General features: G+C 66.1%; 57 protein-coding genes (1 of these 57 cut by a window edge). 31 read left to right on the top strand and 26 right to left on the bottom strand.

What is annotated here, in order from left to right; translation table 11 throughout:
* The 4 genes from tolA to ACFFU4_RS14175 all read right to left on the bottom strand — a co-directional run.
* On the bottom strand, positions 1–1,082 hold the 5' portion of the coding sequence (gene tolA, locus ACFFU4_RS14190) for a cell envelope integrity protein TolA (protein WP_377070455.1). It extends 34 nt beyond the left edge of the window; only the first 1,082 of its 1,116 coding nucleotides appear in the window; its start codon is at positions 1,080–1,082; its stop codon lies off the left edge, out of view.
* Between the two features lie 16 nt (positions 1,083–1,098).
* Positions 1,099–1,572: a protein TolR gene (gene tolR / locus ACFFU4_RS14185; RefSeq protein WP_377070454.1), complete on the bottom strand. Its 474-nt coding sequence runs from the start codon at positions 1,570–1,572 to the stop codon at positions 1,099–1,101.
* A gap of 3 nt (positions 1,573–1,575) precedes the next feature.
* Positions 1,576–2,271: a protein TolQ gene (gene tolQ, locus ACFFU4_RS14180; RefSeq protein ID WP_377070453.1), complete on the bottom strand. Its 696-nt coding sequence runs from the start codon at positions 2,269–2,271 to the stop codon at positions 1,576–1,578.
* 157 nt (positions 2,272–2,428) lie between these two features.
* A complete protein-coding gene (locus tag ACFFU4_RS14175; protein WP_377070452.1) occupies positions 2,429–3,097 on the bottom strand; it encodes a response regulator transcription factor in 669 nt (222 codons plus the stop codon).
* A 6-nt stretch (positions 3,098–3,103) separates the two neighbouring features.
* Here ACFFU4_RS14175 and ACFFU4_RS14170 point away from each other — a divergent pair, with 6 nt between their 5' ends.
* Positions 3,104–3,301 (top strand): hypothetical protein, encoded by a 198-nt coding sequence (locus ACFFU4_RS14170; RefSeq protein ID WP_377070451.1) that lies wholly within the window; start codon positions 3,104–3,106, stop codon positions 3,299–3,301.
* Positions 3,302–3,437: 136 nt separating this feature from the next.
* Positions 3,438–4,100, top strand: coding sequence for a redoxin domain-containing protein (locus ACFFU4_RS14165; protein ID WP_377070450.1), 663 nt, complete (start codon positions 3,438–3,440; stop codon positions 4,098–4,100).
* Positions 4,101–4,191: 91 nt separating this feature from the next.
* Here ACFFU4_RS14165 and ACFFU4_RS14160 read toward each other — a convergent pair whose 3' ends face one another.
* Positions 4,192–4,845: a hypothetical protein gene (locus ACFFU4_RS14160; protein WP_377070449.1), complete on the bottom strand. Its 654-nt coding sequence runs from the start codon at positions 4,843–4,845 to the stop codon at positions 4,192–4,194.
* A gap of 77 nt (positions 4,846–4,922) precedes the next feature.
* A complete protein-coding gene (gene ybgC / locus ACFFU4_RS14155) occupies positions 4,923–5,321 on the bottom strand; it encodes a tol-pal system-associated acyl-CoA thioesterase (RefSeq protein WP_377070448.1) in 399 nt (132 codons plus the stop codon).
* Positions 5,322–5,752: 431 nt separating this feature from the next.
* On the opposite strand from ybgC, the gene ACFFU4_RS14150 reads away from it, so the two are divergent.
* The 9 genes from ACFFU4_RS14150 to ACFFU4_RS14110 all read left to right on the top strand — a co-directional run bounded on the left by ACFFU4_RS14150 (position 5,753) and on the right by ACFFU4_RS14110 (position 14,553).
* On the top strand, positions 5,753–6,988 hold the full coding sequence (locus ACFFU4_RS14150) for a transporter substrate-binding domain-containing protein (RefSeq protein ID WP_377070447.1): 1,236 nt from the start codon (positions 5,753–5,755) through the stop codon (positions 6,986–6,988).
* A 77-nt stretch (positions 6,989–7,065) separates the two neighbouring features.
* Complete coding sequence (gene urtB, locus ACFFU4_RS14145; RefSeq protein WP_377070446.1) at positions 7,066–7,935, top strand: urea ABC transporter permease subunit UrtB; 870 nt, start codon at positions 7,066–7,068, stop codon at positions 7,933–7,935.
* Positions 7,936–7,945: 10 nt separating this feature from the next.
* Positions 7,946–9,058 (top strand): urea ABC transporter permease subunit UrtC, encoded by a 1,113-nt coding sequence (gene urtC / locus ACFFU4_RS14140; protein WP_377070445.1) that lies wholly within the window; start codon positions 7,946–7,948, stop codon positions 9,056–9,058.
* Between the two features lie 2 nt (positions 9,059–9,060).
* The gene (locus ACFFU4_RS14135; RefSeq protein WP_377070444.1) at positions 9,061–9,789 is read left to right on the top strand and encodes an ABC transporter ATP-binding protein; all 729 of its coding nucleotides are present in this window, start codon (positions 9,061–9,063) and stop codon (positions 9,787–9,789) included.
* Between the two features lie 2 nt (positions 9,790–9,791).
* On the top strand, positions 9,792–10,493 hold the full coding sequence (gene urtE, locus ACFFU4_RS14130) for an urea ABC transporter ATP-binding subunit UrtE (RefSeq protein ID WP_377070442.1): 702 nt from the start codon (positions 9,792–9,794) through the stop codon (positions 10,491–10,493).
* A gap of 45 nt (positions 10,494–10,538) precedes the next feature.
* The gene (locus ACFFU4_RS14125; protein ID WP_377070440.1) at positions 10,539–11,582 is read left to right on the top strand and encodes an aliphatic amidase; all 1,044 of its coding nucleotides are present in this window, start codon (positions 10,539–10,541) and stop codon (positions 11,580–11,582) included.
* A gap of 71 nt (positions 11,583–11,653) precedes the next feature.
* Entirely contained in the window at positions 11,654–12,775 is a 1,122-nt protein-coding gene (locus tag ACFFU4_RS14120) for an AAA family ATPase (RefSeq protein ID WP_377070439.1), read from the top strand.
* A 16-nt stretch (positions 12,776–12,791) separates the two neighbouring features.
* A complete protein-coding gene (locus ACFFU4_RS14115) occupies positions 12,792–13,961 on the top strand; it encodes a transporter substrate-binding domain-containing protein (protein ID WP_377070438.1) in 1,170 nt (389 codons plus the stop codon).
* Complete coding sequence (locus ACFFU4_RS14110) at positions 13,954–14,553, top strand: ANTAR domain-containing response regulator (protein WP_377070437.1); 600 nt, start codon at positions 13,954–13,956, stop codon at positions 14,551–14,553. Before ACFFU4_RS14115 ends, ACFFU4_RS14110 begins: the two co-directional genes overlap by 8 nt.
* Before the next feature lie 90 nt (positions 14,554–14,643).
* Here the strand turns inward: ACFFU4_RS14110 and tldD are convergent, their stop codons facing one another.
* Entirely contained in the window at positions 14,644–16,065 is a 1,422-nt protein-coding gene (gene tldD, locus ACFFU4_RS14105; RefSeq protein WP_377070436.1) for a metalloprotease TldD, read from the bottom strand.
* 206 nt (positions 16,066–16,271) lie between these two features.
* Here tldD and coxB point away from each other — a divergent pair, with 206 nt between their 5' ends.
* The 9 genes from coxB to ACFFU4_RS14060 all read left to right on the top strand — a co-directional run bounded on the left by coxB (position 16,272) and on the right by ACFFU4_RS14060 (position 23,784).
* Positions 16,272–17,159: a cytochrome c oxidase subunit II gene (gene coxB, locus ACFFU4_RS14100; RefSeq protein ID WP_377070435.1), complete on the top strand. Its 888-nt coding sequence runs from the start codon at positions 16,272–16,274 to the stop codon at positions 17,157–17,159.
* 93 nt (positions 17,160–17,252) lie between these two features.
* A complete protein-coding gene (gene cyoE, locus ACFFU4_RS14095; RefSeq protein ID WP_377070434.1) occupies positions 17,253–18,215 on the top strand; it encodes a heme o synthase in 963 nt (320 codons plus the stop codon).
* Positions 18,212–18,376, top strand: a complete 165-nt coding sequence (locus tag ACFFU4_RS14090; RefSeq protein ID WP_377070433.1) for a cytochrome c oxidase system small membrane protein — start codon at positions 18,212–18,214, stop codon at positions 18,374–18,376. Before cyoE ends, ACFFU4_RS14090 begins: the two co-directional genes overlap by 4 nt.
* Positions 18,376–18,957: a cytochrome c oxidase assembly protein gene (locus ACFFU4_RS14085; RefSeq protein ID WP_377070432.1), complete on the top strand. Its 582-nt coding sequence runs from the start codon at positions 18,376–18,378 to the stop codon at positions 18,955–18,957. The genes ACFFU4_RS14090 and ACFFU4_RS14085 overlap by 1 nt, the downstream gene beginning before the upstream one ends.
* Positions 18,958–18,982: 25 nt before the next feature.
* Entirely contained in the window at positions 18,983–19,783 is an 801-nt protein-coding gene (locus ACFFU4_RS14080; protein ID WP_377070431.1) for a cytochrome c oxidase subunit 3, read from the top strand.
* Positions 19,784–19,869: 86 nt separating this feature from the next.
* Positions 19,870–20,553: an SURF1 family protein gene (locus ACFFU4_RS14075; protein WP_377070430.1), complete on the top strand. Its 684-nt coding sequence runs from the start codon at positions 19,870–19,872 to the stop codon at positions 20,551–20,553.
* A complete protein-coding gene (thrC, locus tag ACFFU4_RS14070) occupies positions 20,550–21,938 on the top strand; it encodes a threonine synthase (protein ID WP_377070429.1) in 1,389 nt (462 codons plus the stop codon). Before ACFFU4_RS14075 ends, thrC begins: the two co-directional genes overlap by 4 nt.
* Positions 21,935–23,197 (top strand): M16 family metallopeptidase, encoded by a 1,263-nt coding sequence (locus ACFFU4_RS14065; RefSeq protein WP_377070428.1) that lies wholly within the window; start codon positions 21,935–21,937, stop codon positions 23,195–23,197. Before thrC ends, ACFFU4_RS14065 begins: the two co-directional genes overlap by 4 nt.
* Entirely contained in the window at positions 23,197–23,784 is a 588-nt protein-coding gene (locus tag ACFFU4_RS14060; protein ID WP_377070427.1) for a GNAT family N-acetyltransferase, read from the top strand. The genes ACFFU4_RS14065 and ACFFU4_RS14060 overlap by 1 nt, the downstream gene beginning before the upstream one ends.
* A gap of 43 nt (positions 23,785–23,827) precedes the next feature.
* On the opposite strand, the gene ACFFU4_RS14055 is transcribed toward ACFFU4_RS14060, so the two are convergent.
* A complete protein-coding gene (locus ACFFU4_RS14055; RefSeq protein ID WP_377070426.1) occupies positions 23,828–24,523 on the bottom strand; it encodes an FG-GAP repeat domain-containing protein in 696 nt (231 codons plus the stop codon).
* A 5-nt stretch (positions 24,524–24,528) separates the two neighbouring features.
* Positions 24,529–24,852 carry a 2Fe-2S iron-sulfur cluster-binding protein gene (locus tag ACFFU4_RS14050; RefSeq protein ID WP_377070425.1) on the bottom strand — a complete coding sequence of 108 codons (324 nt, stop codon included), beginning with the start codon at positions 24,850–24,852 and terminating at the stop codon, positions 24,529–24,531.
* Positions 24,853–24,982: 130 nt separating this feature from the next.
* Here ACFFU4_RS14050 and ACFFU4_RS14045 point away from each other — a divergent pair, with 130 nt between their 5' ends.
* Both ACFFU4_RS14045 and ACFFU4_RS14040 read left to right on the top strand, forming a co-directional pair.
* Positions 24,983–25,363 (top strand): OB-fold nucleic acid binding domain-containing protein, encoded by a 381-nt coding sequence (locus ACFFU4_RS14045; RefSeq protein WP_377070424.1) that lies wholly within the window; start codon positions 24,983–24,985, stop codon positions 25,361–25,363.
* Positions 25,364–25,404: 41 nt separating this feature from the next.
* On the top strand, positions 25,405–25,917 hold the full coding sequence (locus ACFFU4_RS14040; protein ID WP_377070423.1) for a peptidoglycan-binding domain-containing protein: 513 nt from the start codon (positions 25,405–25,407) through the stop codon (positions 25,915–25,917).
* A gap of 4 nt (positions 25,918–25,921) precedes the next feature.
* Here the strand turns inward: ACFFU4_RS14040 and ACFFU4_RS14035 are convergent, their stop codons facing one another.
* Positions 25,922–26,737: an MBL fold metallo-hydrolase gene (locus tag ACFFU4_RS14035; protein ID WP_377070422.1), complete on the bottom strand. Its 816-nt coding sequence runs from the start codon at positions 26,735–26,737 to the stop codon at positions 25,922–25,924.
* 140 nt (positions 26,738–26,877) lie between these two features.
* Here ACFFU4_RS14035 and ACFFU4_RS14030 point away from each other — a divergent pair, with 140 nt between their 5' ends.
* On the top strand, positions 26,878–27,699 hold the full coding sequence (locus tag ACFFU4_RS14030; RefSeq protein WP_377070421.1) for a cobalamin B12-binding domain-containing protein: 822 nt from the start codon (positions 26,878–26,880) through the stop codon (positions 27,697–27,699).
* Positions 27,700–27,706: 7 nt separating this feature from the next.
* On the opposite strand, the gene ACFFU4_RS14025 is transcribed toward ACFFU4_RS14030, so the two are convergent.
* Positions 27,707–28,183, bottom strand: a complete 477-nt coding sequence (locus ACFFU4_RS14025; protein WP_377070420.1) for a GNAT family N-acetyltransferase — start codon at positions 28,181–28,183, stop codon at positions 27,707–27,709.
* Positions 28,180–29,445, bottom strand: a complete 1,266-nt coding sequence (gene purD / locus ACFFU4_RS14020) for a phosphoribosylamine--glycine ligase (protein ID WP_377070419.1) — start codon at positions 29,443–29,445, stop codon at positions 28,180–28,182. The genes ACFFU4_RS14025 and purD overlap by 4 nt, the downstream gene beginning before the upstream one ends.
* 83 nt (positions 29,446–29,528) lie before the next feature.
* Here purD and xseA point away from each other — a divergent pair, with 83 nt between their 5' ends.
* A complete protein-coding gene (xseA, locus tag ACFFU4_RS14015) occupies positions 29,529–31,016 on the top strand; it encodes an exodeoxyribonuclease VII large subunit (RefSeq protein ID WP_377070418.1) in 1,488 nt (495 codons plus the stop codon).
* 16 nt (positions 31,017–31,032) lie between these two features.
* On the opposite strand, the gene ACFFU4_RS14010 is transcribed toward xseA, so the two are convergent.
* The 6 genes from ACFFU4_RS14010 to ACFFU4_RS13985 all read right to left on the bottom strand — a co-directional run bounded on the left by ACFFU4_RS14010 (position 31,033) and on the right by ACFFU4_RS13985 (position 37,727).
* Positions 31,033–32,082: an ABC transporter ATP-binding protein gene (locus ACFFU4_RS14010; protein ID WP_377070417.1), complete on the bottom strand. Its 1,050-nt coding sequence runs from the start codon at positions 32,080–32,082 to the stop codon at positions 31,033–31,035.
* A 5-nt stretch (positions 32,083–32,087) separates the two neighbouring features.
* Positions 32,088–32,924, bottom strand: a complete 837-nt coding sequence (gene ugpE, locus ACFFU4_RS14005) for a sn-glycerol-3-phosphate ABC transporter permease UgpE (protein ID WP_377070498.1) — start codon at positions 32,922–32,924, stop codon at positions 32,088–32,090.
* 20 nt (positions 32,925–32,944) lie between these two features.
* Positions 32,945–33,826 carry a sn-glycerol-3-phosphate ABC transporter permease UgpA gene (ugpA, locus tag ACFFU4_RS14000; RefSeq protein WP_377070416.1) on the bottom strand — a complete coding sequence of 294 codons (882 nt, stop codon included), beginning with the start codon at positions 33,824–33,826 and terminating at the stop codon, positions 32,945–32,947.
* Between the two features lie 39 nt (positions 33,827–33,865).
* Positions 33,866–35,173: a sn-glycerol-3-phosphate ABC transporter substrate-binding protein UgpB gene (gene ugpB / locus ACFFU4_RS13995; RefSeq protein WP_377070415.1), complete on the bottom strand. Its 1,308-nt coding sequence runs from the start codon at positions 35,171–35,173 to the stop codon at positions 33,866–33,868.
* Between the two features lie 145 nt (positions 35,174–35,318).
* Positions 35,319–35,993 (bottom strand): ligase-associated DNA damage response endonuclease PdeM, encoded by a 675-nt coding sequence (gene pdeM, locus ACFFU4_RS13990; protein WP_377070414.1) that lies wholly within the window; start codon positions 35,991–35,993, stop codon positions 35,319–35,321.
* Between the two features lie 45 nt (positions 35,994–36,038).
* Positions 36,039–37,727 carry an acyl-CoA dehydrogenase family protein gene (locus tag ACFFU4_RS13985; protein ID WP_377070413.1) on the bottom strand — a complete coding sequence of 563 codons (1,689 nt, stop codon included), beginning with the start codon at positions 37,725–37,727 and terminating at the stop codon, positions 36,039–36,041.
* 145 nt (positions 37,728–37,872) lie between these two features.
* Here ACFFU4_RS13985 and ACFFU4_RS13980 point away from each other — a divergent pair, with 145 nt between their 5' ends.
* The gene (locus ACFFU4_RS13980) at positions 37,873–38,646 is read left to right on the top strand and encodes a sulfite exporter TauE/SafE family protein (protein ID WP_377070412.1); all 774 of its coding nucleotides are present in this window, start codon (positions 37,873–37,875) and stop codon (positions 38,644–38,646) included.
* Between the two features lie 325 nt (positions 38,647–38,971).
* The gene (locus tag ACFFU4_RS13975) at positions 38,972–39,574 is read left to right on the top strand and encodes a LolA family protein (RefSeq protein WP_377070411.1); all 603 of its coding nucleotides are present in this window, start codon (positions 38,972–38,974) and stop codon (positions 39,572–39,574) included.
* A 28-nt stretch (positions 39,575–39,602) separates the two neighbouring features.
* Here the strand turns inward: ACFFU4_RS13975 and ACFFU4_RS13970 are convergent, their stop codons facing one another.
* Complete coding sequence (locus ACFFU4_RS13970) at positions 39,603–40,199, bottom strand: transglycosylase SLT domain-containing protein (RefSeq protein ID WP_377070410.1); 597 nt, start codon at positions 40,197–40,199, stop codon at positions 39,603–39,605.
* A gap of 186 nt (positions 40,200–40,385) precedes the next feature.
* On the opposite strand from ACFFU4_RS13970, the gene hspQ reads away from it, so the two are divergent.
* Positions 40,386–40,712 (top strand): heat shock protein HspQ, encoded by a 327-nt coding sequence (gene hspQ / locus ACFFU4_RS13965; RefSeq protein WP_377070409.1) that lies wholly within the window; start codon positions 40,386–40,388, stop codon positions 40,710–40,712.
* A 66-nt stretch (positions 40,713–40,778) separates the two neighbouring features.
* On the opposite strand, the gene ACFFU4_RS13960 is transcribed toward hspQ, so the two are convergent.
* The 3 genes from ACFFU4_RS13960 to ACFFU4_RS13950 all read right to left on the bottom strand — a co-directional run bounded on the left by ACFFU4_RS13960 (position 40,779) and on the right by ACFFU4_RS13950 (position 43,458).
* Positions 40,779–42,356 (bottom strand): gamma-glutamyltransferase family protein, encoded by a 1,578-nt coding sequence (locus ACFFU4_RS13960; RefSeq protein WP_377070408.1) that lies wholly within the window; start codon positions 42,354–42,356, stop codon positions 40,779–40,781.
* 249 nt (positions 42,357–42,605) lie between these two features.
* The gene (locus ACFFU4_RS13955; protein WP_377070407.1) at positions 42,606–43,133 is read right to left on the bottom strand and encodes an ATP-binding protein; all 528 of its coding nucleotides are present in this window, start codon (positions 43,131–43,133) and stop codon (positions 42,606–42,608) included.
* Complete coding sequence (locus tag ACFFU4_RS13950) at positions 43,120–43,458, bottom strand: STAS domain-containing protein (RefSeq protein ID WP_377070406.1); 339 nt, start codon at positions 43,456–43,458, stop codon at positions 43,120–43,122. Before ACFFU4_RS13950 ends, ACFFU4_RS13955 begins: the two co-directional genes overlap by 14 nt.
* 95 nt (positions 43,459–43,553) lie before the next feature.
* Between ACFFU4_RS13950 and ACFFU4_RS13945 the strand changes: the two genes are divergently transcribed.
* Positions 43,554–44,726, top strand: a complete 1,173-nt coding sequence (locus tag ACFFU4_RS13945; RefSeq protein WP_377070405.1) for a thiolase family protein — start codon at positions 43,554–43,556, stop codon at positions 44,724–44,726.
* On the opposite strand, the gene ACFFU4_RS13940 is transcribed toward ACFFU4_RS13945, so the two are convergent.
* Entirely contained in the window at positions 44,723–45,184 is a 462-nt protein-coding gene (locus ACFFU4_RS13940; RefSeq protein WP_377070404.1) for a GNAT family N-acetyltransferase, read from the bottom strand. The genes ACFFU4_RS13945 and ACFFU4_RS13940 overlap by 4 nt on opposite strands.
* 116 nt (positions 45,185–45,300) lie before the next feature.
* Between ACFFU4_RS13940 and msrC the strand changes: the two genes are divergently transcribed.
* The gene (gene msrC / locus ACFFU4_RS13935) at positions 45,301–45,762 is read left to right on the top strand and encodes a free L-methionine (R)-S-oxide reductase MsrC (protein WP_377070403.1); all 462 of its coding nucleotides are present in this window, start codon (positions 45,301–45,303) and stop codon (positions 45,760–45,762) included.
* On the opposite strand, the gene ACFFU4_RS13930 is transcribed toward msrC, so the two are convergent.
* Together ACFFU4_RS13930 and dapE are read right to left on the bottom strand one after the other, a co-directional pair.
* Positions 45,695–46,330, bottom strand: coding sequence for a TIGR04282 family arsenosugar biosynthesis glycosyltransferase (locus ACFFU4_RS13930; protein WP_377070402.1), 636 nt, complete (start codon positions 46,328–46,330; stop codon positions 45,695–45,697). The genes msrC and ACFFU4_RS13930 overlap by 68 nt on opposite strands.
* Positions 46,327–47,478, bottom strand: coding sequence for a succinyl-diaminopimelate desuccinylase (gene dapE, locus ACFFU4_RS13925; protein ID WP_377070400.1), 1,152 nt, complete (start codon positions 47,476–47,478; stop codon positions 46,327–46,329). Before dapE ends, ACFFU4_RS13930 begins: the two co-directional genes overlap by 4 nt.
* Positions 47,479–47,795: 317 nt before the next feature.
* On the opposite strand from dapE, the gene ACFFU4_RS13920 reads away from it, so the two are divergent.
* Both ACFFU4_RS13920 and ACFFU4_RS13915 read left to right on the top strand, forming a co-directional pair.
* Complete coding sequence (locus ACFFU4_RS13920) at positions 47,796–49,376, top strand: Hint domain-containing protein (RefSeq protein WP_377070399.1); 1,581 nt, start codon at positions 47,796–47,798, stop codon at positions 49,374–49,376.
* A gap of 1 nt (position 49,377) precedes the next feature.
* Complete coding sequence (locus ACFFU4_RS13915; protein ID WP_377070398.1) at positions 49,378–50,463, top strand: Hint domain-containing protein; 1,086 nt, start codon at positions 49,378–49,380, stop codon at positions 50,461–50,463.
* A 198-nt stretch (positions 50,464–50,661) separates the two neighbouring features.
* On the opposite strand, the gene ACFFU4_RS13910 is transcribed toward ACFFU4_RS13915, so the two are convergent.
* The coding region (locus tag ACFFU4_RS13910; RefSeq protein WP_377070397.1) for a cadherin-like domain-containing protein at positions 50,662–54,553 on the bottom strand (3,892 nt) is incomplete at its 5' end.

Raw genomic sequence — 54,553 nt, 5'->3', positions numbered from 1 at the left:
ATTTCGATGTCGCGCCATCGCGCGTATTTCTCACTTGGCAGGTCATAGCCGTCGGCGCCGCAGCGGATGATGGCCCGGCGCGCCGCCTCGAAGGCCTGCCGCGCGGCATTGGCCGTGCCGCCGGAATGGCTCAGCATGCGGATGCTGGCGATGTCGGGCCTGCCGGTCTCGGCCATTTCCACCGCCACCACCACGGTGGTGGCGAGCGCGTCGGAGCTGAGGCTGCCGACGTTCCAGCATTGCTGCACGGCCACGCGCAGCGCGTCCTTCTCTCCCGCCGAGAGCGGCGGGCCCGAGGCGGGGCGCGTGGCAGGGGCGCTCTCCTCTCCCAGCGCGGCGGCGAGCGCGTCGCTCACCGCGTCGCGGTCAGTCTCGGGCGGGGTGGGTTCTTGCGGCGCAACCGTCGTTTCGGTCCCGGAGGATGCCGGGCGCGCAGGACGCGCGCGCGGGCGGACAGATGCGGCGGGCGCCGGGGTCTCGGGGCGCTCGGCCTCGGTGACGATTTCGGTCGCGGCCTCCTCGGGCGCGGTTGCATCCTGCTCTTCCTCGGCCATTTCCGCGCCCTCCTCGGGAGTCACCTCGGGGCGCGCCACGTCGTCGATGCGCGTATCCGGCTTGGGCGGGGCCACCGCCTCGGGGGCCACGCGAGGCGCGGGGCGCGGCTGCGGGCGCAGCGAGCTCTCGGGCACCAGCGCGGCGGTGTCCTCGGCGGGCGCGCTCAGCGCCGGGGCCGCGTCGGTGACATCCGCCGGGGCCGGTGCGGGGCGCGCGGGCACCTCGGGCACGCTGTCGGGGGGCGGCGTGCCGCGCGCCTCGGGGGCGCGCGCCTCGGGCGCGGCATCGGCCTCCGATGACAGCGTCGGCGCGGCCTCGCCCGCGGCGGGGGGCTCGGGCGTATCGACATCGGCCACTGCCTCGGGCGCGCTCTGCCGGGCCATGATGGCGGCGTATTCCTCGGAGGACACGGCAACCGCCTCGACCACCTCGACCTGCGGCGGGTCGGAGCGGAATACGCCACCGAGAAACACCCAGCCGATCAGGCCCAGATGGGCCACCCCCGATATGATCTGACCGGTGTTCACACGCGGCACCCCCGGCCTAGCCGCCCCGCCCGTCGAGCGCCGGGCCGCCGGTCTCCGTCACCAGCCCGATATCGGCGAATCCGCCGCGGTTGAGTGCGCCCATCACCTCCATCACCGCGCTGTAGGGCGCGTTGCCGTCGGCGCGCAGGAACACCCGCGTGCTCTCGCGTTCGGCGGCGATGGCGCGCAGCCGCGACAGCAGGTCCTCGCGCGGTACCTCGGTGGTCTGGATGCTCACCCGCCCGTCGGCGGCCACCGTCACGGTGAGCGGCTCCTCCTGCTCGCCCGGCAGGGCGTTGGCGGCGGTTTTCGGCAATTCCACCGGCACCCCCACCACCAGCAGGGGCGCTGCCACCATGAAGATGATCAGGAGCACCAGCATCACGTCCACGAACGGCGTGACGTTGATCTCGGCCATCGGCCGCGTGCGCCCGCGCCCGCGCCTGCGGCGTCCGCCGCTGTCCCGGTTCTGAACCACCCCCGCGCCCATGCCCTAGCTGTCCAACTGGCGGCTGAGGATGGTGGCGAACTCGTCGGCAAAGGCCTCGTAGCCTGCCACGATCCGGTCGGCATCGGCGCTCAGCTTGTTGTAGAAGATCACCGCCGGGATCGCTGCCAGCAGGCCCAGCGCGGTGGCCAGAAGCGCCTCGGCGATACCGGGGGCGACCACCACAAGGCTGGTGTTCTGTTGCGCCGCGATGGCCATGAACGCATGCATGATCCCCCAAACCGTGCCAAACAGCCCGATGAACGGCGCGGTGGAGCCCACCGTGGCCAGCACCTGCAGCCCGCCTTGCAGGCGGTCGGCTTCCTTGGCGATGGCCACGTCCATCGAGCGGTCGATCCGCGCGGTCGCCCCCGCGATCAGATCGCCGTCATCGCGGTGGCTGCGCCGCCATTCGATCATGCCGGCGGCAAAGATGCGCTCGGACTGCCCGTCCGGATCTGGCCCGATCTCGTCGAACAGGCCGTCGAGCGGCTCGCCCGACCAGAAACGCCGGTCGAACACCGCCGCCTCGCGGCGCGCGCCGCGATAGGTGATGAGCTTCTGTATGATGATCGACCACGACCAGAAGGATGCGAGGATCAGCATCAGCATCACCAGTTTCACGATGAACGTCGCGCGTGCGAAGAGTGCCCACATGGAGAAATCCATCTCCTGCGCCAATGCGAGGGTTTCCGCTTCCATTTGCCTGCCTTTTGCCTCTCGTGGCCGTTTGCCGACCTTATCAAGGCACAAACTACCCGATTTCCAGGGGGAAAGCCATGCGCATCCGTGTCCTCGCACGCGCTTGACCGGGACAGAACAGACCTGCGGCGGATATTCGCTTGGTGCCGGTGCGGGGTCAGTCGCCTTCGGTCAGCATGTAGCCGCGCCCGTGCACCGTGCGGATGCGTCGCGCGCCCTCGTCCGGGCTGTCGAACAGCTTGCGTCGCAGGCGGCTGATGATGCCGTCCACCGCCCGGTCGCTGATGGCGTGACCACCGCCGCGCGCTGCGGCGATGATCTGCTCGCGCGATAGCACCACGTTGGTGCTGGTGGTGAGCACCATCAGCACGTCGAACTCGTCCGGGCTGAGATCGATCTGCTGCCCGCCGACGCTCACGATGCGGAGCACGCCGCAGATTTCGATATCGTCCACCCGCCGCAGGAAACCGTCGGGCACCGGGCGCGCGCCGCCCGCATCCCTGGGCGTGATGACGGTGCGCCGCAGGACTGTGCGGATGCGCGCGCAGAGTTCGCGCGGGCGCACCGGTTTGACCATGTAGTCGTCGGCCCCCATCTCGAGCGCGAGCACCATGTCGATCTCGTCGCCGCTCTGGCGCAGCATCATTATCCCGGCGGGCGAGTCGCGGCGCAACTCGCGCACCACGTCGAACCCGTCGCGCCCCAGGGCGCGGTCGCCCACGAGGCAGATATTCACCGCCTCGCGCTTCACCGTCTCGGCGACGGTCAAGGCATCGTCACTTTGCGCGAGGGTGAATCCCTCGCTTTGAAGGCACCCCGCGAGCATTGCGGAATGCTCCCTGTCATCGTCGATGATGAACGCCCTGAGATGCAGCAAATTATTGCTCCAAAATGGAAAATCAATAACGACAAGGTAACAGAAATGGCATCGCTGCGTCAAATTCAGCACCGCCCGGATGACGATTTCATGATCCGCAAACTTGCATTTTCACAAGCTTGTACAACCGTGCCGCATTTCGGACACATTTGAACGAACAATAACCAGTGTTGCGATGCCTGACGAAGCACAACAGCAGGCAGAGATCGCCGGAGCGCCGAAACACGGAGACAAAGGAGTAAGAGAAATGAGTGTCCAGTTTTTCACTCCCCGCGGGCCGAAGAACGAGATGATAAAGTTGCCCACCGCCCTGCGCAAAACCGTGCGCTGGCTGCCGCAGATCGGCGATGTCTTTCCGGATTTCAACGTCGAGACGACGGAGGGCGATCTGAATTTCTGGGAGTGGGCAGAAGGTTCGTGGATTCACCTGTTCAGTCACCCGGCGGCCAACACGCCGGTCTGCACCACCGAGATGGCGGCGATCGCCGCGATGGCGCAGGATTGGCGGCAGGTCAACGTCAAGCACCTCGCGCTCAGCGGTTCGACGCTCGACGAGCAGCGCGCCTGGCATGGCGATATCGCGCGGCTGTTCGGGCTGGAGGTCGATTTTCCCTGCGCCCATGACGCCGGTCTGCACCTGTCGCGCCTCTTCGGCATGATGCACGACAAGGAAGACGGCACCCGGCCCATCCGAAAGAGTTTCCTCATCGACCCGGGGATGCATGTGGCCATGCTGTTCGAATACCCATTATTCGTGGGCCGCAACATCGAAGAATTGCTGCGCGTGGTCAATGCGTTGCAGATGCACGCCAGCACCGGTGCGGCGACGCCCGCAGACTGGCACGGCGGCGACATGGTCATCATTCCCGACAACCGCTCCGAGACGGAGGTCATCCGTCAGTTCGGCATGGGCTCCGAGCAGCTTCTGCCCTATCTGCGGGTGGTGGGCTAGGCCCGATCGCGGGGCGGCGCGTGCCGCCCCGCCGTCACCGCCGCCCGTGCCACCACCATGGGCGCGGGCGGAGGGCGCGGGCGGGGGCTCGTCACTCGGTGCCGATGGTGACCAGGGTACCGACCGTTGCGAGATTGGACTTTGCCTTGAAGGCGAAGACCCTGACTTGCACTCTCTGCCCGTCCCTGGTCGCGGTCATCGTGCCGTCCTGGATGCGCTGGACGCGACCGGGCGTCAGGCCGCCGAGAGCGCCGCGCGCGAACGCGCCGCCCAGCGTTACCGGCGCATAGGCCGAGACACGATAGCCTGCCTGCTGCAACTGCCGCGTCACTTCGGGTCGCGGCTCGGTCACATATCCGCCATTGGGCCGGGTGCCGGGCTGCGCCATCCCGAAGCGATCCACGCTCGGAAAGCGGCATTCCGTCGGCCCGGCCTCGAGCAGCGTGCCGCCGGTCTCGTATCCGTGCTGCCCCTGCCATCGGCCCTTGTAGACGAGGGTGTCACCCTCGCGCGTCTTGCTGAACGGTGCTGCGGTCAGGCCTGCATCATCGGGGGTGCGCCCGTCGAGCGTGGCGATACAGGCCGCCACGAGCGCGCCCGCCTGCGCGTCGATATCCGTGCCGAGCGTGGACAGGACCGCCTGCCGGTCCTCTTCCTGCAGGCGCCGCGTCTCGACCGATGCTTCATTCGCGCAGCCCGCAACCAACAGCAGCGCTGCGAGCGCCGCCCCGAAACTCTTTACCATTCTCGCTCTCCCGGAGATGATCGTGACTCGTTGGGCAATCGATGCCGCAGGACGCCTATACGGCGGGTCGTTGCGCGTCAAGCCGTCGGGTCATGGCGCTGTCGCAGAATGGCGTCGGGCAGGCGCGTGGGGCGGCCCGAGGCGCTCAGGCAGGCAACCGTCACCACCGCGCGGAACATCTCTTCGCGGCCGTGCCATACCGTCTGCGCCATCACCAGCCGCGCCCCGGTGGCCGCGAGCGTGCGGGTCTCAATCTCCAGCACATCGTCGAGCCGCGCGGGGGCGAGGAAATCGGCCTCTACCCGCCGCACGACGAACACGGTGCCCGCGTCGCGCATGGCGTTCTGATCTATCCCCAGATCGCGCACCCACGCGCTGCGGGCGCGCTCGATGAACTTGAGGAAGTTGGCGTGATAGACGATGCCGCCCATGTCGGTGTCTTCGTAATGGACACGGACGGGGTAGCGATGGGTCATGGCCTGCCTCCTGACTCCTGCATTGTGCGCCGCAGCCTAGACCACGCCACGCCCGAGGTGGAGCCGATTTCTTTGCCGAGAAGCGTGGCAGGGGCGTATGTGCCCGCTTGATGAAACTCCGTCCGCGTTGACGAAGGACGCGGCCTGAATTCGAGGCCCGTACTTGCGGATGGCCCGCTTTCAACCACGACGGCGGGAGTGGTGCCCCGCAAGCCCGACGTCTTCAGAAAACTTCTAAGTAGCTAAAATAAATCCATAAAATATTGTTGCAAAAAAAGCGTTTCTGCATAACGATTATTTCAGGCTCAAATGCGAGTCTGAAAATTAAATGAGCAAAGAGGCTCTTCAACTGCGGTCGTGAACCGCGTTGAGGGGCCTTTTTTTGTTGCCGAATGAAACGGTCGCTCGCATCCAACAGAGGAGAAGTCAGTATGAAACGTCGCGATTTTCTGGGCAGTGTCGGAGCTGTGGGAACAGCCGGCGCGCTGTCGGCTCCGGCCCTGCTTACGACGATTGGCCGCGCAGCAGCGCAGGGCAACGATATTCCAGTGGGCCTGTTGTTCTCGCTGACGGGTGCCGTGGCCGTGGTCGAAAGCACCCTTCACGATGCCGCCCTGATGGCGATCGAGGAAATCAATGCCGCAGGTGGTGTGCATGGTCGCCAACTGCGGCCCATCATCGAGGATCCCGCCTCCGATCCGGCGACCTATGCGGATCGGGCGCGCCGTCTGATGATCCGCGACAAATGCGTGAGTGTCTTCGGCTCCTACACGTCGGCAAGTCGTCAGGCCGTGCTCCCGGTTACAGAGCAGCGCAGCAACCTCTACTGGTATCCGACGCTTTACGAAGGCCGTGAATGCTCGCGCAACGTCATGTATGGCGGTGCCGTGCCGAACCAGCAGCAGGACGAATTGATCCCGTGGGCGATCGAGAACTTCGGGCCGCGCTTCTACATGATCGGTAACAATTACGTTTATCCGAAAGAGGAAAACAACTACTGCAAGACCCTGCTGGCCAAGCACGGCGGTGAAGTGGTCCACGAGGAATATGTGCCGCTGGGGCACTCCGACTTCAGCTCTGTGATCAACCGCATCCGCGCAGAAGAGCCGGATGTGATCTTTGCCACCGTTGTGGGCGACTCGGACGTTGCATTTGCCCGGCAGTACCACGCGGCAGAGCTTGATCCGGCCAGGATGCCGATCGTGAGCCTCACGCGCTCGGAGGTCGAGGTGAAGGCGATCGGCGGCGAGGCCGCGGCCGGCCACTTTTCGTCCGCTCCCTACTTCATGGGCACCCAGACACCGGAAAACGAGCGGTTCGTCGAATCCTACAAGGCACGCTATGGTGCGGACCAGGTCACGCACTTCGTCAGCGAAGCGGCATATTTCCAAGTGTATCAGTTCAAGGCGGCGCTGGAGAAGCTGGACCCGGCGAACATCACACCGGAGGCGATCCGCGATGCCGCCGTGGGCCTGACACTCACCGCGCCGCAGGGCGAGGTGCTGATCGACGAGAACCTCCACACGCATCTGTGGCCCAAGATCGGACAGTGGCAGACGAATGGCCAGGCCGAAGTTCTGGTGCAATCGGAAAAGCGCGTCGCCCCCCTGCCATATGCTGCCTACGAAGGGCAGACATGCACCGGCGAGGGTCTGGTAAGGACCTGACGTCCAACCACAAAATCCGAGAAAACCGGACTGCCCGGCTCTCACACAGGAGCCGGGCCAATTGGAAGGGTGTTTCGATGGACGTCATATTGAACCAGATGTTCGCCGGTCTCAGCATGGCCTCGATCCTGCTGATGATCGCCTTGGGACTGGCCATCATCTATGGCGCGATGGGCGTCATCAATCTTGCACATGGCGAGTTTGTCATGCTCGGGGCATACGCCGCGTGGGCGTTACAGACCTATGCAGGGTTCAGCATAATCGTGGCCCTGCCCTTCGTCTTTGTGGCGGTTGCCGTAGTCGGCTGGATCATCGAGCGGGTCATCGTTCAGCGGCTCTACCACCGTCCGTTGGATACGATCCTTGCGACGTGGGGCATCGGGATCATCCTGCAACAGTTGGTGCGATTGTCCGTCGGGGCCGAGTCACGCTTCGTGAAAGGCCCGGAACTTCTCAGTGGCAACATCGAGATCGGCGGGCTTGTCATGTCGAACTACCGAATATTCGTGATCGTGTTCTCGCTGGCCGTTCTGGCCGCGTCGTGGGCACTCATGACGCGCACCGAATTTGGCATGAAGCTCCGAGCCGTGATTCAGAACCGGCAGATATCCGAATGTTATGGCATAGAAGCGAAGCATATCTATTCGGTCACGTTCGCCTATGGTGCGGGCCTTGCCGGAATTGCCGGCGCATTGATCACCCCCCTTTTCAGCACCATTCCGACAATGGGAACGGGACTTGTCGTCGATGCGTTCCTCGTCGTGATCGTTGGCGGGTTGGGCAGCTTGCTGGGTGCCGCCAGCGCGTCGGTGCTGATCGGCGAGGCGACGGCGCTCTTTTCGATGCTGTTCAACGACACACTGGGCCGGATCGCAGTGCTGGCCGGGATCATCGTTCTGATCAGGTTCCGTCCGCGCGGTCTCTTTCCTTCCAACACGCGCCGCTGAGGAGGACATCATGACGACGAAACTATTCTACGACCTTGTGGCGTTGGTGATATTTGTACTCTTCATCGTGCTGGGAGTGCCGGTACTGATGGGTTTCGACGGGTTCGAGCTCAACACGTTTGCCCGGTATCTGGCGCTTGGCATCGCGTCGCTGGCGCTGGCGCTATCGTGGGGAAGCGCCGGGCTGCTCAATCTCGGTCAGGCGGCGACGTTCGGCATGGGCTCTTATGCCATGGCCATGCACCTCAAGCTCAAGGCGAGTGGCGAGGGGCTGCCCGATTTCATGGGTTGGAACAATGTCCCGGAGCTTCCGCTAATCTGGGTTCCCTTTCATTCGCTCGGCTTCACGCTGCTGGCCGGGCTGCTCGTGCCGGCGTTCGTGGGCGGGCTGATCGCCATGTTCATGTTCCGGGCGCGAATTGCCGGGGTCTTTGTCGCGATCATCACCCTGGCCTTTCTCGTGGCCTTCCAATTGGTCGTGATCGAGGAACAGGGCATCACGGGCGGCCAGAACGGCCTGACAGGGTTGGCTCCGCTCAATCTGCTGGGCTGGCGTGTCGATACCTACGGTGTCGGGTTCTACTATCTGGTCGCAGGCTGTCTGGTCACGGCGATCACGTTCGGGCTCTACCTCACGCACAGCAAGTTCGGGCTGATCCTGCGCGCCATTCGCGAGGATGCGGATCGAACCCGGTTCCTGGGCTACAACGTGGCCAATTACCAGACAGTCATCTTCTGCGTCTCGGCGGCGCTCGCTGGCTGGGCGGGCATGCTTTACACGCTGGTGCTTGAATTCGCGTCTCCGACCTACATGAGCGTCTCTTTCAGCCTGGCCATCGTGATCTGGTGCGCCGTCGGGGGGCGGGACTCCGTCCTGGCCGCGGCGATCGGTGCAATCCTTGTGAATCTCCTCGAAGGGCGCCTGTCGGACATGTTTGTCGAAGGATGGAACCTGATGCTCGGCATCATCTTCGTGTTCGTGGTGATGTTCATGCCGCGGGGTCTGAACGGGCTGGTTGGGGATGCATGGCGGTTCATCGGCGGGTTTCTCCAGAAAGAACGAGCCATTTCGGCCAAGCCGCATTTGCAGCCCGAACCGGTCAAGCCCGGACAGGAGAACTGATCATGTCCCAACTCCAGGTAAACGATTTGCATGTCGATTTTGGCGGGCTAAAGGCAGTTGACGGTCTCAACTTCAGCGTGGGCGAAGGTGAAATTCTCTGTCTTCTTGGTCCGAATGGCGCGGGCAAGTCGACCACACTCGACCTCATCTGCGGCAAGACCCAACCAACCGGCGGCTCGATACGCTTCGAGGGCACCGAAATCTCGCAATTGCTGGAATTCCGGCGCGCGCGTTTGGGTATCGGGCGCAAGTTTCAGGTGCCGTCCGTCTACAAGGAATTGACGGTGGCCGAAAACTTGTCGGTGGCCCGGTCGCGCCGGCCCGGCATGTTGCATGCCCTCACGCGTTTCGCCCTGTCGGACGGGCGCGCCGCGGTCCCGATCCTGGAGCGCATCGGGCTCGAAGCCAAGGCCAATGAGGTGGCAGGCAACCTTTCGCACGGTGAAACACAATGGCTCGAGATTGCCATGCTCATTGCGCAGGACAGCCGCCTGATCCTGATGGACGAGCCCACCGCCGGAATGACCGTCGAGGAAACCGGGCGCACCGCCGAGATTTTCCGGTCTCTCAGCGAGTCGCACACGCTGATCGTCGTCGAGCATGACATGTCGTTCGTCCGCACCGTCGCGGATCGCATCGTCGTCATGAACCGCGGCACGCTTTTGGCCGAGGGCTCGATCGAAGAGATCGAAACCAACGAAGACGTCAAATCAGCGTATCTGGGGCATTGATCATGGAAACCATGCGCGCAAAGGACCTCTACTCCTTCTATGGCAAGAGCCCGGTTATCCAGGGTATCTCCTTCGATCTGGAACCAGGGGAGTTTCTCGCAATTCTGGGCCGTAACGGCGTCGGCAAGACCACGTTGCTGAAATCGATCATGGGTCTCACCCATCGCTGCGACGGCGGGCTCGTGTTCGGAGAGAACGACTTGCTCGGCCTCAGCACGTCGCAACGGGCGCAACTCGGTATTGCCTACATTCCGCAGGGACGCGAGATCATTCCGGACTTCACGGTGCGGGAGAATATCCTGATGGGCACGTTCGCCCGCTCCGACTGCAAGCGTGACATTCCCGAGTATCTCTTCGAGATGTTTCCGATACTCGATGAGTTCATTAGCCGCAAAGGCGGAGACCTGTCGGGAGGACAGCAGCAGCAGCTTGCCATCGCGCGGGCGCTTGCCATGGACCCGAAGATCCTCATCCTCGACGAGCCGACGGAAGGCATCCAGCCCAACATCGTCAAACAGATCGAAGAAGCGATCATTCGACTGAACAAGGAACGCGGTCTCGGCATCATCCTCGTGGAGCAGAACGTCCCGTTCGCGCGCCGCGCCTCCGACCGCTTTCTGGTGCTCGACAAGGGCCGCGTGGTCATGAGCGGGCACAGCATCGATCTCACCGACTCCGTCGTGGAGAAGCACCTGACCTTCTGAGGGTCGGGCAAGCAGCAATGAAGCACCTGAAGGAAAGGACAAGACATGAGACATGGTGACATCTCCAGCAGTGACAACACCGTCGGCGTTGCTGTCGTCAACTACAAGATGCCCCGGATGCATACCAAGGCTGAAGTTCTGGAAAACGCACAGAACATCGCCGACATGGTCGTCGGGATGAAGCAGGGGCTTCCCGGTATGGACCTGGCGGTCTTCCCCGAATACAGCACGCAAGGGATCATGTATGATCCCGACGAGATGATGGAGACGGCGGCCACGATTCCCGGTGAGGAAACCGAGATCTTTGCCGCCGCGTGCCGCAAGGCCAACACCTGGGGGGTCTTTTCGATCACCGGCGAGCGCCACGAGGAGCACCCCAAGAAGACACCCTACAACACGCTCATCCTCATGAACAACAAGGGTGAGATCGTGCAGAAATATCGCAAGGTTCTGCCTTGGAACCCGATCGAGGGCTGGTATCCGGGCAGTGAGACCTTTGTCTGCGAGGGGCCAAAGGGCATCAAGATCAGCCTGATCATCTGCGATGACGGGAACTATCCTGAGATCTGGCGGGATTGCGCCATGAAAGGGGCCGAGCTGATCGTTCGCTGCCAAGGCTACATGTATCCCGCGAAAGAGCAGCAGGTGATCATGGCCAAGGCGATGGCCTGGGCGAACAACAGCTACGTGGCGGTCTCGAATGCCGCGGGCTTCGATGGCGTCTATTCCTACTTCGGGCATTCGGCGATCATCGGCTTCGATGGACGCACGCTTGGCGAGTGCGGCGAAGAGGACATGGGGATTCAATACGCGCAGCTTTCGATCCCCGAGATCCGCGACGCTCGTGCCAACGATCAGTCGCAGAACCATCTCTTCAAGCTGCTTCACCGCGGATATACCGGCGTCCATGCTTCGGGCGACGGGGACAAGGGCGTCGCCGAATGCCCGTTCGAGTTCTACCGCAACTGGGTGAACGACGCGGAAAAGACCCAGAAGCATGTCGAGTCCCTGACCCGCTCGACCATTGGCGTGGCCTGTTGCCCGGTCGGCAGCCTGCCCACTGGCGCGAAGGAAAAAGAAGCGGACTGACCGTGCAGTCCAACACCCGGGAACGGCGCCGCAGTGTGCCGTTCCTCTCCCTTTGAGCCGATGGAGCGACGATGCCGTTTCTGACCGACCGATTGCAGGATACAGCACGCCAGCAGAGGCTTGGTGCCGCCTTGGCGGACGAGAATGCGCGTATGACCGTGGCCGAAAGCATCAAAACGCCCGAGACCGGACTGGTGTCGCGTTTCACATTCGATCTCGGCCTGGTCGAGGCGGAATTGCGGGCCGCCATCATCGGACAGGACGAAAGCATCGAGGAGTTGCTCGATATTCTCAAGGTGGTGCGGGCCGATATCGGGGATCCCCGCAAACCGCTGGCGACGGTTCTGTTCTGTGGCCCGACCGGCGTAGGAAAGACGGAAACCGTGCGAACGCTCGCGCGCGCACTCTATGGTGACGCCGATGCATTCTGTCGCATCGACATGAACACGCTCGCGCAGGAGCATTACGCGGCGGCCCTTACAGGCGCGCCGCCCGGCTATGTCGGCTCCAAGGAAGGCACGACCATTCTCGATCAGGAACAGATCGAAGGGACCCGCAATATGCCGGGGTTAGTGCTGTTCGACGAATTGGAAAAGGCCAGCAACGAGGTCGTCCTGGCGCTGATGAACGTGTTTGACAACGGTTTGCTGACCGTGGCTTCGGGTGAAAAGACATATTCATTCCGGAACGCCCTGGTGTTCATGTCCTCCAATCTCGGGGCACGCGAATTGATGGCTTTGGACGAACACGGCGGAGGGATATTCAGGCGGTTGGGTTCATTCGGTAAAAGCCGGCGGGCGCGGGCGCATGACATCGTCATGAAATGTCTTCTGGACCGGTTCCCACCGGAACTGGTCAACCGGATTGACCATGTCGATACTTTCAACTGGATTTCCCGGGACAAGGTCCCGGCGCTTGTCGATGTCGAGCTGACAAGACTCAACCGACGCCTGCACAAACACGATCTTTCCCTTGGCATCAGCGCAACGCTGAGGGATTTTCTTTCTGCCGAAGGCTATGATAAACGGTTTGGCGCGCGCGGCCTGAGGCGGGCGATCCGCCGACATCTGGAATTTCCCTTGGCAGGCTTTCTCCTGGACGGGCCGGTTCCGTCAGTTGGCAGATCGAAGCAGACGACAACACATATCCGGGCCGACCGCAAAGACGGAACGGTACAGTTTGAATACTCCTGAACAGAGGTGCCATTTAGTGACAAGGAACGAAAGCTGGAAAATCGGATTGCTGTTTTCGACGTCCGGAGTGACCTCGATAATAGAGCAGTCGCAGCTCAATGGGGCATTGCTCGCGATTGACGAGATAAATGCAAGGGGTGGTATTAAAGGGTCGCCTCTCGAGCCGGTGAGCTATGATCCGGGCTCGATCGTGCCGCGTTATGGCGAGTTGGCCGAGCGTCTTATCATCGACGACAAGGTGAACGTCATCTTCGGCTGTTACATGTCGTCCTCGCGCAAGGAGGTTTTGCCCGTGGTCGAGAGGCGCAATGCGCTCTTCCTTTACCCGACCCTGTACGAAGGTTTCGAATACTCCCCGAACGTGATCTACGGCGGTGCATGTCCCAACCAGAACAGCGTGCCGCTTGCGAACTACCTGATGAGCGCCTTCGGCAAGCGCATATTCTTCGTGGGCTCGGACTATATCTACCCCTATGAATCCAATCGCGTCATGCGCAATGTTCTACGGCAAGGCGGCGGCGAGGTGGTTGGCGAACGCTATTTTGATCTGCACACCTGCGCCGATGGCTTCGACGACGTGATCAAGGAGATCATGGAGGCCCGCCCCGATGCGATCTTTTCCACCATCGTCGGACAATCGTGCATCGAGTTCTACCGCTCTTATCACGCGGCTGGCGGTGATGGCCGTGTCTGTCCCATTGCCAGCCTCACGACGAACGAAGGCGAGATCAACGCGATCGGCGCTCGCGCATCGGTGGGCCATATCACCGCTGCGCCCTACTTTCGGTCCATCAGTTCCGTGGCGAATCGCCGCTTCCTGAAAGCCTATGAACGAAAGTTCGGTTCCACTATTGATGTCACAAGCTGTTGCGAAGCGGCTTACAGTCAGGTTCACCTCTTTGCGGCCGCCTTGGAGGAGACAGGAGAAATGGACACCGATTGTTTGCGCGAGGCTTTGCTCGGCGCCTCTTTCGATGCGCCGCAGGGCCAGATCAAGATCGACCCGGACAACAACCACACCTACCTGCAATCGCGTATCGCAACGGTCAATGAGGATGGGGAATTCGTGATTGATCTCAAGGTTCGCCGCGCGATCAAGCCCGATCCTTATCTTGTGTTCCCGGCGATACATGACTGGAGTTTCCACACCCAGAAGGTTTCGGTGAGCGGCGGGCGCCATGCATGATCTGATCCGTGACCTGCGAGATCAGAATGTCCTGCTGATCCATCCACGAGACCGGAGTGCGGATGAGCTTTTGCAACAGGTGAACCGGATCGGGTGCGGGTTTGATCACATGTGGCCTGTGCCACAAAACCTGCCAGACAAGTTCGACATGGTCCTCGTTGACGTGACCGATCAATCGCCGACCAAACTAAAGGGCTTTCTGGAAAAGCGCGACAAGCCGGTGACGATTATTGCGATCATCGGATACGAGAATCCCTCTGTCCTGAATGTCCTTCTCGAAATCGGCGCGCATGCCGTGCTTATGAAACCGGTGCGCGCAGCGGGTGTTCTCAGCAGTATGCTGATGGCCCGACGCTATCAGTCGGAACAGGCACGTTTCGCCAAGGACATGGCGAAGCTTCGGGAAAAACTGGACAACGTGCAAAAGGTCAATGACGCCAAGTTCATTCTGATGAGGCATCGCGGAATTGCCGAGCGTGAGGCGTATGACATCATTCGCAAGCAGGCAATGACGAAGCGAACCACAACAACCGAAATAGCACAGTCAATTATCAATGCGGAAAGTATCCTGAGCAACCTGGGTGATATTTAGAGTATCCGTCTTGATCAGGGCGGATACTGCACCGTCGTGATTTCGCAAGTTCGAGAAACTCGGGGTTGGTTCTCACTTTTGAGCGACGCTTCAGGCGGCAGACCCACCCACCGTCAGCCCGCCGATGAGCACCGAGGGCTGGCCCACACCCACCGGCACCCATTGGCCCTGCTTGCCGCAGGTGCCCATGCCGGGGTCGAGGGTCATGTCGTTGCCGAGGCCGCGGATTTTCTGCAGGGCGGTGGCACCGTCGCCGATCAGGGTGGCGCCCTTCACCGGCGCGCCAATCTTGCCGTTCCTGACGCGGTACGCTTCGGTGCAGGAGAAGACGAACTTGCCGTTGGTGATATCGACCTGCCCGCCGCCGAAGCCGACGGCATAGATGCCGTCCTTCATCCCGGATACCAGATCGCCGGGGCTGGCGTCGCCGCCGAGCATGTAGGTGTTGGTCATGCGCGGCATGGGGGCGTGGGCATAACTTTCGCGGCGGCCGTTGCCGGTGGGGGCCACGCCCATAAGCCGGGCGTTCTGGCGGTCCTGCATGTAACCCACAAGAATGCCGTCCTCGATCAATACGTTGCGGCCCGAGGGCGTGCCCTCGTCGTCGAAGGTGAGCGAGCCGCGCCGGTCGGGGATCGTGCCGTCGTCGAGCACGGTGACGCCGGGGGCCGCGATGCGCTGGCCCATCAGCCCGGCGAAGGCGGAACTGCCCTTGCGGTTGAAATCGCCCTCGAGCCCGTGGCCGATGGCCTCGTGCAGCAGGATGCCGGGCCAGCCAGGGCCAAGCACCACGTCCATCACGCCGGCGGGAGCATCCGCGGCGCGTAGGTTTACCAGCGCGATGCGCAGGGCCTCGCGGGTCTTGGCCTGCCACTCCGCCGGCGCGATCAGCCCGCCCATGCCGAGCCGCCCGCCGCCGCCGGCGCTGCCTTGTTCGCGGCGGCCGTCCTGCTCGACAATGACCGAGACGGTGAGCCGGGTCATCGGCCGCGTGTCGCGCAACTCTTGCCCGTCGGGGCGCAGGATCACCACCTCCTGGCACGAGGCGGCGAGCGAGGCGGTGACCTGCACCACGCGGGGGTCGAGATCGCGGGCGAAGGCGTCGATATCGCGCAGGGTGTCGATCTTGACCGGAAAGCCCGCCCCGGCGATCGGGTCTGCATCGGTGTAGAGCCGGGTATTGGTGGCGGCGGGGCCTGCCGCGAGGGTGCCGCCGCCCGCGCCCACCGCGAGGCGCGCCGTTTCGACCGCGCGGGCGAGCGCGGCCTCGTTCACTTCGGAGGAATGGGCATAGCCCGTGACCTCGCCGCGCACCGCCCGTAGGCCGAACCCTTCGGAAGCGTCGTAGGAGGCAGTGCGCAGCCGTCCGTCATCAAAGCTCAGCGCCTCGGCGCGGCGGCGTTCGAGAAAGATCTCGCCATCGTCGGCGCCACGGGTGGCCGCGTGCAGGGACGCCAGCGCCGCCTCGCGGTCGAGGAGCGTGTCGAAGGGGCGAAACGGGGTGTCACTCATGGGGTGCTGTCCTGCGTGATGGGGCGTCAATCCGGGGGCGCGATTTGATCCAGATCAAAAAAGCGTCCGTTTGCCGCAATGGTCTTTCTTGTCGTCACGGTCAGAATATGGTTTTAGACGTAGTCAAGACAACGGCGTTCCGCCACCGCCCGGCCCGACCGGGCAAGGCCAGAGACAAGAACCGCTTCAACCGACCAGGGTGCACAATGCGACTTACCCCCAGCCTCATGGCCGTCATGGCCGCCTTCTCCGCACTTCCCGCCCGCGCGCAGGACATCGTCGGCGCGCCCAAGTCGGGCCTCACCGGGTTTCAGCCCGCAGCGACCGAGCTTGCCCGCGACCTGCAATGGCTCGACGGGGCGATCAACGTCATCATCATCGCCATCACGCTCCTCGTCACGGCGCTGCTGGCCTATGTGACCGTGCGCTACAACCGGCGCGCCAACCCGACCCCGGCGAAGTTCACCCATCACACGCCGGTCGAGATCGTCTGGACCATCGTACCTATCCTGATCCTCGTCTTCATCGGGGCCAACTCGCTGCCGATCCTGTTCAAGCAGCAGGAAATCCCAGAGGGCGACATCAACATCAAGGTCACCGGCTACCAGTGGTACTGGGGCTATGAATATACCGATCACGAATTCGGTTTCGACAGCTACATGATCGGCGCGCCGGCCACCGGCGGCGACAACCGGCTGACACCGGAGGTGGAGACGCAGCTTGTCGAGGCGGGCTACAGCCGCGACGAGTTCCTGCTGGCGACCGACACCGCCGTTGTGGTGCCCGTGGGCAAGACCGTCGTGATGACCGTGACCGGCGCGGACGTGATTCATAGCTGGACCGTCCCTGCCTTCGGCGTGAAGCAGGACGCCGTGCCGGGGCGGCTGGCGCAGCTCTGGTTCACCCCCGAAAAGGAAGGCATCTATTTCGGCCAGTGCTCGGAACTGTGCGGGCAGGCGCATGCCTATATGCCGATCACCGTCAAGGTGGTGAGCGAGGCGGAATATGCCGACTGGCTGGAGGGTGCGATCGATGAATATGCGGGCGACCCGTCGACACTGCCGGATGCCGTGCAGGTCGCCGCAGCCGAGTGAGCCGTTCGGGGTGCGCCATGACGGCGCATCCCGCACCGACACCCCCGAACGCAGGGTGCGCAAGCATGGCGCATCCGCGCCCCGGAGAAGACGATGAGCGACGCGAGCCTTCACCAAGCCAGCACCGCGCAGCCCGGAGAGGGCGGCTTTGGCGATTTCTTCGCGCTGCTGAAGCCGCGGGTGATGACGCTGGTCGTTTTTACCGCGCTGGTGGGACTGTTGGCGGCGCCGGTGGCGCTGCACCCGATCGAGGCGCTGGCAGCGATCCTGTTCATCGCCGTGGGCGGGGGCGCGGCGGGTGCGCTCAACATGTGGTGGGAGGCCGACATCGACGCCATGATGCGGCGCACGCGCAAGCGCCCCATACCGGCGGGGCGGGTGACGCGCGACGAGGCGTTCGCTTTCGGCATCACGCTGGCGGCGATGTCGGTGGTGATGCTGTGGCTTGCTACCAACGCGGTGGCCGCCGTGATCCTCGCCTTCACGATCTTCTTCTATGTCGTCATCTACACCATCGGATTGAAGCGCTGGACGCCGCAGAACATCGTCATTGGCGGCGCCGCCGGGGCGTTTCCGCCAATGATCGGCTGGGCGGCGGCAACCGGTTCGGTGAGCCTGGAATCGGTGCTGATGTTCGCGCTCATCTTCATGTGGACGCCGCCGCATTTCTGGGCGCTGGCGCTGTTCATGCGGGGCGATTACGATCAGGCGGGCGTGCCGATGCTGACCGTCACGCATGGTCGCCGGGCGACGCGGGTGCATATCCTCGTCTATACCGTGCTGCTGGCGGCGCTGGCGGTGGGCGCAGCATTTACGCAGATTGGCGGGCCAGTCTATCTCGCTGTGGCGCTGGTGTTCAACGCGTTGTTTCTGCGCGATGCGGTGGCGATCTGGCGGCGCGACGAGCGCGCGGCGGAGGCCGACGATTACCGCGTCGAGAAGCGCGCGTTCCGGCTGTCGCTATGGTATCTCTTCGCGCATTTCACCGCGATCCTTGCCGAGGCGGCGCTGGCGGGTTTGGGGCTCGGCGGTCCGGGGCCTGGTGTCTGGTCATGAGCTTTCGCGAGGAACACGAACTGCACAAGCGGCGCTTCGGGCGCAACCTGGGGCTGGGGCTGGTGCTGGGCGGGTTCGTTGCGCTGGTCTTTGGCCTGACGGTGGCCAAGGTGACCGATGGCGATTTCAAGGTCCCGACGCAACAGCAGGAGGGCAGATGATGGCGCTCGATGCGAAGACGAAGACCCTCGCGCAGACCATGGGCGTGGTCGTGCTGATGGGCGGGCTGGCCTGGGCGTCGGTCCCGTTCTATGACTGGTTCTGCCGTGTCACCGGCTTTGGCGGGGTGACCGGCGTGTCGGACGTGGCGAGCGCGGATATCCTCGACAAGACGATCAAGGTGCGCTTCGATGCCAGCCGCGAGCGCGGGATGCCGTGGGAGTTCAAGCCCGTCGAGCGCGAGGTCGAGCTTCGCATCGGCGAGACGGGGCTTGCCTTCTACGAGGCTTACAACCCGACCGACCGGGTGGTTGCCGGACGTGCGAATTACAACGTGACGCCCTACGAGGCGGGCGGATTCTTTATCAAGATCGACTGCTTCTGCTTCACCGAGCAGGTGCTGCAACCCGGCGAGCGGGTGCAGATGCCGGTGACCTATTACGTAGATCCCGTGATCGTGGATGACCGCGAGGGTCAGTATGTCCACACGATCACGTTGTCCTACACATTCCACGAGATCGACCTGCCGGAAAACCACGCGGCGCTTGCGCCGGAAAAAACAGACGATACAACGCTGAACTGAGCTTGTGACGAGGGAAGAGACCGAGATGGCACATACCAAGAACCACGATTACCATATCCTGCACCCCTCCATCTGGCCGCTGCTGGGCGCGCTGGCGGGGTTCGTCATGCTCTTCGGGGCGGTCCTGTTCTTCCACGATCATGGTCCGTGGATGTTTCTCGCCGGGCTGATCGGTGTGCTCTACGTCATGTTCGGCTGGTGGTCAGACGTGGTCCACGAGGGGCAGACCGGTGATCACACGCCTGTGGTGCGGATCGGGCTGCGCTATGGCTTCATCATGTTCATCATGTCGGAGGTGATGTTCTTTGCCGCGTGGTTCTGGAGCTTCTTCAAGCACGCCATGTACCCGATGGGTCCGGAAAGCCCGATCAAGGACGCGATCTGGCCGCCGGCGGGCATCGAGACCTTCGATCCGTGGCACCTGCCGCTGATCAACACGCTGATCCTGCTGTGCTCGGGCTGCGCCGCGACCTGGGCGCACCATGCGCTGGTGCACGAGAATAATCGCAAGGATGTGAAATGGGGCTTGATCATTGCCATCGCTCTGGGCGCGCTGTTCACATTTTTCCAGGCCTATGAATACAGCCATGCAGGCTTCGGCTTCTCCGGCAATATCTACGGGGCCAACTTCTTCATGGCCACGGGCTTTCACGGTGCGCATGTGATCATCGGCACGATCTTTCTCTTCGTCTGCCTGATGCGGGTGATGAAAGGGCATTTCACGCCCGAGCAACATGTCGGCTTCGAGGCTGCGGCGTGGTACTGGCACTTCGTCGATGTGGTCTGGCTGTTCCTGTTTGCCGCGGTTTACGTGTGGGGCGGCTGACGGAATCCCGGCCTGCAAGCGAGTATTTCTGGCAAGATGAAGATGCGGGGTTTTCCTTCCCCGCATTTTCCTTTTGAAGGCAAGGCATGCGGAAAAGCGTTGTGATCCCCCTGATTTTCGGCATCGCCGGTGTGGCGGTGCTGTTGGGGCTGGGCAAGTGGCAGCTTGACCGGCTGGCGTGGAAGGAGGGCATCCTCGCCGATATCGAGGCGCGCATTTCGGCCGCGCCGGTGGCGCTGCCCGATGACGCGGACCCCGAAGCCGACCGTTACCTGCCGGTGCGCGTGACCGGCGGGATGAGCGCACGCACGCTGCGGGTTCTGGTGAGCCGCAAGCAGGTGGGGGCGGGCTATCGCCTGATCTCGGCGCTGGATACCGGCACGCGGCGGGTGCTGCTGGATCGCGGGTTCATCAAGGTGGGGGAAGACATTCCCGCGCCGGCGGGGGCGGTGACGGTGACCGGCAACCTGCATTGGCCCGATGACCGGCTGAGTTCGACGCCCGAGAACGACGTGCCGGGCAACATGTGGTTCGCCCGCGATATCGCGCAGATGGCGGAGGTGCTGGGGACCGAGCCGCTGATGATCATCGCGCGCGAGCTGTCGCCGCCGGAACAGGGCGTGACGCCGCTGCCGGTAGACACGCGCGGCATTCCGAACGATCACCTCAATTATGCGATCACGTGGTTTTCGCTGGCCGCCATATGGGCCGCGATGACCGGGGCTTTCATCTGGCGGGGACGCCGCGCCGCGAAAGGGGCAGGGCAATGAGGTATATCTCGACGCGGGGGCAGGCACCCTCGCTCAGCTTTGAAGAGGCGATGCTGACTGGGCTGGCGCGCGATGGCGGGCTCTATCTGCCCGAAAGCATTCCGCAGATGAGCGCCGGGGATATCCGCGCGCTGGAGGGGGTGAGCTATGAGGAGGCCGCGTTCCGGGTGATGCGGCCGTTCATCGGCGATGCCTTTACCGATGACGAGTTCCGGGCGATCATCGCGCGGGCCTATGCGGGGTTCGGCCACGCGGCGCGGGCACCTTTGAAGCAGTTGGATAGCGGGCATTTCCTGTTGGAGCTGTTCCACGGCCCGACGCTGGCGTTCAAGGATTTCGCCATGCAGCTCATCGGGCAGCTTTTCGAGGCGTCATTGACGCGCTCGGGGCGGCGCGTGTGCATCGTGGGCGCGACGAGCGGCGACACCGGGTCGGCGGCGATCGAGGCGTTCCGGGGCCTGGATGCGGTGGACGTGTTCATCTTTTACCCACATGGCCGTGTGTCCGAGGTGCAGCGGCGGCAGATGACCACACCCGCCGAGGCCAATGTGCACGCGCTGGCCATCGACGGGCATTTCGACGACGCGCAGGCGCGCGTGAAGGACATGTTCAACGATTTCGAGTTTCGCGACGGCGTGCGGCTGGCGGGCGTGAACAGCATCAACTGGGCGCGGGTTCTGGCGCAGGTGGTGTATTATTTCACCTCTGCGGTGAGCCTCGGCGCGCCGGACCGCAAGGTGTCGTTCACCGTGCCCACGGGGAATTTCGGGGATATCTTCGCGGGCTATATCGCCAAGCAAATGGGGCTGCCCATCGACCGGCTGGTGGTGGCGACCAATCAGAACGATATCCTGCACCGGTGTCTGAGCAGCGGTGAGTATCGGCCCGACGGGGTTGCGCCGACGATCAGCCCGTCGATGGATATCCAGGTGTCATCGAATTTCGAGCGTGCGCTCTACTACGCCTACGGGCAGGACGGGCGCGCCGTGGGGCAGGTGATGGACGAGCTGAAATCGGGTGGTTTCGCGGTCAGTCAGGGGGCCTTGCAGGCGTTGCGCGAGGTGTTCGATTCGGGGCGCGCGGGTGAGGACGAGACCCGCGCCGCGATCCGTGCCACCTGGGAGCGCAGCGGCGAATTGCTCTGTCCGCACAGCGCCGTGGGCGTGCATGTGGCCGACGCGCATCGCCGTCCCGGCGTGCCGATGATCACGCTCGCCACCGCGCACCCGGCGAAGTTTCCGGCGGCGGTGGAAGAGGCGAGCGACGTTCACGCCCCCTTGCCCGAGCGCATGGCGGACCTGTATGACCGCGCAGAACGCGTGACACGGGTCGGCAACGACCTGCGCGCCATAGAGACCCTGATCAAGGAACGGATTGCCAATTGAGTGTCAACCTGACCACCCTCCCCAACGGATTCCGCGTCGTCACCGAGGCCATGCCGGGGCTGCAATCGGCCGCCGTGGGCGTCTGGGTTCTGGCCGGTGCGCGCCACGAGGAGGCGCAACAGAACGGCATTGCGCATTTCCTCGAACACATGGCGTTCAAGGGCACGGCGCGGCGCAGCGCGGTGCAGATCGCCGAGGCGATCGAGGACGTGGGCGGCTATATCAACGCATATACCTCGCGCGAGGTGACGGCCTATTACGCGCGGGTGCTCAAGGAGGATGTCGGCCTCGCGACCGACGTGCTGGCCGATATCCTGCGCAACCCGGCCTTTGACGCCCGCGAGATCGAGGTGGAGCGCGGCGTGATCCTGCAGGAGATCGGGCAGGCGCTCGATACGCCCGACGACATCATCTTTGACTGGTTGCAGGAGCGCGCCTATCCCGATCACCCGCTGGGCCGCACGATCCTGGGCCCCGAGGAGCGGGTGCGCGGCTTTGACCGACCGGATCTGGAGGGGTTCGTGGACCGCCATTACCGGCCCGGTCAGATGGTGCTCTCTGCCGCCGGAGCGGTGGATCACGATGCGCTGGTGCGGCTGGCCGAGGAGATGTTCGGCGACATGGCTTCCGCGCCGGTGGCCGAGCCACCGCGTGCGCGGTTCAAGGGCGGCGAGGTGAGGCGCGAGAAGGCGCTGGAGCAGGCGCATATGGCGCTGGCCTTCGAGGGGCCGGATTACGCCCATGACGATATCCACGCGGCGCAGATCTATGCCACCGCGCTCGGTGGCTCGATGTCGTCGCGGCTGTTCCAGGAGGTGCGCGAGCGGCGTGGGCTGTGCTACACGATCTTTGCCCAGGCCGGGGCCTATGCCGATACCGGCATGATGACGATCTATGCCGGCACTTCTGCCGAGGCGGCGGGCGAGCTTGGCGGGATCACCATCGACGAGATGAAGCGCGCCGCCGGGGACATGAGCGTCGCCGAGGTGGAGCGCGCGCGCGTGCAGATGAAAGCGGGGCTGTTGATGGGGCTGGAAAGCCCCGGTAACCGTGCCGAGCGGCTGGCGCGGATGCTGCAGATCTGGGGTCGGGTGCCGGAGGTGGCCGAGGTGGTGGAGCGGATCGACGCGGTCACGCTCGGGGATGTGCGGCGGGTGGCCGAGACCACGGTGGCGCGGGCGCCTTCGGCGCTGGCGCTCTATGGGCCGGTGGCAGGGGCTGCGGACCTCGCCAGCCTCGATGCGCGGCGCGCGGCCTGATGTTTCTCCTGCCGCGGCGGTCGGTCAGGATCGAGACCGGGCGTCTGACCCTGCGCCAGCCGGTGATGGCGGATTTCCGGGACTGGAGCGGCTTGCGCGCCGAGAGTGCCGATTTCCTCATCCCGTGGGAGCCTGCTTGGGCCCCCGATCACCTGTCGCGCAAGGGGTTTTCCAACCGGGTTTGGTGGGCGCAGCGGGCGATAGCCGGGGGCAGTGCGCTGCCGCTGTTCCTGATACGGCGCGAGGACGGGGTACTTCTGGGGGCGATCACGCTCGACAACATCCGTCGCGGACCGGCGCAATCGGGCAATCTCGGCTACTGGATCGGTGCGCCGCACGCGCGGCAGGGCTACATGGCCGAGGCCATTACCGGGATGGTGCATCACGCCTTTGGGCGGCTCGACCTGAGCCGGATCGAGGCCGCCTGCCTGCCCGAGAACGCGGCGTCGCGGGGGCTCTTGGAGAAATGCGGCTTCAAGTACGAGGGCGTGGCGCAGAGCTATCTTCAGATCAACGGGCGCTGGCGGACCCATGTGCTTTATGCCGCGCTGCGGGCAGACCGGCGTGGGCGAACCGACGCGGGGTGACGCAATGGGTGAGCGGCCTTGGGTATTTGAGGCAGGAAGAAGATCAGGGGCAGGCGAGCGCTGCGGCGAGGCTGTCGGGGCCGACATAGGGGCCGATGGGGGCGCTCAAGACCCTGTCGCCGACAAGGCGTGTGGCTACGATCTGTGACCAGCCTGACACTGCCGTGATCATCTCGGGAAATTCGCCGCAGTGGCGGATGCCGCCGGGGATGAAATCCCAGCCGATCTTGTGGTTGGTGAGGCCGCTTGCATCGGCCACCCGGGTCAGCGCGCCGTCGCGGAAGCGCCAGACCCGCAGCACCTGCGCGAGATGCGGGCGGTCGATATAGGCGATTTCCATGTGCCCGTCGCCGTCGAGATCGGCGGCACCCACCGGGGCGAGCCAGCGGTTGCGCCTGCCGATATGCGGTGTGGCGGCGATGCGGCCCCCGGGGCCATGGATGGCGAGGCGCGCGCCGTGGCGCAGGCTCGATTCCACCACGATCACCTCGGGCGTGCCGTCGCCGTCGAGGTCGGCGAGGCGGGGGGCGATATCCTCGAAGACGAGGGTTTCGGGCAGGGTGACGCGGCGGGTGGTGCCGTCGTCGAGGGTGAGCAGCATTGCGCCCCATTCGCCGCCCGCGCCCAGCACCCGGTGGCCGTAGCGGTCGGCGGGGTCGGCATAGCGGGCCACGGTGATTGCCTGCGCCGCCGCCAGCCCCGGCAGCAGCAGCGCGGCGATCAGGGCGAGGCCGCGCATGGCGATCAGATCTGGCGCTCGGGCATCTGCACCACCAGACCGTCGAGGGCGTCGCTCACCTTGAGCTGGCAGGTCAGTCGCGAGCGTTTCGGGTCGGGCTCGTAGGCGAAATCGAGCATGTCCTCTTCCATGTCCTCGCGCGCGGGAAGCTTGTCCACCCAGGCGGGATCGACATAGACATGGCAGGTCGAGCAGGCGCAGGCACCGCCGCAATCGGCCTCGATGCCCGGGATGCCGTTGTCGCGCGCGCCCTCCATCACCGTCAGACCGGTGGCCACCTCGACCTCGTGGCGCGTGCCGTTGTGCTCGATATAGGTGATCTTCGCCATGATGCGGGATTCTCCTCTGACAGCAGTTCAGAAGGCTACGTAGTCAACCGCCTGCCCAGAGGCCAGCCCCATTTGCCGCGCACCGGGAAAAAGAGTTGCAGGCGCGGGCATCCGTTCTATTTTTGTTCTCATGATCGTCCACCCGCCCCACCCGCCCCACCCGCCCGACGCGCTTGTCGCCGCCCGCCTGCCAGAGGTGCCGGCGGGGGGGCGCGTGGCGGTGGCGGGGCTGGTGATCCTGCGGCAGCGGCCGGGCACGGCGAGCGGCGTGGTGTTTCTCACGCTCGAGGACGAGACCGGGGTGGTCAATGTCATCGTCTGGCGCACGCTGTTCGAGCGGTTCCGCCGTGCGGTGATCGCCGGGCGGCTCTTGCGGGTGACGGGCCGGGTCGAGCGGCAGGCGGGGGTGATGCACCTCGTGGCCGAGGTGATCGAGGACATCTCGGAGATGCTCGACCGGCTGGCGGATGCCGGTTCTGCGCCGCTTCCCCCGCCGGGGGAAACCGGCTAGGCTCGGCCCCGACAGCCCCGATCCGGACCGATCCACCGCCCATGCCCCGCCGCTCGTCTCCCGCCGCCGCGCTGATCCTCGCGCTCGCCGCCTGTCAGCCCGTGTCGCAGGTGCCCGGCGGCCCGCCGCCGGGCCTTGCAGAGGCCCCGCCCGGCGCGCCGCCCGGCACCTGCTGGGGCAGGCAGGTCTCACCCGCGGTGGTGGAGACCGTCACCGAGCAGGTGCAGACCGCCCCCGCCGTCACCGCGCCCGACGGGCGCGTGATCGCGCCTGCGCGCTATGCCACCGAAACGCGGCAGGCGATCGTCGAGGAACGGCGCGTGCGCTGGATCGAGACGCCCTGCCCGGCGGTGCAGACCCCCGATTTCATCGCCTCGCTGCAACGCGCGCTGATCGCGCGGGCGCTGCATACCGGGCCGGTGACGGGGCGGACGGATAAGCGGACCCGTGCCGCGATCCGACGCTATCAGGCGGCGCGTGGGCTTGACAGCGATATCCTGTCGCTGAAGAGCGCGCGGGAGCTGGGCCTTGTCGCGCTGCCGCGCCCGGAGTGAGGCGTCACTCGTCCGTGCGGAGCCAGGCCGGGCGCAGCACCAGGATGGTCGGCCGCTCGGGCAGGCTGCGCAGCGAGACCTCGATCTCGCTGGTGCCGGGGCGCTCGATCGCGAAGCTGCCCTCCATGCCCGAAAGGAACCGCTCGAGCCCGGCATCGGTGAACCAGTGCATCGGTATGACGATGCTGGCCTCCATCCTGCGCAGCACCGCCATCACGCTGTCGAGCGCCATGGTGTAGCCGCCATCCACCGGTGCCATGACCACGTCCATCCGCCCGAGGGCTGCGTATTGGTCCTCGGCCGGTTCGTGGTGCAGGTGGCCCAGATGGGCGATGCACAGCCCCTCGGCCTCGAATACGAAGATCGAGTTGCCAGCCGGTTCGCGCCCGTCGCTGCCCAGCCGGATATCGGTGGAGACGTTGCGGATGAGCATCGCGCCGAGATCGAGATGATGGTCCACCCCCTCGCCGAACTCGCCCCAGCCGCGCAGGACATGGGGGACCGCCGGATCGGGGTTGGTGGTGAAATGCGTGGAATGGGCATGGTTCATGGTTACCACGTCGGGGGTGAAGGGCGCGCTGCCGAGAAAGCCCGCGTAATCCGTCACCGCCGACAGCCCGCCAGCCTGGATCAGGAACGAGGCGTGGGTGACGTAGCGGATGCGCACCGTGTGATCGGGCAGCGGATCGCGGTAGCCGGCTTTGTGCAGGTATTGCAGCCCCGGCGCGGAATCGGCGAGGGCGATGCAATGGCTGGGGCGGCGCTCCTGCGCGGTGGCAGTGGTGGCGAGCAGGAGCAGGGCAAGGATAAGTCGGATCATGGCGCGTCTCCTCTGGTCCGCGCAGGACATAGCACGGTTTGACGCGGCGTCAGCACCGGCTCGCCGCTTGCTGCACCTGCATGGTCACGGGCTTGTGCGAATCGAACTGTCACGTATTGTTGACAGCAGGGAGGAACATCATGGACAACCTCGATGTGGCGTTCGACTCTGAGTTGTTCACGCGGACGGCGTCGCGCTTTGTTCTGAAGCGCAAGATGTTTGCGCCTGACGCCGTCGAGGCGCTGGCGGGCGATGTATTGCGGCGTCTCGCCGGGACGGCGCCGGGACAGGGGGCTCTTGGACCCCTCGAAATCCGGGATGCGGATATCGACGATTTCTGTGCGGCGCTGGTCCGGCCCGGTCCCGAGGCCGCCCTGCGATATATCGAGGCGCGGCGTGCCGAGGGGGTGACGCGGATGGGCGTCTACCTGGGCTATATCGGTGCCGCCGCGCGGCGGCTGGGCGAGGGGTGGGAGCGCGACGCGTATTCCTTTCTCGACGTCACCACCGGCACCGGGCATCTCTATGCCCTGATGCGCGCACTGCGCGCCGAGCGCCTCCCCGGTGCCGCTCCGTTCGACACGCGGCGTCATGCGCTCTTTGCCACCGTGCCGGGCGAGGACCACAGCATCGGCATCACCGTTGCCGCCGACATGTTCCGCGAGCGCGGCTGGGAGATCGACCTTGTGACCGGGGCCGGCCACGAGGCCCTCATCGCGCATGTCGAGCGCAGCGCGCCGCGCATCATCGGTCTGTCGCTGACCACATCGGCGCGTCTTGACGCGCTGGCGCGGCTGGTCGTGGCGATGCGGCTCGCCGCCCCCGAGGCGATCATCGGCGTCGCCCCGACCGAAGGGCTCGACGGTGACAGGGTGGTCGAGGTCGTGGATATCGATATGTTGTTTGGCGGCGCGGTGTCGGCCTGCGCCGACCTGGAGCGGATGATCGACGCGCGCGGCTGAGCGCCCGTCAGCCCACCGCGCGCCGCATCGTGACCGAGGTGGGGCGCTCATACCCGTCATGTGCGATTTCGCCCGTCTTGACGAAACCCATCTTCGCGAAGGCCATGTGGTTTTCCACCAATTCCACGCGGACCTGTATTTCCACCGTCTCGCGGCCCAGGGCGCGGGCACGGTCTACGGCGTGCTCGACCAGCCGCGCGGCAAGACCCTGTCCGCGCCACGGCGCATCGACCGCAAGCTTGCCCAGATATAGACACTCCGCCTGCGGGATCAGGAACACGCAGGCCACCGGCGGGGTTCCGATGATCCAGACCTCGCCCTCGCGCGCCTGCCGGTCGATGGCCTCTTCCGTCAGGCGGTGCATCGAGGAGGGCGGGTCGATCCGGCCTTCCATCGACGCAAAGCATCGGCGGATCAGCTCCAGGATCGCCTTGGCCTGCCCGCCCTCGGGATAGGCTTGGCGCGGGACCGTGTCGAGCGTCATTTCAACGCGCGCCAGCCGATATCGCGGCGGCAGAAACCCTCGGGCCAGTCGAGACGGTCCACCAGGGCATAGGCGCGGTCCGCCGCTTCGCGCAAGCTGTGACTGCGCGCCGTCGCCGCCAGCACGCGTCCGCCGCTGGCCACGAATTGCCCGCCCTTGCGCGCCGTGCCGGCGTGGAATACCTGATGAAAGCTGTCCTCGGGGCAGTCCTCCAGCCCGGCGATGACGCTGCCCTTCTCGTAGGTGCCGGGATAGCCCCGTGCCGCCAGCACCACGGTCAAGGCGTGATCGTCGGCCCAGTTGACCGTGCACCCCGCAAGCCGCCCCTCGGCGGTGGCCTGCATCAGGTCGAGCGCCTGCCCGCCGAGCCGCATCATCAGGGCCTGGCATTCCGGGTCGCCGAAACGCACGTTGAATTCCACCAGCCGGGGCGCGCCGTCCGCGATCATCAGCCCCACGAACAGCACGCCGCTATAGGGCGTGCCGCGCCGGGCCATCTCGGCCAGCACGGGGCGCACGATCTCGTCCAGGGCCCGTTGCGTGACCGCGTCGGTCATCACCGGGGCGGGGGAATAGGCCCCCATGCCGCCAGTGTTGGGGCCGGTGTCGCCCTCGCCCGCGCGCTTGTGGTCCTGCGCGGTGCCGATGGGCAGCGCCGTCTCGCCGTCGCACAGGACGAAGAAGCTGGCTTCTTCCCCGGTCATGAACTCCTCGATCACCACCTCGGCCCCGGCCTCGCCGAAGGCGCCGCCGAACATCTCGTCAACCGCGTCGAGCGCCTGTGCCTCGGTCTCGGCCACGATCACGCCCTTGCCGGCGGCGAGACCGTCGGCCTTGACCACGATGGGCGCGCCCTGCGCCTGAACGTAGGCGCGGGCTGCCTCGGCCTCGGTGAAATGGGCATGGGCGGCCGTGGGCGCGCCCGCCGCCGCGCAGATTTCCTTGGTGAAGCTCTTGGATGCCTCGAGCCGCGCGGCTTCCTGCGAGGGGCCGAAGACGCTGATGCCCGCCTCGCGCAGCCGGTCGGCCACCCCGGCGGCGAGCGGGGCCTCGGGGCCGATGATGACGAAATCCACGGACTCGACCTCGCAGAAGGTGGCCACGGCGCCGCCGTCGTCGATGTCGAGCGACGCGCATTCGGCGATCTGCGCGATCCCGGCATTGCCGGGTGCCACGATCAGCCGGTCGCATTTGGGGTTCTGTAGCGCCGCCCAGGCCAGCGCATGCTCGCGCCCGCCGCCGCCCAGAATGAGGATGTTCATCGCCCGCACCTCCTTGGCCTCGCCTGCGCCGCGTTCTAGGGTGGCAGTCAGGCAGACACAAGGCGGTGAGAAGGCGGCGGCGCATGAGCGACCTGATCGAGGAGGAGGGCCCGCGCGGCAACCTGCCCGAGATGTCGGTGTCGGAGATTTCCGGCGCGGTCAAGCGGGTGATCGAGGGCGAATTCGGCCGCGTGCGGGTGCGCGGCGAGTTGGGTCGCATCGCACGCCCGCGCTCGGGGCACGTCTATCTTGATCTCAAGGACGACCGCTCGGTTCTGGCGGGGGTGATCTGGAAAGGGGTGGCCGGGCGGCTCGGCGTGCAGCCCGAGGAGGGGATGGAGGTGGTGGCGACCGGGCGGCTGACCACCTTCGGCGGCCAATCGCGTTACCAGATGGTAATCGAGGAGATGGTGCCCGCAGGCGAAGGCGCACTGATGGCGATGCTGGAGAAACGCCGCAAGGCACTGGCCGCCGAGGGGCTGTTCGACGCCGGCCGCAAGCGATCGCTGCCCTATCTGCCGGAGGTGATTGGCGTGGTCACTTCGCCGTCCGGGGCAGTGATTCGCGACATCCTGCACCGCCTGCGCGAACGGTTCCCGCGCAAGGTACTGATCTGGCCCGTCGCCGTGCAGGGCGAGCGCTGTGCGCCCGAGGTCGCGCGCGCGATTCGCGGCTTCAACGCGCTGATGACCGGCGGCGCGCTGCCGCGGCCCGACCTGATCATCGTGGCGCGCGGCGGCGGATCGGTGGAAGATCTGTGGGGTTTCAACGACGAGGATGTGGTGCGCGCGGCTGCCGACAGTGCGATCCCGCTTGTCTCGGCGGTGGGGCACGAGACCGACACCACGCTTATCGACCACGCCTCCGACAAGCGCGCGCCGACGCCCACGGCGGCGGCGGAACTGGCGGTGCCGGTACGGCGCGACCTGCTGGCCTGGCTCGAGGGGCAGGGCGCGCGGCTGGTGCACGCGCAGGGGCAGGCGGTCGGGCTGCGCGAGCAGCGGCTGCGCGATCTGGCGCGCGCGCTGCCCCGGCCGGAGACGCTGATCGAGGGGGCGCGGCAGCGGCTCGATACATGGGGCGAGCGGCTGCCCGCAGCGCTCATCCGGTCGGTGCAGATGCGCCGGGTGCGGCTGTCGGAGGCGGCGGGCGCGCTGCGCCCGTCGCTCCTGCGCCGCGCGCTGGTGGGTGAGCGACGGCGGCTGGCGGGCACCGCCGCGCGGCTCAATATCGGCGCGCTGGAGCGCGAGACGGCGCAGAAGCGGCGCGATCTGGGCCGGGTGGCGCAGCGCCTCGCCGAGGCGGGACGGCGCGACCTCGCGGCGCGGCATGACCGGCTGGACGCGCTCGACAGGCTGCGCGAGACGTTGGGCTATCGCGCGACGTTGGCACGCGGCTATGCGGTGGTGCGCGCAGGCGGCACGCTGGTGACGACGCGGGCGGCGGCGGCGGCGGCGCGGGCGCTGGAGATCGAGTTCGCCGATGGCACGCTGGCGGTCGGCGATGCGCCCGCGCCGCGCAAACCGGGCAAACCCAAGGAGCCGCCGGAGGGGCAGGGCAGCCTTTTCTGATGATGCGCGCGGGCGGTCAGCCCAGCCGGGCCCCGGTGTTGCGGTCGAAGACGTGCATGTTGCCGGGCACGATCGAGAGGCGAAGCGTCTCGCGCCCATGCCCGGCGTGGTGGACGCCCGGCAAGCTTGCGGTAAAGTTCTGTCCGCCCGCGAGCCTGCCGTGCAGCAGCGTGTTGGCCCCCAGCGGCTCGGCCAGCAGCACCTCCATCGCGATCGCGCCGTCGGGATCGGGCGTCAGATGCTCGGGGCGCAGCCCGAGCATGACGGGGCCTGAGACGCGGCTAGGATTGGGCAGGGCCATGTCACCGACATGCAGCGCGCCGTCGCGGCCCTCGGCCTCGACCACGTTCATCGACGGGCTGCCGATGAACTGCGCGGCGAATAGGCTCGCGGGACGTTCATAGACATCGAGCGGCGTGCCGATCTGCTCGGCGATCCCTTCGTTCATCACGATCATCCGGTCGGCCATGGTCATCGCCTCGACCTGATCGTGGGTCACGTAAAGCGACGTGATCCCCAGTTTCGCCTGCAACTCGCGGATCTCCAGCCGCATCTGCACCCGCAGCTTGGCGTCGAGATTCGACAGCGGCTCGTCGAACAGGAACACCTTCGGCGCGCGCACGATGGCGCGGCCCATGGCGACGCGCTGCCGCTGCCCGCCCGAGAGCTGTTTCGGCTTGCGGTCAAGCAGTTCGGTCAGTTGCAAGAGCTCCGCCGCGTCCTGCACCTTGGCGGCGATCTCCGCCTTGGGCAGCCCCGCGATCCGCAGGCCATAGCCCATGTTCTGCGCCACGCTCATATGCGGGTAGAGCGCGTAATTCTGGAACACCATGGCAATGTCGCGGTCCATCGGCTCAAGGTCATTGGCGCGGGTGCCGCCGATGCGCAACTCGCCCTCGGTGATCGTCTCCAGCCCCGCCACCATGCGCAACAGCGTGGACTTGCCACAGCCCGACGGCCCGACGATGACGATAAACTCACCATCCGCCACATCGACGCTCACGCCCTTGATCACCTCCGTGGGGCCAAAGCGTTTCCTGATATCGTCCAGTTCTACGGTTGCCATGTCGCCTATTTCTCGCTGTCCACAAGGCCGCGGATAAAGAGTTTCTGCATCGAGATGACCACCACCACCGGCGGGATCATCGCAAGGATCGAGGTGGCCATGATAACCGGCCAGTCGGCCACGTCATCGCCCGACGGGAACATCTGCTTGATGCCCATCACGATGGTGTTCATCGACGGGTCGGTGGTGATCAGCAGCGGCCAGAGGTATTGGTTCCAGCCATAGATGAAGAGGATCACGAAGAGCGCTGCGATATTGGTGCGGCTCATCGGCAAGAGGATATCCCAGAAGAACCGCATCGGGCGCGCCCCGTCCACCCGCGCGGCCTCGGCCAATTCATCCGGCACCGTGAGGAAGAATTGCCGGAAGAGGAAGGTCGCGGTGGCCGAGGCAATGAGCGGAAAGATCAGCCCCGAATAGCTGTTGAGCATGCCGAACCCCGCGATCACCTCATAGGTGGGCACGATGCGCACCTCGACGGGCAGCATCAGTGTGATGAAAATCAGCCAGAAGAACAGATTGCGCGCCGGAAAGCGGAAATAGACGATGGCGAAGGCCGATAGCAGCGAGATGATGATCTTGCCCACGGCGATCCCCACCGCCATGATCAATGAGTTGCCCAGCATCACCGCCACTGGGACGTTGACGCCCGAGACGAGCGCGGCGGTGTAGTTCTCGATGAACTGATCGCCCGGCCAGACCGGCATCGGCGGCTGCACGATCTCGGGCTGTGAGACGGTCGAGGCGACAAAGGCGAGCCAGATCGGGAAGAAGATCACCAGCACGCCCGCGATCATCACCAGATGGGTGAGCCACAGGCCAAAGCCGCGCTTTTCGACCATGCCTGTGATCTCGGTTGCCATCAGTAATGCACCCGTTTCTCGATATACTTGAATTGCAGCACCGTCAGCAGGCCCACGACCACGAGCAGGATCACCGATTGCGCCGCTGATGATCCCAGATCCTGCCCGACGAACCCGTCGGAGAACACCTTGTAGACGAGGATCGTCGTGGCCTGTTGCGGCCCGCCGGAGGTGATGGTGTGGATGACCCCGAACGTCTCGAAGAAGGCATAGACGATGTTCACGACCAGCAGAAAGAAGGTGGTGGGCGACAGCAGCGGCAGCACGATGGTGAAGAACCGCCGCCAGAACCGCGCGCCGTCGATCGCCGCCGCCTCGATGATCGAGCGGGGGACGGCCTGCAATGCGGCGAAGAAAAACAGGAAGTTGTAACTGATCCGCCCCCAGGCGGATGCGACGACGACCAATCCCATCGCCTCGCCCTCATTGAGGACATGGTTCCAGTCATAGCCCAACTGCCCCAGATACCACGCCACCACGCCCACCCGCGTGTTGAACATGAAGAGCCACAGGACCCCCGCGACCGCCGGGGCCACCGCGTAAGGCCAGATCAGCAGCGTCCGGTAGACGCCCGCCGATTTCACCAGTCGGTCGGCCATCACCGCCAGAAACAGCGCCGGAATCATCGCCGCGAGAGTGACCAGCGTGGAAAAGATCGCGGTGGTGATGAAGGAGGAGCGGTAATAGGGATCGCCGAGCAGATATTCGAAATTTTCCAGCCCGACGAATTGTGACGACAGACCGAACGGGTCGGGGATGAACAGCGATTGCCACACCGCCTGTCCGGCGGGATAGAAGAAGAACACCGCAGAGATGAATACCTGCGGCGCGATCAGGCAGAGCGGCAGAAGCCAGCCCTTGAAGGTGACGCGTTTTTCCATGCGGGGTTAGGGGGCGGTCACCCGCCCCCTTTTCAACCATTAATTGCTGGCGCGCTCGAAGCGGCGCAGCAGTTGGTTGCCGCGCTCGACTGCGGAATCAAGTGCCGCCTGCGCGTCCTTGTCGCCGGACCAGACCGCCTCCAACTCTTCGTCGATAATGCCGCGGATCTGATCGAAGGAGCCGAGCCGCAAGCCCTTGGAATTGGCCGTGGGCGTGTTGGTCGTCATTTGCTTCACGGCCACGTCGGTGCCGGGGTTTTCCTTGTAAAAGCCCTGCTCGCGAGTCAGCTCGCCCGCCGCCGTGGTGATCGGCAGATATCCGGTGTCCTGGTGCCATTTGGCCTGGATCTCGGGCGACGACAGGAAGTTGAGGAAGGCCCCCGCCGCCTCGTATTCCGCCGGATCATGCCCTTCCATCACCCAGAGCGACGCGCCGCCGATGATGGTGTTCTGCGGCGCGCCCTCGACGCCATCCCAATAGGGCAGCGGGCGGACGTCGAAATCGAACTTTGCCTCGGACTTGATGCCCGCATAGCCCGCCGAGCTTTCGGTGAAGAGCGCGCATTCCCCGGCGCGGAAATTGGCCCCGCCCTCGTTGCGGCGACCGGCATAGATGAACTTGCCCTCGTCGGCCCATTCGCCCATTTGCGCGATATGCTGTACCTGCACCGGGCCGTTGAAGGCCAGTTCGGTATCGAGCCCGGCAAAGCCGTTGTCCTGCGTGGCAAACGGCACATCGTGATAGGCCGACAGGTTTTCGAGGTGAATCCAGCTCTGCCAGGCGGTCGTGAGCGGGCAATCGTGGCCTGCCTCGGCCAGTTGATCCAGAACCGCATCGACATTCTGCCAGGTGCTCAGGTCGGTGTCGGGGTCGATGCCCGCACCTTCGAGCGCGTCACGGTTGACCCACAGCACCGGGGTGGAGGAGTTGAACGGCAGCGACAGCATCTGCCCGTCGGTGGTGGTGTAATAACCCTTCACCGCGCCGATATAGGCGTCGGGGTCGAAGTCATCCCCGGCCATTACCTCGTAGACCGGCTTGATCGCGCCCTTGGCCCCCATCATCGTGGCGGTGCCCACCTCGAACACCATCAGGATATGCGGCTGCTCACCGGCGCGAAAGGCGGCGATTCCGGCATTGAGCGTCTCGGAATAGTTGCCCTTGTGGGTGGCGTTGACCGTATAGTCGCTCTGGCTCTCGTTGAACGTTTCGACCTGCTCGGCCACCAACTCTCCCAGGCGCCCCGTGAAGGCGTGCCAGAACTGGATTTCGGTCTGGGCCGTCGCGGCGAGCGGCGACAACGCGGTGGTGGCGGCCAGAAGCGCGCCAAATGCCGATTTCTGCATGGTATCCTCTCCCGATAAAACGAACGCAATCGAACATGCTCTGCCGTCCGCAGCGATCACGCAGGATGTAGAATGGAACATCAAGCCTGATTGGGCAAATGTTTTCACGGCGGGTCATGATATTGTCATCCCCGGGGCCGCGCGGCTATCGGCGCGCACCCTGACGCATGGGCAGGACATGGGTCACGGGGCCGGTGAGCACGGCGAGCGCCTCGGGGCGCATGAGCCCGGTCAGCGCCGGATCGTCGCAGTTGAGCCCGCCGGTATAGGTGCCATAGGCGGGCAGGATCACCCGGTCGCCGTCGATGAGAAAGGCCGGGCGGCTGATCGACTGGCCGCGCAGAGCGAGCCGCATCTTGGGGTGGTAGTGCCCCGAGATTTCCCCCGACTGGCCGGGATTCGCGATGTGGCGAAAGGTGAGCGGGGGGGTTGGCAGTTCGGCCAGGTGCGTGCCGCCGAGATCGACCGGGCCGGGATCGTGGTTGCCCTCGATCCAGACCCAGCGGCGGCCCGCCTGAAGCTTGGCGATCCAGAGCTTTTCCGCGGCGGGCAGGGCGAGGGCGGCCAGCGTGTCGTCAAAGCTGTCGCCGAGGCAGATCACCGTCGTCGCCCCGGTGCGGCGCAGATCCGACTCAAGCCGGGTCAGCGTGTCGCGAGTCTCGTAGGGGGGCAGCGGCGGCTCGCCCTTGCGGGCGCGGCGGAGCGCTTTGCCCAGGTGCAGGTCGGAGACGCACAGCAGGTTTCGCGCCTCCCAGTAGAGTGCGCCCGAGGGCCGCGCGACAAGGGATGCGCCCGCGAGGGTGAAGGCGTGGCCGTCCATGCCCCTTTGTTGGCCGCTCGCGGACGGATTGGCAAGGGCCGCGCGTCAGCCCAGCAGGCGCCGCGCCACAACCTGTGCCTGGATTTCCGCGGCCCCCTCGAAGATGTTGAGGATGCGCGCATCGCACAGGATGCGGCTGATCGTGTATTCCAGCGCAAAGCCGTTGCCGCCGTGGATCTGCAACCCGTTATCCGCCGCCGACCAGGCCACGCGGGCACCCAGCAGCTTGGCCATCCCGGCCTCGAGATCGCAGCGGCGGCCGTTGTCCTTTTCCCAGGCCGAGAAATAGGTGAGCTGACGCGCCACCATGATCTCGACCGCCATCATCGCGAGCTTGCTGGCCACGCGGGGAAACGCGATGAGCGGCTTGCCGAATTGCTTGCGGTCCTGCGCGTAGCGCATCGAGACGTCGAGCGCCGATTGCGCCACGCCCACGGCGCGGGCGGCGGTCTGGATGCGGGCGGCCTCGAAGGTTTCCATCAACTGCTTGAAGCCCTTGCCTTCCTCGCCGCCCAGCAGATTCCCGCCCTTGACGTGGAAGTTGTCGAAGGCGAGCTCGTATTCCTTCATGCCGCGATAGCCCAGCACCTCGATCTCGCCGCCGCTCATGCCGGGGGTGGGGAAGGGAGCCGCGTCGGTGCCCGGCTCCTTCTCGGCGAGGAACATCGACAGGCCGCGATGATCGGTGGTATCGGGCTTGGTCCGCGCCAGCAGCGTCATCAGGTGGGTGCGCGCGGCATGGGTGATCCAGGTCTTGTTGCCGGTCACTTTCCAATCGCCGTTGTCGTCCCGGACCGCGCGGGTGCGCAAGGACCCGAGGTCCGAGCCGGTGTTGGGCTCGGTGAACACCGCCGTCGGCAGGGTTTCGCCGCTGGCGAGTTTCGGCAGCCACTTCTCCTTCTGCTCTTCGGTGCCGCCGCACAGGATGAGCTCCGCGGCGATCTCGGACCGGGTGCCGAGGCTGCCCACGCCGATATATCCGCGGCTCAGTTCCTCGGAGACGACGACCATCGACGCCTTGCTGAGGCCCAGCCCGCCATATTCCTCGGGGATGGTCAGACCGAAGACACCCATTTCCGCCAGTTCCTCGATGATTTCCATCGGGATCAGCTCATCCTTGAGGTGCCACTCATGCGCATGGGGCTCGACCTTTTCCACCGCAAAGCGGCGGAATTGCTCGCGGATCATTTCGAGCTCGTCATCGAGCCCGCTGCGCCCCACGGTGATCTCGGCGGCGCGTTCCTGCATCAGTTCCACCAGCCGCGTGCGCGCGGCCTGGCTGTTGCCACGGGCCATAAGCGCTTGCACCTCGGCACACTGGAAGCCGCTGAGCGCATCCCAGCCAAGACCCAGGTCCTGCAGACGCACCACCTCGCCCTGGTTCATCTGGATGCCTCCGGCGATCTGATGCAGGTATTCGCCGAACGCGATCTGATGAATAAGCTGCTCCACCTCTCCGAATTGGCCCTGCTCGTCCAGCCGCGAGGCCCAAATCTGCATCTGGCGCAGCGATTCGACGTAAGTGGCCATCCATGCGAGGCCATGCGCGGCGGTCTGGTTTGCCTCTATCGCGGAACCGGAGACCCGGCCATCGACGGTGACAAGGTCGGCAACGGAGGATTTCGCGCGCTCCAGCAGGGTCTCGACCGGGGCAATCGCGGCCCCGGTCAGCGCCAGCAGGTCACTCAGAATCGTGGGCTTGGCCATCGCAATATCCTGTCCGTCATGTGCCATGAATCGCTTCCTTTTCCTGATCTGGTGCGTTTTATCTATTATGCAGGTGCAGCGCAACTATTATGCCAATTGTCGCAGTTTTTTGTTCTAAAGTTGCGTATTGATTTCTTGTGCTCTGGCGCTAATCCTGTGCTAACACTCCGGTATGGAAGCGTTTTTCGATATCGGCCCGGTCTGGGGCTGGACCCTCGCCTTTGCCGTGGCGGTCTGTGCGGGGCTGGTCAAGGGGGTGGTGGGGTTTGCCATGCCGACGGTGCTGATCGCGGGGCTGAGCACGGTGATGCCGCCGGACCTGGCGTTGGCGGGGCTGATCCTGCCGACGCTGGCGACGAACCTGTGGCAGGCGCTGCGGCAGGGCGTCGGTGCGGCGCTGGCGTCGGTGGCGCGGTTCCGGGTGTTCCTGATGGCGGGGGGCGCGGTGATGGTGGTGGCGGCGCAGGCGGTGCCGCGCCTGCCGCCCGCGGCGATGTTCCTCTTTATCGGGCCGCTGATCACCGCCTATGCCCTCTCGACGCTGCTGGGCCGGGGCCTGCGCCTGTCGCCCGAGGGCGGCATGCGGGGCGAGGCGGGCATGGGCGCGCTTGCCGGTCTTTTCGGTGGATTATCAGGGATTTGGGGGCCGCCCACGGTGGCGATGCTGACCGCGCGCGGCACCGAGAAGACCGAGCAGATGCGCGTGCAGGGGGTGATCTACGGCCTCGGCGCGGTGCTGCTGGTGGCCGCGCATGTCGGCTCGGGCGTGCTGCGGTCGGAGACGGTGCCGCTGTCGCTGGCGCTGGTGCCGCCGGCGCTGGTGGGGATCGCGCTGGGCTTCTGGCTGCAGGACCGGTTCGATCAGGCGACGTTTCGCAAGGTGACGCTCTGGGTGCTGCTGCTGGCGGGGCTGAACCTCGTGCGGCGGGGGATGATGATGCTGTAGGCAAGCCCCGAAACGGCCTGCGGTTTCACGTCGGTATTCTGTCGGTATTCCGTCGGTGTGAGAAAGGCCCGTTGAAACGGCGGCGATCGGGCGGGGCCCGGACTTGCCGGCTGTTCCCGCGTCGGATGCTGCAGGTGCAGTCGGTATGTGTCAGCCCCCTTCACGGCGCCGGAACGGTGTCATGCGGAGGTCTTGCCGGATCAGGCCGGACACCGGGCTTTTCCACGGATTTCGGAACGCTTGACCGCGCTGGTTATTGCCTGGCAGTGCGTGCATGCCCACATTGGGTGACGAAACGAACACAGTCACAGTTCAAGGTCCAGGCATGACAAGATTGCGTATCCTGATGGTTCCCGTCCTTGTGGCGGCGATGGCGCTGCCGGCGGCGGCGGAGAAGCTGTCGCTCGCTGAAATCTCAACCTATCTCGACGACCTGCGCCGGGGGGAGGGGCAGTTTACGCAAGTCAATGCCGACGGCACGATCAGCACGGGGCGGCTTTACCTCAAGCGCCCCGGGCGGGTGCGGTTCGAGTATGATGCGCCGGAGGAGGCGCTGGTGGTGGCGGATGGCGACACCGTGGGGATCGTCGATCCGCGCTCGAACGAGAAGCAGGGCTATCCGCTGCACCGCACGCCGCTCAAGATCATCCTGGCGAACACTGTCGATCTGACGCGCGAGCGCATGGTGGTGGGGCACGCGAGCGACGGGGTGACGACCACGGTGCGCGCGCAGGACCCGGACCACCCCGAGTATGGCAGCATCGACCTCGTCTTTACCGGCGACCCGGTGGAGTTGCGCCAATGGGTCATTAATGACGCCAATGGCAGCAGCACCACGGTGATTCTTGGTGATCTGCGCCGCGACGTGCGGCTCGATGACGAACAGTTCGTCATCCCCGGCACCCGGACGAACCGCATCGACCCCTGACCCGAGGCGACACCGGGTGCGGCTGTTTTCAGACCAGCCCGCGCCCGGCCCGGCACGACGACAACTGCGCGCGATAGCGGGCGGCGCGCGCATCGACCTCGGCGGCGACGCGCAGCAGCCACGGCTTGGAATTGTGGTTGCCGCGGGCAAAGCCGGTACGCCCTTCGTGATAGGCCAGATACTGGTTGCGCGCGTCGGTGCGGGCGATGCCCAGCCGTTCGGTGGACTGTGCCATGTACCAGCCGATGAAGTCCGCCGAATCGAAAATATCGGTGCGCCGCGCGCCCCAGCGCCCGGCACCGGTCTTGTATTCCTCCCACGTCCCGTCGAGAGCCTGGCTGTAGCCATAGGCCGAACTGATCCGCCCGCGCGGGATCACGCCGAGCGACCAGCGGAAGGGGGTGCGCGCGTCGCTGATGAACTTGCTCTCCTGGTAGATGGTCGCCATCTGTACATGCGCGGGGATGCCCCATTTGCGCGCGGAGGCCTGGAAGGCGCGGGCGTATTCGGGACGTTCATTGAGGATGGTGCAGGCATTGTCGAGATCGCGCGGCGGCGCGCCGTATCCGCCGCCACAGGACGCCAGCACAAGGAGCGCCAGGAGCGCACCGATAATCCTGCCCATCTGCCTCTCGCTTTCGTCTGCTCTTTTTCCGGCAGTGTAGCCGATTTGCCGAGCCGGGGGAATCCCGAATTCCCCGCGCCCCGGGCCCTGTCTCACCCCGGTTCACAGACTGTTTCCGGCCGGTTTCGGCGCATGGTTGGACAAACCCCGCTTGCAGCGATACATATCTATGGTAGGGCAAGACCGATGATAAAGACTCAGGCGAAATACGCGCTCGGACAGGTTGTCCGGCACAAGAAGCACCCTTTTCGGGGTGTTGTCTTTGACGTGGATCCGGAATTCTCGAACACCGAGGAATGGTACGCTGCCATTCCCGAGGACAGCCGCCCGTCGCGCGAGCAACCCTTCTATCACCTGCTCGCCGAGAACGACCAGAGCTACTACGTGGCCTATGTCAGCGAGCAGAACCTCGTCGCCGACTATTCGGGCGAGCCGGTGGACCATCCCGACATCCCCGACCTGTTCGGGCCGTTCGAGGACGGGTATTACCCGCTGCATTTCCAGTTGAATTGAAGGCGGACGGGGTGATCCCCGCCCTGCTCCGGTGGCTTGGTCATGCGGGGTGGACGCCGACGGCGCTCAATATCCCAATGCGCAGCCGTCCTTGCGCGCGTCGCTGCCGCCCTCCAGCACGCCGCTGTCGTGGATGCGGATCGCCTGCGCCCCGCCCAGCGGATCGCGCGGGACGATGACCTCGTGGCCCAGATCGGCGAGCGCCTGTGCCACATCCGGCGCGTGCCCGCGTTCGAGCTTGAGCCCCGCGGGATCGGCGAAGGCGCGCGGCGCGTCGATGGCGGCCTGCACGTCCATGCCGAAATCCACCATGTTGGACACCAGCCGCGCGTGGCCCGCGGGTTGATAGCCGCCGCCCATCACGCCGAAGGGCATGGTCACGCGGCCATTCTCGGCCAGCATGGCGGGGATGATCGTGTGCATCGGGCGGCTGCCGCCCGCCATCTCGTTGGGGTGGCCCTCGGTGAGGCTGAAGCCCGCGCCGCGATTCTGCATCAGGATGCCGAATTTCCCGGACGCGATGCCGGAGCCGAAGCCGTGGAAGATCGAATAGATGAAGGACACCGCCATGCGGTCGCGATCCACGACGGTGATGTAGACGGTATCGCGGTGGATGGCCTCGGTGAGCGGCGCGGCGGCGGGCATGGCGCGGCGCGGGTCGATCAGCGCCGCGAGTCGCGCCGCCGTTTCGGGGGCGAGCATGTGCGCGAGCCGCGCGGTGCGGTCGGGGTCGGCGATGAAGCGGTTGCGCGCGTCATAGGCGAGCTTGGTCGCCTCGGCCTCGATATGGATGCGCCCGGCGCTGCCCGGTGGCATCGACGCGAGGTCGAAATGGCGCAGGATGTTCATCAGCAGGATCGCCGTCGCGCCCTGCCCGTTGGGCGGGTGCTCGACCAGCGTCGCGCCCTTGTATTCGCCTTGCACCGGGTCGGTGTAATCGCTCTGCGCGGCGGCGAAATCCTCCGCCGTGTGGACCCCGTCCAGCGCGTTGAGCGCGGCCAGCATGTCCTCGGCCACCTCGCCCTCGTAGAACGCGGTGCGCCCGTGGCGGGCGATTCGGCGCAGCACCTCGGCCTGCCCCGGCGCGCGGAAGATGTCGCCGGTGGCCAGCGGCTGCCCGTTCCGCGTGTAATGGGCGATGCCGTGGCCCTGAAGCGCCTTGCCCGCCACCGGCCAGTCGAAGGCCACGCGCGGCGCGACCGGCACGCCGGCATCGGCATAGCGGATCGCGGGGGCGAGCAGCGTGTCGAGCCCGAGCCGCCCGTGATCGGCCGACAGCCGGCAGAAGGCGTCGATGGCGCAGGGAATGGTGACGGCATCGGCGCTGTGGAGCGGCACGGTCTCGTGTCCCTTGTCGCGCAGGGCCGCGGCCGAGGCGGCGGCGGGCGCGCGGCCCGAGCCGTTGAGCGCGCGGATTGCCGGGTCGCCGGGGGTGGTGAAGAGCGCGAAGCAGTCGCCGCCGATGCCGGTCATCTGCGGTTCGCAGATGCCGAGCAGGACGGCCCCGGCGATGGCGGCGTCCATGGCGTTGCCGCCACGCTCGAGGATGTCGATGGCGGTCCGCGCGGCGAGCGGATGCGAGGTCGCGCACATGCCGTCGGTGGCATAGGTGCCCGAGCGCCCCGGAAGATGGAAGTCGCGCATGGTCTGGCCTCCCCGATGATGCGAAATCGGGTGCACCCTAGGGCGCGCCGTGCGGAATGCCAATGCCATGTCGGGAGGGGGAGAAGACCTCGACGCCGCGCACTGGGTGGGGGCAATGAAACGCGGCGCCGAGGGAAGCCGTATGCAGCTACACGGCCCTTGTCACATCCCCGTGAGGCGGCAGTTGGGTGCGAATGAGGTGATATTGCGACGCGTGCACGCGGCTGTTGCGCGGGTGGGCAGGCGCGCTCAGCGGTTGCCGTTGCCGTTGTCGGGTGCCGGCAGGTCGAAGCGGAGGGTGAGCCGGTTGGTGCCGTCGACGCGGTCATAGCGCACCTCGCGCGTCAGGCTGCGGATGAGGAACCAGCCGAATCCCCCCTCGGGCAGCGCGCCGGGGTCGGTGCCCATATCGGGCGGGCGGCCCGCCGGCAGGTGCGGCGCGGGCAGCGCCGCGCCACGGTCACGCAGCGTGCAGATGAGACCGGCGGGGCCGAGCGCGGCGTGCAGCCCGATCGCGCCCGCCCCGGCATCGCCATAGGCATGTTCCACGATGTTGTTGAGCGCCTCGGCGAGGACGATCTCGACGGTGCCGCACGCCGCCTCCGGCAGCCCGCGGGCGCGCAGCCGCGCGCGCAGTTCGGCGAGCAGGGCGCGGACCGACATCCCGTCCGCGGCCGCGTGCAGATCAATCCCCGCGCTCATCCGTCGTCGCGGGGCCGCGCGGGGGCAGACCCGGTCGCCGCCGTCCGCCGCACCGCGCCGCTCAGCCCGCGTCACGGCGCACCGCGCCATCGGCCCGCCCGTGGATGACGAAGACGGTATCCATCCGCGTCAGGCGAAACACCTTGGCTACGTCTGGCGTCAGCCCTGCGAGGTCGAGCCGCCGTCCCGGCCCCATCTGCTTCATCGCCGCGACGATGGCCCCGAGCCCGCTGGAATCGACGAACTCCACGTTCGACAGGTCGAGTACCACATGGTCGGGGCCGCGGGCGGTGGCCGCGCGCATCGCGTCCTTGAAGCCGATGGCGGCGGCGGCGTCGATCCGCGCCTCCGGGACGGTGACGATCCTGATCCCGCCATCGCAGGTCTGGTGAAGGTCCATCGTGCCTGTGCTCCGTTACGTAGTATTACACGGGAGGCTAGACCCGATTCCTTTCCATCCGGTAAGCAGGAGCGGGATTTCATGGAGGAACGACAATGCGCGAGGTTGTGATTGCCGGGGCGGCGCGGACGCCGATGGGCGGATTCCAGGGCGATTTCGACGGGGTCCCGGCACCGGTGCTCGGTGGCGCCGCGATCCGGGCGGCGCTGGCCAGGGCGGGGGCCACGACGGTGGACGAGGTGCTCATGGGCTGCGTGCTGCCCGCCGGGCAAGGGCAGGCCCCGGCGCGGCAGGCGGGTTTTGCCGCGGGGCTGGGCGAGGATGTGCCCGCAACCACGCTCAACAAGATGTGCGGCTCGGGGATGAAGGCGGCCATGATGGCGCATGACCAGATCGCCCTTGGCCACGCGGAGACGATGATCGCGGGCGGCATGGAATCGATGTCCTGCGCGCCCTATCTACTGCCCGCGATGCGCGGCGGCGCGCGGATCGGGCATGGCCGCGCGGTCGATCACATGTTCCTGGACGGGCTGGAGGATGCCTATGACAAGGGCCGCCTGATGGGCACCTTTGCCGAGGATTGCGCCGAGAAATTCCAGTTTACCCGCGAGGCGCAGGACGCGTATGCGATCGGCTCGCTGCAAGGGGCGCTCGACGCGCAGACATCCCGGGCTTTCGAGGACGAGATCGCGCCGGTCACGCTGACCTCGCGCAAGGGCGAGGTGGTGGTCTCGGCCGACGAACAACCCGCCAAGGCGCGGCCCGAGAAGATCCCGCATTTGAAGCCCGCCTTTCGCGAGGGCGGCACGGTGACGGCGGCCAATTCCAGCTCGATCAGCGACGGCGCGGCGGCGCTGCTGCTGGCCTCGCGCGAGGCGGCGGAGGCGCAGGGCCTCACGATCCGCGCGCGCATCCTCGGCCATGCCAGCCACGCGCAGGCACCGGGCTGGTTCACCACCGCGCCGGTTCCGGCGGCACAAAAGCTGCTGAAGCGGCTCGGCTGGGGCGTGGATGACGTGGATCTGTGGGAGGTGAACGAGGCCTTTGCCGTGGTGCCGATGGCCTTCATGCACGAGATGGGGCTGCCGCGCGCGCGGGTCAACGTCAATGGCGGGGCCTGCGCGCTGGGCCATCCCATCGGCGCCTCGGGCGCGCGGATCATGGTGACGCTGCTCAATGCGCTGGAAAAGCGGGACCTGAGGCGCGGCGTCGCCGCCATCTGCATCGGCGGCGGCGAGGGCACGGCGATCGCCATCGAGCGGGTCTAGCCGTCCAGATCGCGCCGCATCGTGGCCATGTCGCCGCGGCGCGACAGCTCCTCGTATCCTGCCTTGCGGTAGAGGTTGAGCGCCACTTCGTTCTCCAACTCGACCTTGAGCGTGATCGACAGCGCGCCGAGGGCCTGCGCCGCCTCCTCGGCGAGTCGGGTCAGTTCCTCGCCCGTGCCGCCCCTCATCCGTTCCTCGATGAAGACGTAGGTCAGATGGCGCACCTCCGGGCCGATGCCCACGCGCAGCGCGAAGAAGCCCACTTCGCGCCCGTCCTCGTCGAGCAGGTAGAATGTTTCGTCGTCGCGCTCGCCCACCCATTTCATCGCCCATTCGCCCGGGTCGAAGGGATGAGCGGCATGTGGATTGACGAGGGTCAGGTCGTCGGGGTCGGCCAGCAGGCGGGCCAGCGGGGCAAGATCGCGGGCCACGTTTCGGTGCAGGGTCAGCCGGGACATGGGAGCTCCTCGGATTGGCATCGGATCGTCTCTCGGGTCGTGGGCCTGCCACGGGAGCCGGCCGGGTTGCAACCGGGTCACTGGCACCTCCGCGCGCGGCATGGCATACCGCAACAATGACCATGGATTACGACAGCATCATCAAGACCATCGCGGCGCTGACCGAGGGCGAGACCGACACCGTCGCGCTCATGGCGACCGTGGTCTGCGAATTGCACCACGCCGATGAGCGGTTCGACTGGACGGGGTTCTACCGCGTCACCGGGCCGGAGACGCTCAAGATCGGGCCCTACCAGGGCGGGCATGGCTGCCTCGTGATCCCGTTCTCGCGCGGGGTCTGCGGGGCGGCGGCGCGCACCGGCGAGGTGCAGCGCGTCGATGATGTGGAGGCGTTTCCCGGCCACATCGCCTGCGCCGCCTCGACCCGGTCGGAGATCGTGCTGCCGGTCTGGACCGCGGCGGGTGATCTGATTGCCGTGCTCGATATCGACAGCGACCGGCCGGGGGCCTTTACCGCGGCGGACGAGGCGGGTCTGGCGGAGATTCTGCGGCTGGTGTTCGGGCGGCCCGGCGGCTGAGATCGCGCGCGTCGTCCACGTCGCGGAGCGTATCGACAAGCGCCATGCGGGCGTGCCCGAGGCTTGCGATCGTGTCGGTGCGCGCGTGCGGCCCCGACCAGCGCACGCCCTCAAACAGACCCGCGGGCACCGCCGCGGTGCGGCGCAGCCCGATCAGCCAGTAGCCGCCATCCGGGGCGGGGCCAAGCACCGCGTCGTGGTGCCCGAGCGTCGCAAAGGCGCGGGCGATACGGGGCCGGTCGATGCCCGGAATGTCGGCACCGATGATGCAGGCGGGGCCCGGCGGAAGGCTGCGGAAGATGCGCGCCATCCGGTCGCCGAGATCGCCCCGGCCCTGCGCCATGCGCGGCAGGTGCGCGGGCCAGACGCGGCTGGCCAGCCCCTCGGCATCGGGGCTGACGGCGAGCACGAGGCACCAGCGTGGATCGTCGATCCGCCGCAGCAGGCGGGCGACCTGATGACGGAACCACCAGGCGGCGGCCACCATGCCGATGTCGCGCCCCAGCCGGGTCTTGACGCGGCCCGGGTGCGGCTCCTTGACCATCACGACGAGGGTTTGTCGCGTCATGTAAAGTAATCGCGCAGAATCTGTGAGTAAATTGCCTTGAGTTGGTGGATCTGGTCAATCTCCACCCGCTCGTCCACCTGGTGCATGGTCTGGCCGACGAGGCCGAATTCCACCACCGGGCAGTGATTGCGCACGAAGCGCGCGTCCGAGGTGCCCCCCGTGGTCGAGAGCGCGGGGGCGATGCCGGTCTCGGCCTCGACCGCGCGCGCCACCAGAGCCGAGAGCGCGCCGGGGGGCGTGAGGAACGCCTCGCCCGAGACCTTGACGCGCATCGTCGCCCCGACTCCGAACCCGGCGGCGACACGGTCGATCTCGTCCTGAAGCCAGGCGGTGAGGCTCGCGCCGTCATGGCTGTCGTTGAAGCGGATGTTGACGGTGGCGCGGCACTCGGCGGGGATCACGTTGGTGGCGGGGTTGCCGGTGTCGATGGTGACGACCGCCAGCGTCGAGGGGTCGAAATGCGCGGTGCCCTCGTCGAGGGTATGCGAGGACAGCCTGTCCATGAGCCGCGCCATCGCGGGCAGGGGGTTACGGGCGCGGTGCGGATAGGCGGAATGGCCCTGCACGCCGGTGATCGTGATCCAGGCGGAAAGCGAGCCGCGCCGTCCGATCTTGATCATCTCGCCCATGCGCTCGGGGCAGGTGGGCTCGCCCACGAGGCAGGCGGTCATGCGCTCGTCATTGGCCTCCATCCAGTCGAGCAGGGCGCGGGTGCCGTCCACGGCGTCGCCCTCCTCGTCGCCGGTGATCGCGAGGATCACCGCGCCGTCGGGGGGCGTGTCGCGGACGAAATCCACCGCTGCGGCGGCGAAGGCGGCGACGCCGGATTTCATGTCCGTGGCCCCGCGCCCCCAGAGCATCCCGTCGCGCTCCACCGCGTCGAAAGGCGGCACGCTCCACGCGCCCTCGTCGCCCACCGGCACCACGTCGGTGTGGCCGTTGAAGCCGAAGCTGCGCGCCGCGCCCCTGTCGCCCCAGCGGGCGTAGAGGTTGCTCACCCCGCCGCGATCGACGCGGGTGCAGGCAAAGCCCGCGTCCGAGAGCACCCCCTCCAGCAGGAGCAGGGCGCCGCCCTCCTCGGGCGTGACCGAGGGGCAGCGAATGAGATCGGCGGTGAGGCGCGCGGGATCGAGCGGGGATGCGGGCATGGGCGGACCTTTTGCTTGCGATGCGTGTCGCCTAGCGCGGATCGTGCGGCGGTGCAAATGGCCGCGGATCGCGCGGCGGTGCAAATGGCGCGCACAGAACGGTTAAACCTTAACATTACGGGAAAGATTTGCTATCACTTGTCAAAACAAGGGCCGAGGCAGGTCGAAACGAGCTGAGACAGGGTCCGGAGATCCGGCTAACGGACGGGTGGACCCAGATTGGATGGACCGGCGGCGCGCAATCATTGCGATGCGTCGCGGCAATCCGGGCATGTCAAGGTCGCGCTCCCTGCCTCTCTGAACGAGGTGGGCAGGATATGGTTGCAGGCGTCGAACTTCCGATTGATCGCGGGGCCTCCGAAACCGAGATGGCCGAGACGATCTTTGGCGACGGGGTCACGATCGTCAGCGCGAGCTACACCGGGAGCAACAACTCCTCGGGCATCTACACCAACGGCGAGGCGATCTCACCGGGCGTGGTGCCGGGCGATACGGGGGTGATGTTCTCGACCGGGGACCTGCGCGATTTCACCAACGACAACCCGTTCCAGTCCAACGAGTCGAGCAGCACCTCGACCAATACCAGCGGTCCCAACGGCGTGAGCGACTTCAACGCCGCCGCGGGCGCGTTCACCTTCGATGCATCCTTTCTCGATGTGACCTTCGTGCCGACCGGCAACCTGATGACGATGCAGTTCGTCTTTGCCTCGGAGGAGTATCCGGAATTCGCCACCAGTGCGTTCCAGGATTTCTTCGGGGTCTGGGTCAATGGCGAGCTGGTACCGCTGTCGCTGGGCGACGGCGATGTCGACCCGGGCAACATCAACGCGGGCACCAACGAGAACCTGTTCCAGGACAACACCGCAGATCAGTTCAACACCGAGATGGACGGTGTGACCATCACCCTGTCGCTGAGCATCCCGGTCAATGCGGGGGTGGAGAACGATATCCGCATCGGCATCGCCGATGTCGGCGACAGCGGCTACGACTCCACCGTGCTGATTGCCGCAAACAGCGTGCAGACCTCGGTGGTGGCGCAGGATGACAGCGCCACGCTGTTTCCCGATGGCAGCCGCGTCATCGACCTGCTGGGCAACGACGTCAACGACACCGGCGGCACGCTGACCGTCACCCATCTCAACGGGCAGGCGGTGGTGGCGGGCGATATCGTGACGCTGGCATCGGGGCAGCAGATCGAGCTCAATGCCGACGGCACGGTGACCGCGATCGGCGATGGCGATACCGAGGAGTTCACCTTTACCTACGGGGTGGAGAGCAGCACCGGAGCGTCCGATACCGGCTTTGCCACGGTCAATTCGGTGCCCTGTTTCGTTGCCGGGACGCGGATCCGAACGCCCGGCGGCGAGGTGCCGGTCGAGGATTTGCGGCCCGGCGACCTGGTGCTGACCCGCGACGAGGGGGCGCAGCCGCTGCGCTGGACCGGCAGCCGGACGGTGGCGGCGACGGGCGATTTCGCGCCGGTCCGCATCGTGGCGGACACGTTCGGGCGGCATGACGAGATATGGCTGTCGCCGCTGCACCGGGTGCTGGTGCGCGATGCGCTGGCCGAGCTTCTGTTCGGCGAGAGCGAGGTGCTGGTGGCGGCGCGCGACCTGGTCAACGACCGCACGGTACGGCGCGTCGCGGGGGGCGAGGTCACGTATGTGCACCTGATGTTCGACCGCCATCAGGTGATCTGGTCGGGCGGGCTCGCGACCGAGAGCTTTCTGCCCGGTCCGCAGACGGCGCACAGTTTCGAGACGGAGATCGTGGCCGAGATATGCGCGCTGTTTCCCGGGATCGACCTGGCGAGCGGGGCAGGCTATGGCCCGGCCGCGCGGCGCACGCTGCGACCCTTTGAGGCGCGGCTCTTGCGGCAGCCGGGGCACGCGGCCTGAGATGGGCTGGATCGCGTTCACGGATCGCGATGGCGGGCGGTTCGAGCCCGGCGGGATCGGGGGCGAGGGGGGCGCGGAGACGCCCGATCCGACCGCGCTCCTGCCGCGCGGCACGCTGATGATCGAGACGCGCCCGGCGATCGGGCGGCGGCCACAGACGCTGTTGTCCTTCGGGCGCACGCATCCGTGGCAGGGTGGTTTCTCGCTGCAGTTGCTGCCGTCGGGCGGGGTGGCGCTGGTCGAGACGCAGGAGCGCGACGTGCGCCACGCGACGCTGCCCTTTCGGCCCGACGACCGCAGCGACAGCCTGCGCATAAGCTATAGCTGGGACGCGCCGGCGCGGTGGGGGCGGCTGTCGCTGGAGCGGCCCGGGATCATGGGGGTGCGCAGCATCAATGTGCCGCCGCCGCATCCCGTGCCGCTGGCGGATTTGCGCACCGCGTTCACCGACCCGCGGCAGCGGCATCTCGACCCGGAGGTGATCTTTGCCGCGCTGTCGGACGCGGTCGAGCCGGTCGGGCCGATGCCGGGGCTGTCGGACGCGGTGCCGGTGCGCACGCCGGACGGCTATGTCGCGGCGGGGCGGCTGCGGCGCGGCGATTGCGTGTGCGGCGCGGGGGGCGCGGTGGTGCCGGTGCTGCACCGGCTCATGCGCCGCGTGCCCGCGGCGGGCGGGTTCCGCCCGGTCAGGCTGCGCGCGCCCTATTTCGGACTGCGCGCCGATATCGTCGTGGCGCCGCATCAGCGGCTGGTGATCGGCGGCTCGGACGTGGAATACCTTTTCGGGTCCGAGGCGGTGCTGGTCGCGGCCGGCGATCTCGTGAACGGGGTGGCGGCGGTCCATGCCGGAGCGGGGCCGCTGGTTTGTTATCACGGGCTGGTGCTGCCGGAACACGAGGAGATCGAGGCGGCGGGCGCGCCCACCGAGAGCCTGTATCTGGGGCGGATACGGCGCCAGCCGGAGATCGTGTCGATGAGCCTTCTGGCCGGGCTCGACCGCGCGCGCCTGCCCGAGCATTCCCGCCCGCTCTGGCCGGTCCTGAAATCCTACGAGGCGACCGCGCTGGCCATGACGCGGGCGGCGTGAGGGGCAGGGGCGGCGTCCGGGGCGCCTGCCCGGCACATGGGGATTGCGGCCTGGTGCGGACGTCGGGGTGAGCCCCGACCGGGGCGGCGCTCCGACGTTCGGACCGCGCGATTCATGGCGCGGCCCGGCTGTGCCACCGGGCGTGAGATAGCCGCGACCGCGCGCGTTGCCTGCCTCCGGGCACGCAAACGCGGATGTTCAGGCGACAACAACCGCCGACACGTTTACGTCGTCATCCACCGCGAGCGTGGCAAGCAGGGCATCGGACCCGTCGAAAAACTGGTAGATATCGAAGGTCGTGCCGTTGCCGTCGCTGACCGGTCCGGTCCCGTTCGGGTCCTTTACGATTGCCCCGTCGGGGTTGGTCAAGGCGAGATTGTCGCCGGCATCCCCGTAAATCGTTGCGCTGTCGGGGTCCGGGAGGGCAGCGCCGAGAAGCGCCTCAAGGTCGGAATCGGCCTCGGAGGACAGCCCCTCGATATCCGCCAGCGTCAGGGACAGGTCGTTGGACTGACCGTTTTCCATGTCCAGCGCCTCGATATCCGTGATGGTAAGCGTCGGCAGCACATCGCTCGTCAGATCGCCGCCCATGTCGAATTTCAGCGTATCGCGTCCTGTGCCGCCATCGGCGACCACCGTTCCGGCCGGTGCGTTCAGCACGATGAGATCGTCATCCGCGCCGCCGACAAGGCTGTCATTGCCGCCGCCACCGATCAGCAGGTCATTGCCGTCACCGCCTTCGAGCGTGTCGTCCGCCGTCCCGCCGAGCAGAAGGTCGGCCGTGCCGGACCCTGCGGGGGAGACCGGCGCGTCCGGCGCGGAGATGCGCGTCGCCTCGACGATGGTGATCTGGTCGCCGGTGGTGCCGGCATCGCCGTCGAGATCGAAGATCGCGGTGGCGACAAAATCATTGTCGGCGCCCAGCTTGTCCTCGATCCCGGCAACCGCTGCGAGCGGCAGGGTGAACCCCGTGCCGTCGCTGTCGATCGTGGTGGAGATCACCCCGTGATCGGTGCCGTCGCTTTGCAGGGTCAGCGAGAACGAGACCAGTTCGGGGGCGAACAGCCCGGTTTCCTGCACCTCCACCACCAGGTCGGAGGCCGTGTTGATTGTCCTGGCGTCGCCGTCGCTGTCGAACCGGTAATCGGTGCCGTCGATGGTAAAGGTCTGTTCCAGCTTCGTCGCATCGAACGCTCCACCGACCCCGAAGGTGAAGATCTGCGGGTCATGCGCGTCCCGTATGGCCTTGACCGCGTTCTGCCAAAGGCTGTCCGCCCCGGTCGGCTGCCCGTCGGTGATGAAGTATAGAAAATCGACCTCGTCATTCCCGGCGCTGTTTTCCTGATCGAAGAACTCCTTGGCGTCGTTGATCGCTTCGTGCCAGTCGGTGCCCCCGCCAGGGTGGGTTATGTCGCTCAGCGTCTGCTGGATCGCGTCGGCGTCATCGACCAGATCGAACGGCGTGAAACCGTTCGCCGGGTCATCCACGCCGTCCTTGCCATAGCTGGTGGCCCCGCTCGAGAAGACGATGATCTGAACGTCCACCTGCGGCGCACCGGGCCCCGAGAAATTCTCGGCCAGCGTTGCGAGCGTGGTCTTCACGGCCGCGATCTGGTCGTCGAACTCGAACGCGAAACTGCCCGAGCCGTCGAGCGCGAAGACAAGGTTGACCGGTGTTGCCTCCGCCACGGAGCGGGTGACATTGACGGCACCGGCGGGTCGCCCGTCGATGCTCTCGGTGTCGATGGTGATGCCCAGCCCGAGATCCGCCGCCTCCTGCGAGCCGGGATCGCTCACGGCGACGGTGACGGTCGCGCTGTCGGTCAGGCTGCCATCGCTCGCCACGATCTCGAAACTGTCGAAACCGGCGAATCCCGGGCCGGGCGTATAGGTGACGTTGCCGTCTGCGCTGACGGTCACCGCGCCGTTGCCCGGTCCCTGCGTGCCAAGGGCGAACGACGGGGTCTCGCCCGCATCCGGATCGAAGCCCACCAGGGTCCCGGTGATCGGTCCGTCATTGTCGCCCGAGATCAGGATGTCCTCTGCCACCGGGGCATCGTTCTGACCGGTCAGGTTGACAGTCACCGTCGCTGTCGAGCTTTCCCCCGCCGCGTCCGTGACCGTGTAGGTGAAAATGTCGGTCGTTCCGACGCCTTCGGCAAGGCTCTCGAACAGGCCGGCGGGATCGTAGGAAAACTGGCCGTTGCCAAGGTCTGTCACGGTGCCCGACGTCTCGATCGTATCGAAGGTAAAGCTGCGCGTGTCCCCGGCATCGGGGTCGAACACGGCCGGATCTATCGTGATCGCGGGCCCGTCCTCATTGGCGTTCACCGTCATGTCCGAGGCCACCGGGGCATCGTTCTGCCCGGTGATTTCGATCATCGCCGACTGCGTCGAAACCTGCGTGCCGGAGATCACATCGAAGCTCAGGGAGAAGCGGCCGGTTTGCCCGGCTGCGAGGACATCGTAATCGGCCGTGTCGAGGGTTGCCGCGGTCGCGCCGATGCTGAACGGTGTCGTATTGCCGGTATCGCTGCCCGGCGCCGCTGCAATCGAGAGCGAGCCTGCCACGACCTGCGGCGTCTCGCCGTTATCGACATCGCTGCCGGTCAGCACCGTGGCCGGGTCGAAGACCACCTCGTTTGGCACGCCCGTGTCGCCTTCCGGGACGGGCGCGAAATCATCGACCGAAATCTCCGGGTCGTCATTGGTGCCGGTGACGGTGACGGTGACGCTCTGGCCTACGACCGCATTCTGGACATCGACCACCTCGTAATTCACCGTGATGATCTGGCTTTCGCCGGCAGCCAGGCTTTGGAAGGCCGCGTCGGACGGATCTACCGTCAGGGAGTTGCCGACAAGGGTCACGCCGGCCGTCAGACCTGTCACATTCTGCACGCTCAGTGTCGCGGTCTCGCCCGCATCCACATCCGACGCACCGTCCAGCATGTCGACGGTAAAGCTTGCGTCATCCTCATCGGTGACCGCGACCAGCGGCGCGGCCACCGCCGGGCCCTGGTTCACGCCGGTCACCGTCACGCTCACCGTCGCGGTCGAAGTTGCGCCATGCTCGTCGGTCACCGTATAGTCGAACGTATCGACCGCCGTATCGCCCGCCGCGAGGAAATCATAGGCCGTGCCCTGCTCATACCGCAGCGTGCCGTCGCCGTTCTGACTGATCACGGCGCCGCCCGCACTCATGAGATCAAAGCCGCTCACGCTCAGGACGGCGCCGGTGTCGACATCCGTGTCGTTAGCCAGCACATCGATATCCGTTCCGTTCAACCCGGTCGGCAGGTCATCGACCTCGACAAGGAAGCCGATGTCGGGGTTCAGCGCGCCGCTGATGTCATTCCAGTTCCCGACATTGCCGGAATTGACATACATCATCAGGACATCTTCGCCGGTGAAGCCGTTGTTGGGCTCTCCCGCATCCCAAGGGGCAAAGCCGCCCGGGAAGAACTGTGTCCCGGCCTCGGGTCCGCCCGTCCAGGTCCATGTCCCTTCAGAGGCTGCGTCCGACCCGCCCAGATAGGCGAACAGATTGGTCGTCGGTAGCGTCAGCACGAAGTTGGATTCCGCAAGCGAGGTTATGGTGGCCAGATAGCCGCCCATGTCTTCCGCCAGATCGTTGGCCTCGGCCCAGGTCACATCGTCTTCGAAGAAATTGTAGTAATGGCCATTGGCCGGGTTTTGCACGAAGCCCGCGGGAAGGGGGGTCCCCCCGACACTCGCGGTATCGTTCAGCGCCTCCGGCCCATCGTTGGCACCTGTGACCGTGACGGTGACGTCGTTGGTGGCGGTGTCGCCATGGGCGTCGGTGGCGGTGACGGTGATGGTGACGTCGCGGGTCTCGCCCTGGGCGAGGTTCTGGAAGTCTTCGCCGGGGGCGAAGCTGAGCGTGGTGCCGGAGATGCTTGCGGTGCCCTCGGCGGGGTCGCCGGTGATGGCGTAGCCGAGGGTGGTGCCGGTGTTGTCGCTGTCGATATCGGCACCGAGCGCCGCGAGGTCCACGTCGACGGACGGCCCGTCCTCGACCGCCGCGAGAGTGTCGGCGGCGAGCGCTGGCCCATCGTTGGCACCTGTGACG

Source organism: Roseovarius ramblicola (assembly GCF_042430665.1).
In the GTDB taxonomy this organism is placed as follows: Bacteria; Pseudomonadota; Alphaproteobacteria; order Rhodobacterales; family Rhodobacteraceae; genus Roseovarius; species Roseovarius ramblicola.
Note: the sequence above shows the minus strand (reverse complement) of the source record. Positions and strands in the feature narration are given on the sequence as shown.

Bases quoted from the DNA above. Each gene is read 5' to 3' on its own strand.
- dapE (WP_377070400.1), bottom strand. From the start codon at position 47,478: ATGCCCGCATCCCCGCTCGATCCCGCGCGCCTCACCGCCGATCTCATT.
- urtC (WP_377070445.1), top strand. From the start codon at position 7,946: ATGACGACGAAACTATTCTACGACCTTGTGGCGTTGGTGATATTTGTA.
- ACFFU4_RS13940 (WP_377070404.1), bottom strand. From the start codon at position 45,184: ATGTCCCGGCTGACCCTGCACCGAAACGTGGCCCGCGATCTTGCCCCG.
- ACFFU4_RS14170 (WP_377070451.1), top strand. From the start codon at position 3,104: ATGCTCCCTGTCATCGTCGATGATGAACGCCCTGAGATGCAGCAAATT.
- ACFFU4_RS14125 (WP_377070440.1), top strand. From the start codon at position 10,539: ATGAGACATGGTGACATCTCCAGCAGTGACAACACCGTCGGCGTTGCT.
- ACFFU4_RS13985 (WP_377070413.1), bottom strand. From the start codon at position 37,727: ATGGCACATGACGGACAGGATATTGCGATGGCCAAGCCCACGATTCTG.
- ACFFU4_RS13945 (WP_377070405.1), top strand. From the start codon at position 43,554: ATGCGCGAGGTTGTGATTGCCGGGGCGGCGCGGACGCCGATGGGCGGA.
- purD (WP_377070419.1), bottom strand. From the start codon at position 29,445: ATGAACATCCTCATTCTGGGCGGCGGCGGGCGCGAGCATGCGCTGGCC.
- tolR (WP_377070454.1), bottom strand. From the start codon at position 1,572: ATGGGCGCGGGGGTGGTTCAGAACCGGGACAGCGGCGGACGCCGCAGG.
- ACFFU4_RS14060 (WP_377070427.1), top strand. From the start codon at position 23,197: ATGTTTCTCCTGCCGCGGCGGTCGGTCAGGATCGAGACCGGGCGTCTG.
- ACFFU4_RS14010 (WP_377070417.1), bottom strand. From the start codon at position 32,082: ATGGCAACCGTAGAACTGGACGATATCAGGAAACGCTTTGGCCCCACG.
- ACFFU4_RS14160 (WP_377070449.1), bottom strand. From the start codon at position 4,845: ATGGTAAAGAGTTTCGGGGCGGCGCTCGCAGCGCTGCTGTTGGTTGCG.
- ACFFU4_RS14085 (WP_377070432.1), top strand. From the start codon at position 18,376: ATGGCGCTCGATGCGAAGACGAAGACCCTCGCGCAGACCATGGGCGTG.
- ACFFU4_RS14050 (WP_377070425.1), bottom strand. From the start codon at position 24,852: ATGGCGAAGATCACCTATATCGAGCACAACGGCACGCGCCACGAGGTC.
- urtE (WP_377070442.1), top strand. From the start codon at position 9,792: ATGGAAACCATGCGCGCAAAGGACCTCTACTCCTTCTATGGCAAGAGC.
- ACFFU4_RS14080 (WP_377070431.1), top strand. From the start codon at position 18,983: ATGGCACATACCAAGAACCACGATTACCATATCCTGCACCCCTCCATC.
- ACFFU4_RS13915 (WP_377070398.1), top strand. From the start codon at position 49,378: ATGGGCTGGATCGCGTTCACGGATCGCGATGGCGGGCGGTTCGAGCCC.
- ugpA (WP_377070416.1), bottom strand. From the start codon at position 33,826: ATGGAAAAACGCGTCACCTTCAAGGGCTGGCTTCTGCCGCTCTGCCTG.
- ACFFU4_RS14055 (WP_377070426.1), bottom strand. From the start codon at position 24,523: ATGCGCGGCCTCGCCCTGATCGCCGCGCTGCTGCTGCCGGGGCTGGCG.
- ACFFU4_RS14110 (WP_377070437.1), top strand. From the start codon at position 13,954: ATGCATGATCTGATCCGTGACCTGCGAGATCAGAATGTCCTGCTGATC.
- ACFFU4_RS14035 (WP_377070422.1), bottom strand. From the start codon at position 26,737: ATGATCCGACTTATCCTTGCCCTGCTCCTGCTCGCCACCACTGCCACC.
- ACFFU4_RS13930 (WP_377070402.1), bottom strand. From the start codon at position 46,330: ATGACGCGACAAACCCTCGTCGTGATGGTCAAGGAGCCGCACCCGGGC.
- ACFFU4_RS14045 (WP_377070424.1), top strand. From the start codon at position 24,983: ATGATCGTCCACCCGCCCCACCCGCCCCACCCGCCCGACGCGCTTGTC.
- ACFFU4_RS14025 (WP_377070420.1), bottom strand. From the start codon at position 28,183: ATGACGCTCGACACGGTCCCGCGCCAAGCCTATCCCGAGGGCGGGCAG.
- ACFFU4_RS14030 (WP_377070421.1), top strand. From the start codon at position 26,878: ATGGACAACCTCGATGTGGCGTTCGACTCTGAGTTGTTCACGCGGACG.
- coxB (WP_377070435.1), top strand. From the start codon at position 16,272: ATGCGACTTACCCCCAGCCTCATGGCCGTCATGGCCGCCTTCTCCGCA.
- ACFFU4_RS14175 (WP_377070452.1), bottom strand. From the start codon at position 3,097: ATGCTCGCGGGGTGCCTTCAAAGCGAGGGATTCACCCTCGCGCAAAGT.
- ACFFU4_RS14040 (WP_377070423.1), top strand. From the start codon at position 25,405: ATGCCCCGCCGCTCGTCTCCCGCCGCCGCGCTGATCCTCGCGCTCGCC.
- ACFFU4_RS14075 (WP_377070430.1), top strand. From the start codon at position 19,870: ATGCGGAAAAGCGTTGTGATCCCCCTGATTTTCGGCATCGCCGGTGTG.
- ACFFU4_RS13950 (WP_377070406.1), bottom strand. From the start codon at position 43,458: ATGGACCTTCACCAGACCTGCGATGGCGGGATCAGGATCGTCACCGTC.
- pdeM (WP_377070414.1), bottom strand. From the start codon at position 35,993: ATGGACGGCCACGCCTTCACCCTCGCGGGCGCATCCCTTGTCGCGCGG.
- ACFFU4_RS13970 (WP_377070410.1), bottom strand. From the start codon at position 40,199: ATGGGCAGGATTATCGGTGCGCTCCTGGCGCTCCTTGTGCTGGCGTCC.
- ACFFU4_RS14150 (WP_377070447.1), top strand. From the start codon at position 5,753: ATGAAACGTCGCGATTTTCTGGGCAGTGTCGGAGCTGTGGGAACAGCC.
- ACFFU4_RS14090 (WP_377070433.1), top strand. From the start codon at position 18,212: ATGAGCTTTCGCGAGGAACACGAACTGCACAAGCGGCGCTTCGGGCGC.
- ybgC (WP_377070448.1), bottom strand. From the start codon at position 5,321: ATGACCCATCGCTACCCCGTCCGTGTCCATTACGAAGACACCGACATG.
- ugpE (WP_377070498.1), bottom strand. From the start codon at position 32,924: ATGGTCGAAAAGCGCGGCTTTGGCCTGTGGCTCACCCATCTGGTGATG.
- ACFFU4_RS13980 (WP_377070412.1), top strand. From the start codon at position 37,873: ATGGAAGCGTTTTTCGATATCGGCCCGGTCTGGGGCTGGACCCTCGCC.
- msrC (WP_377070403.1), top strand. From the start codon at position 45,301: ATGACCATGGATTACGACAGCATCATCAAGACCATCGCGGCGCTGACC.
- ugpB (WP_377070415.1), bottom strand. From the start codon at position 35,173: ATGCAGAAATCGGCATTTGGCGCGCTTCTGGCCGCCACCACCGCGTTG.
- ACFFU4_RS13920 (WP_377070399.1), top strand. From the start codon at position 47,796: ATGGTTGCAGGCGTCGAACTTCCGATTGATCGCGGGGCCTCCGAAACC.
- xseA (WP_377070418.1), top strand. From the start codon at position 29,529: ATGAGCGACCTGATCGAGGAGGAGGGCCCGCGCGGCAACCTGCCCGAG.
- ACFFU4_RS14120 (WP_377070439.1), top strand. From the start codon at position 11,654: ATGCCGTTTCTGACCGACCGATTGCAGGATACAGCACGCCAGCAGAGG.
- ACFFU4_RS14135 (WP_377070444.1), top strand. From the start codon at position 9,061: ATGTCCCAACTCCAGGTAAACGATTTGCATGTCGATTTTGGCGGGCTA.
- tolQ (WP_377070453.1), bottom strand. From the start codon at position 2,271: ATGGAAGCGGAAACCCTCGCATTGGCGCAGGAGATGGATTTCTCCATG.
- cyoE (WP_377070434.1), top strand. From the start codon at position 17,253: ATGAGCGACGCGAGCCTTCACCAAGCCAGCACCGCGCAGCCCGGAGAG.
- ACFFU4_RS13975 (WP_377070411.1), top strand. From the start codon at position 38,972: ATGACAAGATTGCGTATCCTGATGGTTCCCGTCCTTGTGGCGGCGATG.
- ACFFU4_RS14165 (WP_377070450.1), top strand. From the start codon at position 3,438: ATGATAAAGTTGCCCACCGCCCTGCGCAAAACCGTGCGCTGGCTGCCG.
- hspQ (WP_377070409.1), top strand. From the start codon at position 40,386: ATGATAAAGACTCAGGCGAAATACGCGCTCGGACAGGTTGTCCGGCAC.
- tldD (WP_377070436.1), bottom strand. From the start codon at position 16,065: ATGAGTGACACCCCGTTTCGCCCCTTCGACACGCTCCTCGACCGCGAG.
- thrC (WP_377070429.1), top strand. From the start codon at position 20,550: ATGAGGTATATCTCGACGCGGGGGCAGGCACCCTCGCTCAGCTTTGAA.
- urtB (WP_377070446.1), top strand. From the start codon at position 7,066: ATGGACGTCATATTGAACCAGATGTTCGCCGGTCTCAGCATGGCCTCG.
- ACFFU4_RS13960 (WP_377070408.1), bottom strand. From the start codon at position 42,356: ATGCGCGACTTCCATCTTCCGGGGCGCTCGGGCACCTATGCCACCGAC.